We start from the raw sequence: 56,104 nt of genomic DNA, 5'->3' as shown, positions 1-56,104 counted from the left end.
TTTGGTATAAGGCAGCAGCCGATCAAGGTATTTCATCTGCTCAGCTGAATGTGGGTCGTATGTATGCTGACGGTATTGGTGTTGCTAAAAATGAAACCTTAGCTCGCCAATACTTCGAAAAAGCAGCAAGTCATGGTGACAATCGTGCAAGCTTCAATTTAGCCGTTATGGAAGAGCAAAAGAAAAACTATATGGGTGCTTACCAATGGTATGAGCTTTCTACACGTGATGGCATGTTAGATAATAAAGTGATCAATATGTCTGAGACGAAAAAGACGGCTTTGGCTGCCAACCTGACACCAGAACAAATTCGTACTGCACGTGACCGTGCTGATCAATGGATTCAAAGCCGTTAATTACGCTTATAAGTTTGAAGAAAGCACCTATCGGTGCTTTTTTTATTCGACCATCTTCTTCATTCTTATGAATTTCATATCTTCGAATATTTCCACTTCACTCTGTGAAGTAAAATCTAATTTTTTATAAAAATGAACAGCCCCTATATGCGCATTGACTGTGATCTGTTGGATATCCGCTTGAGTTAATTGATCTAACACATAATTAAATAAAAGAGTTCCAACGCCTTGAAATTGCAGATTTGGATGAACAAAAAAATGAAAAATATGAGTGGGTTGTTTGTAAGCAATCATCCCAACAAGCGACTGCTTTAATTCTGCAACAAAGTATTTTATCTCTTGATGATTGATGTGCGATACAAGAGCTTATTTTGAAAATAGGGACTTACTTTTTGGTATTTCATCAAAGTGGTTCAAAGCTAAAGCAATACAGGACGCAATATTTTCAACATCTGCGATCTCTGCTTGACGAATATGAATGCTATTTAAATTTCTCATGTTTAATGATTGGTTATTTTAAAGATGAGTTCATCTGTATCATCGCAAATATCCGTTAGAATAGCTTCAAATTTGAAACAGAAAGTGATTCAACATGGCGTCTAAAGATTGGTTAGATCAAGGTACTTTGGTTTTAGCGAGCAACAATAAAGGGAAAATAGCTGAGTTCGAAAAGTTATTTGAAGAATTAAAACTCCCTGTTAACGTTGTGCCTCAAGGACAACTGAACATTGAGGATGCGGTGGAAGATGGGTTAAGTTTTGTAGAAAATGCCATTATCAAAGCACGACATGCTTCTAAGATTTCGGGTAAACCAGCTATAGCAGATGACTCAGGTATTTGCATCCCTGCACTTGGTGGTGCTCCTGGTATTTACTCTGCACGTTATGCTGGTGAGCATGGCGATGATGCTGCCAATAATGCTAAATTACTGGCAGATTTAGCACCATTACGTAACAATGGTGACGTGATTGAAGGGATGTTTGTGTGTGTACTCGCCTTAGTTCAACACGCTGAAGATCCTTTACCTCAGATTTTCCAAGGAATCTGGAAAGGTGAAATTTTGGAAGTAGCACGTGGCAAAAATGGTTTTGGCTACGACCCACTGTTTTGGCTACCTGAACTCAATATTAGTAGCGCTGAAATGACCAAAGAAGACAAAAATAAGATCAGTCATCGTGGTCAAGCCATGCAGTTATTCAAAGCAAGCCTCGAAACGAACTAAACGATCAGTCCATGATAAACAATGGCAAATAAACCAATTGTCATGCAACTTACGATGGTACCCGCTGCGATATATTGGGCTGAAACACCTGTTCCTGAATAATGTGTTTCTAAAGCAACAATATTCGCTGCGGGTGGTAATAAAAAAAACATAGACATCAGTGCAATAACAACCAGTTCGTGAGGAATCGGTAGAAGAAAATAGGCTACCGCACAGCACACTAAACCAAATAGAAATTTAATCAAAGCAAGTTTTAAACTTTCAATTAAATCGGACAAGTGAATTTTTACTTGAGATAACCACATCCCAAGGACACACATCCCTGTAAAGGTCATTAACCACTTATCCAATATATACAATGATTGAATCATTGCATTCTGCTGAAAATGACTAACATTCCATAACGAAAGAAAACCAGCAACTAATAAAGCTAAAATCGGTGGAGAGAAAGTCAATTTTCTCAAAATCTCCATCGCAGACTGCTTTTCAGCACTTAATACGGTCACTGCACAAATATTACCAAAAATAGAGCCCCCGACATAAAGTGCAACCATAGGACTAGATGCTTGCGCACCAAAAATAGCGAATGCAAATGGAAAGCCAAGCCAAGCCATGTTCAGGTAACTGGAACATAAGGAGACTAATTTGTCTTTTGTACGGTAATAAACAAATAAATACAGCAAAAATGAAGCGATAAAACTAAATAACATCAACCATATACTGCCCTCTTGGTAAAACACCATATTGTAAATAATGATGAGAGGAATCAGCACTTTCGCCAACAACATCGCCATAAAGGGACGAATTTTTTGTAAATATTCTACGCCAAAATAGCCGATGAGAAAGGAGACTAGTGGGAGTAGAAGAACCATATTAAATATGAAATAGATTTTTTCTCATCTTAGCACAACATCTATTTCACTTCAGAATAAGTCTCTTGCACACATAAAAAATCCATGACTTCAAACTGAAATAATTCCGTCAACTTGCTGTCATAAAGAACTGTTGAAATCATTCAAGATCATTTTCAATAAGGAATATATCATGGCTGGATTATCAATTTGGCACGTACTTATTTTCGCAATTGTCGTTTTACTTTTGTTCGGTACGTCTAAGCTAAAAAATTTGGGTAAAGATGTTGGTGGTGCGGTTAAAGATTTTAAAAAATCAATTAAGGATGACGAAGACCAGAGCACATCTGCTCAATTAAAAGAACCACGCACGATTGAACATCAAACATCTCATGATTTGAACTCAACAGCGAAACATTAAAGGTAGGTAACAGTAATGCTGAATATTGGTATGGCTGAACTATTAATGTTTGGCATCATTGCATTGCTTGTTCTTGGACCTGAAAAGCTTCCTGAGGGTGCGCGATTTGCTGGTAAATGGTATGGCAAAATTAAGCGTATGGTCAGCAATGTACAAAATGATATTGATCGTGAACTAAGAATGTCTGAACTTAAAGAACAAATGCAGACTGAAATGAAGCGCATTCAAGAATTAGAAGAAAAAATGAAAGCGCAAATGCAGGAAATTGAAAAACACACAGTATTAAGCGATGAATATTTAAATCCACCTATCGATCAACAGGTTCTCTCTGAAACAAGATCTATTTATGTGTATTTAAGCGTTCAGCAAAGTACAGCAGTTCCTTTTAGAGGACACGCTACACCTAAGCAAAGTTTTATTCATATTCAAAATTCGGCGCAACACAATAAACCGTATGTAGTCTTAGCGGAGGCAGTATGAGTCACAATACTCTCCCAAATATCATCTCTTCAAATGAAGATAATCCTCAGCTTGAAGAAATGCCAATAACCAAGCATCTTATTATTTTAAGAAAATATTTATTTAGAATAGTTGGGGTCATTCTCGTTTTATTCTTTTGTTTATTACCATTTGCAAATCAAAGCTATCAAATGATGTCTGAGCCTCTTAGAGCTCAACTCCCAATAAATTCATCAATGATTGCAACTGATGTCACCGCGACATTTATGGCACCATTTAAGTTAAACTTCTTCGTTGCTCTAATGATCGCCATGCCATTTATCATTTATCAAATATGGGCTTTTGTCAGACCGGCGCTATATAAAAATGAGAAAGCTTTAGCTCTACCATTACTCATCGGAAGTATTACATTATTTTATGCGGGTGTTGCTTTTGCTTACTTTGTAGCCCTCCCTTCGATTTTACATTTTTTCATTAGCGTTGCACCTGAAACGGTAGCACCCATGACTGACATTAATAGCTATCTGAGTTTCTGTTTAAAGTTATTCTTGGTTTTTGGTTTAACTTTTGAAATTCCAATTGTGACTTTATTACTCATTATGATTGGGGTAGTTACCACAGAACAATTGGTTGAAAAAAGACGTTTTATTATTGTAGGTTGTTTCTTCGTTTCTATGTTTGTGACGCCACCTGATGCACTATCGATGATTATGTTGGCGATACCAATGTGGATGTTATTTGAATTGGGACTTTTCTTTGGAAAATTACTCGAAAATAGAAGAGCAAAGTCAATACTTTGATATTTTGACCCTTTTAAACATAGGCGAGTCTTAAGACTCGCCTTTTTCATACTCTTTAAATAAAAGCTTAATTCAACTGACATAAATCTATCATTTGATTGTCATGATTGCGCATTAAGTTGTTTGTGACGCTAAAAACTACCAAGCAAGATGCTAGGAACGAACATGACTGATTTAATACCTTTTAACGATGATTACGATAGCAATGATTCGGGGAATCCAGAATTTCACCATTTACTTGAAAAGCAAATTACGCGTAGAGATCTCATTAAGAAGACTGCTGGTGGTGCAGTAGCATTGACAGTAGCGGCTTCAGTCGCAGGCTGTAACAGTGACGACAATGACCATAACAACTCAAATCCTTCACTACCTGAATTCGACAAATCAAAAACGCCAACTGAACTAACATTTAAAGCGGTTGATAAAAATATTAAAAATGAATTCACAGTGCCTGAAGGATATGAAGCACGTGTTATTTATGCACTAGGAGACCCGCTTTTTGAAGGTATGCCTGAATGGGATGCAGATAATATTCCGAGTGGTGCTTCATTTACCATGCGTTCAGGTGAATGTCATGACGGTATGACATATTTCGGCATGAAAAATAGCCGTTATGATCAAAATGAGTCAAATGTAGGTTTACTGGTACTCAACCATGAATATGTAGATAACAAAGCAATTTTACATCCAGCGAATAATACCATTTCAGCGGATATTCGTTCTGAAGATGAAGCATTACGTGAAATCAACTGTCACGGCGTTTCAGTGATTGAAGTACAAAAAAATCCAACAACTCAACAAGTCACTCTAAATAAACGCTCTGTATTCAACCGTCGAATTACAGCTGCAACACCAATCGATTTCGCTGGTCCTGTAAAAGGGCATGAATTGGTGCAGACCAAGATCAGTCCAGAAGGCACATTTACATTAGGTACGATCAATAACTGTGGTAACGGTTATACGCCTTGGGGCACGTACTTAACCACCGAAGAAAACTTTAACCAATACTTTACTCGCGATGACAAAGATCGTTCTGAAAAGGATTTGGAGTCATTAAAACGTTATAAAATTGCTTCAAATAGTTCTTATAAGTGGCACACTGTTCAAGCACAACTGTTCCCTCAAGATGTCTATGAGCGCTGGTTAACCAAAGTCTCTGCATCTTCTGCAACTCAAGATTTTAGAAACTCACCAAATACATTTGGTTGGATTGTTGAAATTGACCCATTTGATGGTCGTCAGCGCCCAGTAAAACGTACAGCTCTTGGACGTTTCGCTCATGAAGATTGCCGTGTGAGTCGTGCCATTCCTGGGCAACCACTAGCCTTCTATATGGGGGATGACTCTCAAGGCGAATATATCTATAAATTTGTTTCAGATGCGGTTTGGGACCCTAAAGATATCAACGGCGGTTATGCTGCTGGTGATAAATATATGAATAACGGTAAATTCTATGTTGCTAAATTTAACTTTAATGAAGCAACTCAAAAGACGTCTGGTGAGTGGATTGAACTCAATATCTCCAATCCATTAATTGCTAGTTATTCAAAATACAAATTTACAGATCAAGCTGATGTATTGGTAAATGCCCGTTTAGCAGGTGATGCAGTTGGTGCAACCAAAATGGATCGTCCAGAATGGGTTGCAGTAAACCCAGAGAATGGTGAGGTTTATGTCACCTTAACCAATAACTCATTACGTGGAAGTGAGCATACAATTGATGCTGCTAACCCTCGTAACTATGCTGATAATGATAAAGGTGGTACTCCTCGCGGGAATATCAACGGACATATTATTCGTTTCCGTGAAACTGGTGATACTGTTACAGCAAAAACATTTGTATGGGATATCTTCTTATTTGGCGCAGAAGAAGATTCACTTCCAGGTGTAAACCTATCTGGACTCACATCAGCAAATGATTTCTCAAGTCCAGATGGCCTATGGTTTGATCCACGTGGTGTCTTGTGGATACAAACTGATGATGGCGCTTATACAGATGAAACGAATTGCATGATGCTCGCTGCACTTCCAGGTCAAGTAAGTGATGGTAAAGTGACTTCTGCAAATGCTGGTTCAAATAATGCCACTCAACTTACTCCTGCTGGCGCACAGCTTGATGATTCAAAGTTACGTCGTTTTTTAACAGGTCCTTCAGGCTGTGAAATTACAGGTGCAACGATGACACCAGACTATAAAGCTATTTTTGTGAATGTTCAGCATCCTGGTGGTACTTGGCCTGCAAATCACAGCAATAGTATCAGCGGTGGTAAAGGTACACGTCCTCGCTCTGCGACGGTCGTGATTACTCGTAAAGATGGTGGCGAGATTGTTGGGGAAAGTCTAGAAAAGAAAGAAAACACTCCTGCTGCTTAATTCAAACATTGAAATAGAAAATGCCGACTACGATGTCGGCATTTTTTTTGAGAGATGCAAATCAATTTTGACTATGTGATTCTGATACGTACCTTGCTGCGTTTTTTCAAGCCAAGTCCATTGATTTCTTTTCATCAATAAATAGTTTGAGCATCGTGTTCCATATATCGGGCTTCGTATAAAAGTAGAAGATAACAGCTGCTCCATTTCCACTGATATTCCTGTTTGAGGTAATAAATCTAAATCAATTTTTCTTTCATCTTGTAAGATACCCCAAACGGCGTACTCTAAATCATACGCTTTTTGAGCATTGGGATTTAATTGCAATAATGGTAAGAACTCTTGTGTAAAGCGTTTACGCAAATGTTTGGTTTTTTCCCATGGATCACTTAATACACCATTGGAAACCACATATACACCTTTGGCAAGAACTTGTGGAGATTCACCACGATTACTCATATAAACCGCTTGATCAGAGGTTCCGATAAAAAGGTTAAATCCAGCGTAATCACATTGCTTTTTTTCTAATTCTTGGGCAAATCGGATCGGTGCTAATTCAGACTCCAGATATTGCTGAATGATATGTCCTCTTGAAGTTGGATATTCCTTCTTATCATTTGCATCACGGTAATTTGTCACAAGTGCCCAACGCCCTGCAGCAGTAATCCCCATCCATGTCCCACCAGATTGTAAATCTTGACCTGCAATAATTGGGCTATTTTCCCACTTATGAATTTGTGAAGCAGGTCGGTGATAAAACTCATCCCGATTTGAAATTAAGCATAATGCTGTTTCATCCAACACTTGCCATGCGATTGCTACAATACACATCGTTGCATCCTTAGAACTTTACACATTGAATGTACAACATTTTTTCAGTCTTTCCGTTAGAATCGACACAAAACATAATATAAAGGAAAAGCAATGCTGACCTATCCTTCTATTGACCCAGTGGCAATATCTGTGGGTCCATTACAAGTTCACTGGTATGGACTCATGTATCTACTCGCATTTTTATTTGCGTGGGGCTTGGCAACATTCCGTGCTAAGCAACGAGGATGGACACCAGACATGGTCTCTGATCTCATCTTTTACGGTGCATTAGGTGTCGTGATTGGTGGTCGAGTAGGCTATGTGTTCTTTTATGGTTTTGATCAATTCCTTGCAAATCCGATATGGTTATTCCAAGTTTGGACAGGTGGCATGAGCTTCCATGGCGGCTTCTTAGGTGTCATGTTTGCCATGTTATTGTGGTGTAAAAAATACAAAATGACTTGGTTCCAAACACTGGATTTTATTGCCCCATGTGTTCCAACAGGTCTGATGTTTGGTCGTATTGGCAACTTTATTGGCGGCGAACTTTATGGCCGACAAGTCACAGATCCAAATTTCGCATTGGGTATGGTTTTCCCTACAGATCCTTTACAACTCGTACGACATCCATCCCAACTTTACCAAGCACTCTGTGAGGGTTTGATTCTTTTTATTGTTCTGTGGTGGTTTAGTTCTAAACCTCGTCCACGCATGGCTGTTTCTGCTCTATTCTTAATTGGATATGGTATCGCTCGCTTCACAGTTGAATTCTTCCGTGAGCCAGATAATGGTCAATTATTTATCGGATGGATGAGCAAAGGACAATTCCTTACAGTTCCAATGATTCTCATCGGCCTATGGATGCTTTGGTATGCCTACCAAAAGAAAGTATATGACTGGGGTCCTTTACAAAATAATGGCAAATAAGTAAATCATGCCCTCAAAGGTGAACATCTTGTTCACCTTTTTTTGTGCTAGAGTTTTGACTTATTTACTTTGATTCAGATTACTATGCTCGAGTTTTGGTTTGATCCTAAAGTTTCAATACAGCACAAAGCTTTATTTTTTATTTTGATCGCGAGTGCTACCGCTACGTTATATTGGATGCAACCGCTTAACTTTGATGCCATCTTAATGTTTGTGGGCACAGGTATCGTTTTTCTTATTTGCCGTTACTGTAAAATTCATTTCGCTTCACACCATCCAACAGGGTTGATGTACCGATTATTTACTTGGATTCCTATCGCTCTGCTACTTGCCTTGATTTTCATGCATGCAAAAGATGGAGAAATTCTTTTACCTGGCGCTCAAGGATTAGGATTTATGGCTTTATCTATTTGCTTATTTTCCCCACTGTCTCTACTTCATCAACATCAGCATTAAGACTTCATTATGTTAAATTTCTGGTATTCGGAACGATGCACACGCAGGCTTAAATTGATCATTTGTATATCAACGTGTGTAGTGATTCTGTTGACAGCTGAAATTAAAAAACTTGATTTTCTATCGACACTAATGAGCTTATGTTTAGGCTTAAGTCTACACATTATTCATCATGTTTTGATCCAATCTAAGCGTCTAAAGCATCAGCTGAAAGCATATTATGCTTTTAGTCCTTTCATCTTGATTGTATTTTTTATCTTCATGCTTTCAGCGCTGAACTTTCAAAATAGCAGAGAGTTTTTTGCACTTTTTGTACAACTCATGGGTTATAGCGCAGTGGGATTATTCGTAGTGAGTTTATATGCATCTCGTACACCCCGCTGAATTTCAAAACTACTAAGCAAATGAAAATAAATATAAATTAATCGCACTCACTTAACGCTTTGCTACAGAACAGTATTATTTCTACTCCAAAACTGTGCCTATACTCAAAGGATGTATCTAATTTAGATTAAATGGAGTACATCATAATGAGTCAAAATTTAACGACCGTATCTAACTTCCAACTTGAACGCTATTTAGGTACTTGGTATGAGATTGCACGCTTACCAATGAAGCATCAACCTGAAGACAGTACGGATATTTCGGCAGTCTATACCTTAAACAGCGATGGAACTGTACGTGTTCAAAATCGTTGTCTTGATGGCAACAAAGAACTGGATGAGTCTATTGGCGAAGCCACAGTCGTAGATGCTGCACATGGCAAATTAGAAGTCAGCTTTTTGCCTGAAGGATTTCGTTGGATTCCATTCACTAAAGGTGACTATTGGGTACTTAAGATCGATGAAAATTATCAAACTGCTTTAGTCGGTGAACCTAATCAAAAATATCTTTGGATTCTGCACCGTGAACCTGTGTTAAATGAATCTATCAAACAAGCGTATCTTGCATATGCTCAATCCATTGGTTATGACCTAAGCGATTTAATTCATACTGTACATACAGGACACAAAACTACTTAAGCCCTAAAATTTTGAGTTAAATGAGAGCACCCTAAAGGGTGCTTTCTTATTTCTTTAATTACTCGCTTTCAAAGATTCTATTCCGTAAGGAAGATATTAAAAAGCATGCTGCTTTAGTATAAACTGATGCCAATGAAATTTTTGGCATTGGTTTATTCTTCAAATGCCACATTCAAATCGATCAGGAAATTTATGAAAGCGTATTTAGACCTACTACAACATATCCTCGACAATGGCGGTGATAAAGGTGACCGTACTGGTACAGGTACTCGTTCTGTATTTGGTCATCAAATGCGCTTTGATCTTTCTAAAGGTTTTCCTCTACTGACCACAAAGAAAGTTCACTTCCGTTCAATCGTGGTTGAATTACTTTGGTTCCTTAAAGGTGATACCAATGTTAAATATCTCCAAGATCATAAAGTTACAATTTGGGATGAATGGTCGACAGCTGAGCAGACTGCTCGTTTTGGACGTCCTGAAGGAGAGCTAGGTCCAGTATATGGACACCAATGGCGTAACTTTGGTGCAACTAAAAAAGACGATGGTTTATACGAGCAAGATGGTTTCGATCAAATCAAATGGTTAATTAATGAAATTAAAACCAATCCAAACTCCCGTCGTTTAATCGTATCAGGTTGGAACCCAAAAGAAGCTGGACAAGTGGCACTCCCTCCTTGTCACACGCTTTTCCAGTTTTTTGTTCAGGATGGAAAATTATCATGTCAGCTTTATCAACGTAGTGCTGATGTTTTTCTTGGCGTTCCATTTAATATTGCAAGTTATGCACTTCTCACCCATATGATTGCGCAAGTCTGTGATCTAGAAGTCGGTGATTTTGTTTGGACAGGTGGTGATACTCATCTTTACGCCAATCATTTCGAGCAAGCACAACTTCAATTAACACGTGAACCACTTCCATTGTGCCAACTCAAACTGAATCCCGAAATTAAAGATATTTTTGATTTCAAATTTGAAGATATTGAAATCGTAAATTACGAATCGCATCCTGCAATTAAAGCACCTGTTGCGGTTTGATTTTAACTAATGTCTTTTGGGATCACAGTTGATACTAATCGTGATCCAACTTTACATTTCCCTCTTTAACTCATATTCGCTGGAAGAATAATCATGGCATTTCAAGGTTTAGAAGTCGTACACGTCGTTGCAATGGATCAGCAACGTTGTATTGGCAAAGGAAATGATTTGCCATGGCATATTTCAGCTGATCTCAAACATTTTAAAGAAATTACCCAAGGTGGTGTTGTGGTGATGGGACGTAAAACACTTGAGTCTATGGGTAGAACGCTTCCTAAACGTGTAAATTGGGTCATTACACGAGATACGTCATGGCAATTTGAAGGAACAAAAATCGCGCATACAATCGAGAGTGCACTTGAGCAGGCAGTCCATGATGTAAAAGCTTCAGAAAAGCCTGGATCTATTTTTATCATAGGTGGTGGAGAAATTTTTAGCCAAACGATCTCTATTGCGGATCGCTTAGAACTCACGCATGTTGAATTAGACGTTCAAGGTGATGCTCATTATCCCGAGATTCCACCTGAATTTAAAAAAGTGGCATCAGAGCAACATATTGATGACAAAACAAATATTGCATTTGAGTTCGCAACCTACCAAAAATAAAGCTTTCTAACATATAGCCAATAATAATGCATAACATCGGTAAAAGAGAGTTTATTCTTGCACTTGCAAAGGGAGCTTTTCACTCCCTATTTAGTTTATTTGTCATCTTCTCTTCGATTTGGTTATGTATGGCCTTATGGGTTCAAGAGCCATTTGGCTGGTTAGTCAGTCGTATTATCATTGGCTTTTGGGGCGCTTTTGCCTTAAGTGTTTTAGGCATATATGCAACACAACATTTTTTTAGCCGTAGTAAAGATGTCGTCTTATACATTGTCTTTTTTGCGTTCAGTTTAGTTTGGTATTTTAGCATCCCTGCCAAACAAGACCGTGAGTGGAATCCTGAAGTCGCAAGAATTCTCAATTATGAACGTCAAGGTGATTGGGTCACTTTACACAATGTGCGTAATTTTGCATGGAATGAAGACGGAACCTATCAAGAACGCTGGGATACACGTCAGATTGATTTGAATCAAATCAGTGGCATTAACATCATTACTTCATATTGGATGGGACCACAAATCGCCCACACTTTAGTCAGCTTTGATTTCAAAAACTCTAAACCACTGACCTTTTCGATTGAAATTCGCAAAGAAAAAGATGAAGAGTTTTCTGCTATTGGTGGTTTTTTTAGAAAGTACGAAGTCAGTTTAGTTGCTGCTGACGAGAAAGACATTATTTATACACGTAGCAATGTACGTAATGAGCAGGTCTATTTTTTCCCAATCAACATGAAAGCTGCTGAAATGAAAGCTTTATTTGAGGAATATTTAGAGCAAGCAGATCAACTTAGTCAAGAACCAAAATGGTATAACACCTTGACCAGTAACTGCACCACTTTGGTTTTTGATATGGTTCAAGCGATTTCCAAACATGAATTGCCAGTGGACTACCGATTATTAGCCTCAGGTTATTTACCTAATTATCTGTATGACTTAGGGGCATTACAACATCATTGGGATATCAAAACATGGTACAACAAGGCACATGTCAACCCAAGAACAGACCAATTTAATCAATTTAAATATCAAAGTAGTAAAAATTATTCAAAATTGATTCGTCTGGGTCTCCCTCAGAGTCAGCCAGAGCTTGCACCTTAGCGTATCAGTTGATATACATAAAATTGACTTGAATTTAATTTATATTAGAAAGAAATAACACAGGGGCATTCCATATGTTAAAACAACTTTTAGCCGTATCCGTTATAGGCTCAGCATTACTTTTTACAGCATGTACCACAACACCATCTGCTGAAAAGCAACAACAAGCACTTAATCAATTGCAAAATAAAACTTGGATTTTGACACATATTGGCGCAACAGAATTTAAGACCGACCCTACTGCACACAATGTTCCAAGTATTCAATTTGATGCAGCATCTAGTCGTTTGAGTGGTGCAGATGGTTGTAACCGTTTTATGGGTGCATATAGCATTAAAGCTGACAAAATTAGCTTGAGTGAAGTTGCAACTACACAAATGATGTGTGTGAATACTCAAGAACTTGCAAATCGCTATAATGCTGCCTTGGCAAAAGTCGCGGCATTCCAAGTCTATGACAAAACGCTTCGCCTACTCGATGAGAATGGTAATCCAGTATTGCAGTATGAGTCTGCAATACAACCGCGTTAACAGTTAAGCAACCATTTCACTGGTTGCTTTTTTCATTCTACACCCCATTATTTCAGTCATTGCAACTCAATAAGGTGAATCCCATGCAACAAGCTTTGCTCGGTGGCGGATGCTTCTGGTGTGTTGAAGCAGTTTTCCTTCAACTCAAAGGTGTCACTAAAGTCGTGAGTGGTTATGCGGGTGGGTATACGGCCAATCCAAGCTATGAGGACATTTGCAAAGGAGACACCCATCACGCGGAAGTGGTTTTAGTGGATTTTGATGAAAGTCAAATTAGCTTTGCTCAATTGCTTGATGTATTTTTTGCAACACATGATCCAACCACACTCAATCGCCAAGGTAATGATATAGGTACGCAATATCGCTCTGTCATTTATTATTTTGATGAAGAACAGCACCAGATTGCAGAGAAAGCCATTCAACAGTTAAAAGCAGAAGGTTTAGATATTGTCACAGAATTAAGCTCAGTACCGACCTTCTACCCTGCTGAAGAATATCATCAAAATTTCTTTGCTCGCAACCCGACTCAGGGCTACTGTAATTTTAGCATTCCACCAAAACTTTTAAAGCTTCGCTCTAAATTTGAAGGTTTACTCAAAGACTAATACAGGTTTAAAAAAAGCGACCTTATGGTCGCTTTTCTCATGTTAATCAGTTAATTATCTGTGGCAAAGGCAATGTCAGCAAGCCCGGCTTCGCTTGCACGTGACATCACTTGAGCAACAGTATCATAACGTGATTCTTTATCTGCTTTAAGAATAATCGTCGGTTGTTGTGCTGAACCACCGGCATCGTTAAATCTTTTTTGCAATTCATCTAAGCTGATAATTTCTGAATCCCATGCAATCTCACCCTGTGAGTTAATGCTTACTTGAATCGATTCAGGTGGCGGATCAATGATATCCGCTGTCGTTTTTGGTAAAGTTAATGGAATTGATGGGTTAGCAACGGTCGCTGTCACCAAGAAGATGATCATCAAAACCAACATAATGTCAATTAACGGGATGAGGTTCATCTCCGTCATGCCTGTATCGTTGTCTTCACCCAATTGAAAAGCCATTAAGCTTGACCTCCAACGTAACTTTCTTGAGTCGCTTTCACTTCAACTTTTTGCGCAGAAGAATCTTGTTGCAGCATCGTGTCGATTAACAGACTGTGAGCATGATCTTGTAGTTCATTACTTAATGTACGATTAAAGCGAATACAAATGTTGTATGCGATCACTGCTGGAATAGCAACTGCCAAACCAATACCAGTCATAATCAGGGCTTCACCCACAGGGGTTGCAACTTGTGCAAGTCCTGCTTGACCGCTTTTACCTACTGCAACCAATGCATGGAAGATTCCCCATACTGTACCAAATAGCCCTACAAATGGTGCAAGTGAGGCAATTGTTCCGAGTACAGCAACACCTTTTTCAGCAGATGCTTTTTCCAAAGCAATCTGACGCAATAAAGCTTGCTCAGCAACAGCTTTACGTTGTTCAAATCCCAAAGGAGCGAGTTTCGCTTTCAATCCTGCTAATGCTTTAGAGAGTTGAGCATAAGCAACTTCTTTCAGCTGACGTGTTCCCATCACACGTAAAACGACAATCGTCCATGTCGCAATAGACATTGCGAGTAAAACGAAATAAAGCGTCTTACTGACTGCATCAGCATGTTGCCAATAAACTGAAAAGTTCATACTCGAACTCCTAATAAAAGTTAGCCGTTAGAATTCAACTTAAGTTCAAATGGTTGTTCCGCTCTAAACGGATAAGCCACACCATTTTCCTTATAAGGTCTGAATTTTGCATTACGCACTGAGCGTAAAATCTTTTGATCAAGCGAATCAATTCCACTTGATTTTGTGATTCTGGCATTCACTACATTACCGTTAGTGTCCGCTTCAATCGATACTACAACAGTACGATCAGAACCTTGTAAATCTCGGTTGGTATATGATGGCTTCGGTGTACGAGACCATGATATTTGCCCAATACTTAAATTCTTTGGTGTATTACGTGCTTGCTGCTCACGACGTTCTTGTTCGCGTCTTTCATTTTCCAAGCGCTCACGTTCTTGTTGCTCACGTAGCTGTTGGTCACGCAATGCTTGCTCACGTCGCTGCTGTTCAAGCAACTCACGATTTTTACGTTCTTGCTCTAAACGCTGTTGTTCCTGCTTTTGCTTTTCTAATTTATCTTCTTGAACAATTGCTTTTTGTTCGACAGGTTTAGGCTTTTCAGCAATGACTTTGGGTTTAACCACAGGAGGTGGTTCAACGACTTTAGGTTCTGGTTTTGGTTGAACTTGAGGTTTCACAGGTTCAACAGGAGGTGGCGGCGGTGGCGCATCCTCTTTAATCTGAACAAAACGAACCTTAATTGGATCTTTATCAATAGGTTTTAATTCAGGTGTTTTCATCTGACTCACGGCAAATAAAACACCAATATGCCCGATCACCACTGCAATGAGCGAAGTAAGCACTTTCTTTTTCATTGAGATTGGATTTTGCATCATAGGAATGGAAGATGGGCTCATTAAAATTTATGACCTGATATACATTGACGCTGTCTTCAGAAGGAAGATTTCAATCAAACTTATCGGTTAGTACAATTAAAGTACGCCAATAATAAATGAGAAGTGTTTTCATTTGCAACTATTAATTCTGCAGTTTTGATGAGTTTTTTTGATCATCAATAAAAAAGGCATGCTCACGCATGCCTTAATAAATCAGTGATATTTAATTAAAAATCACTGGAATACCACAGTTTTATTACCATCAACAATGATACGGTCTTCTAAATGCCACTTAACAGCACGCGCCAAGACATTACGCTCAACGTCTTGACCTAATTCACGTAATTGATCAACTGTAAAATCATGGCTGACACGCTCGACATCTTGTTCAATAATCGGACCTTGATCCAAATCAGCTGTCACATAATGCGCTGTTGCACCAATCAGTTTTACGCCTTTTTCATACGCTTGCTTATAAGGGTTAGCACCCACAAAAGCTGGAAGGAAAGAATGATGAATGTTGATCACTTTCATTTCCCACTTAGAGACGAACTCTTCATCAAGAATCTGCATATAACGTGCGAGTACAAGTAAATCATTACCTTGCATTAACTCATCAATTTTTGCATATGCTTCGCGCTTGTTCTCTTTATTGACAGGCACAACTTCAAAAGGAATACCGAAGTTTTCCACAGACTCACGTAGATCTTCATGATTCGATACAACCTTAGTGATTTCACAAGGTAATCCACCACGTGCATGACGCCACAAAAGCTCAAGCAAGGCATGGTCGACTTTCGATACCAAAATACCGACTTTCTTTACATCTGACACTAAAGCTAAACGCCAATGCATGTTGTAACGTTCAGCTACGTTTGTGGCGAAAGTTTGTAGAATATTTTCCTTACGGCTTTGCAAATTGTCGAGTTCAAACTCAACACGCATGAAATAACGCCCGCCCTGAGCTTCTGTTGCATATTGATCAAGCGCAGTGATGTTTGCCCCTTGATGATACAAAAAGCTCGATACAGCCTGCACGATTCCTGGTTTATCTTCGCAAGTAATCAGTAAACGTGCTGTGTTAGCAGTTGTCATATTCATGATGATTTATATCACTTAACAGTTAAATTGAAAAACAGCCGCGTATTCTAACTCTTTTTTTAATGCTTTCAAATTATCTTTGCTGAAATCAATCTTCTCGATCAGCAGAAAGACTGGCAAATAATTCAGATGTTCCCAGCGTTTCAAGCAAGCGCTCATAAGTCTGACGACTTTCACCACGTAAATAAGGACCTTCAAGAAACACCATTTGACGCAGTGCCTGCCAAACCCACTTTTCATCTAAATGGTTGGAATCTTTTAAATGACCAGACATATAGAGAAAATTCGTCCAGTTCGTTAGGACGATCCATAGGTTGATGATCAACGCTTCAATTTCAGACTCTGTCATTTGCATGAGACCTGCATTGACGAAGGCTCTGTAAATCTTTTGACCTTGTTGCATCACTTTACCTGCGAAACGCGGGTAAATTTTTCTAAAGTCATCATTATTTTCTGTTAAATGATATACATCACGATGCAGAAAACGATAGGCCCATAACTGACTACTGAGTACTTGAAAGTATCGGATTTTATCATTGGCATTTACATCACGGTCTTCTGGCAATGCTAGCAGCTCTAAAGTTGCATGCTGATATTGCTCCATCAGCTCTTTAATGATCTCTTGCTTGTTACGAAAGTGATAATAGAGATTACCAGGACTAATACCTAACTCTGCTGCGATATGGTTAGTTGTGACAGATCGCTCTCCACGTTCGTTAAAGAGTTGCAAACTAATTTGCAAGATTCGGTCTTTGGTTTTTAACGTTTTGGAATGCGACATCCTAATACCATCTATAACAAGAATAATGACGTTTAGCCCAAGCTAACATAAAAGTGACTTGACTTTTAGAGTATTTACTCTAAAAATAAAAATCACATCAACCCTTACATTAGTGGTACTGGTCATGAACAGTCAAACAAAAACAAATTTAATGACGACTGAAGCATCGGAAGTTCAGCATTTACATGATCTTCTAGCGCTTCAGAAAGCAGCCTATCGACGTTATCCGAACCCGACAGCAAAACAGCGTATTGAACGTTTGGCTCGTCTTAAAGCAGTTTTGATTAAATATCAGGACCAAATTGCAGAAGCAATTAGCCAAGATTATGGTAATCGTTCGGTTTCTGAAACTAAAATTGGTGAACTGCTCACTTCACTCGAGCAAATCAAATATTACAGCAAACATTTAACAGAGTGGATGAAGCCTTCTAAACGCCATATCGGTATTTTACATCAACCTGCAAAAGGTTGGGTTCAGTATCAACCTTTGGGTGTTGTCGGTATCATTTCCCCTTGGAACTACCCTTTATTATTGGCGATTAGCCCATTAGTATGTGCCTTGGCAGCGGGCAACCACGCCATGATTAAAGTTTCAAGCACCTCACGTAATTTTGGTTATGTATTACAAAATGCTCTATCTGAAGCATTCCCACAAGAGTTAGTTGCCGTTGTTACAGGTGGTGGCGTAATCTCTGACACATTCAGTCATCTTGCATTTGATAAATTAGTCTTCACAGGCTCTACCAATGTTGGTAAGACTGTGATGAAAGCAGCATCTGAAAACTTAGTTCCAGTTATTCTAGAACTTGGTGGTAAATCACCAGTTATCGTGCACCCTTCAATTGACTTAAAGGATGTCGCGGAGCGTGTTGCATTCGGTAAATTATGGAATGCGGGTCAAACTTGTGTCGCACCAGATTATATTTTCTTACCACGCGGCAAAACTTCGGAGTTTATTCACCAGTTTGAATCTGTTGCGAAAACGATGTATCCAACATTACGTGACAACCAAGATTACACCTCTATAGTGAGCGATAAGCAAAATAAACGCTTACAAGGTTACTTAGAAGATGCGATTCAAAATGGTGCTCAAGTCACTGAAATTAACCCATTAAAAGAAGAGCTTGCTTCTGTACGTAAAATTGCGCCAACCCTTCTGACCAATATCACCCCTGATATGGAAATTATGAAGAACGAAATCTTTGGTCCAATTTTACCAATCTTAGAATATGATCAAATAGACGAAGTTATCGAGTTTATTAATGACCGACCACGTCCACTTGCATTATACTATTTCGACTTTAACGATGCTCGAGCAGAATACGTTTCGCAACGTACTCACTCTGGACACTTTGGTCAAAACGCTGTTGTTACTCATGTTGCACAAGATGATCTACCATTCGGTGGCGTTGGTGCATCTGGTATGGGCAGATACCATGGTCCCGAAGGCTTCTTCAGTTTATCAAATGAACGCTCAGTTATGTCTATTCCAAAGCTATTCAGCTTGAAATACGTACTGCCTCCGTTTAATAGACCGATCCCTAGTCTTATCCGTAAAGCCTTTCTTCGTTAAATGATCAAGGCATGATCTATCAAAACAGGTCATGCCCTGTTTTTATCAATTTCGCTTGTCTTTTAAGCGTATTTTTGATATAAAACGCCCCTTGAATGAATTCAATCCGTTTTATTTTGACTGGCCATACAGATTTGCTGTTGGCTAAATCAATGGAGTTACACCATGTCTAAGGTTTGCCAAGTTACCGGCAAGCGTCCAGTCGTTGGTAACAACGTCTCACACGCCAACAACAAAACTAAGCGCCGGTTCGAGCCGAACCTGCACCACCACCGTTTTTGGTTAGAAAGCGAAAAACGTTTCGTACGTCTTCGTCTAACTACTAAAGGTATGCGTATTATCGACAAATTGGGCATCGAAAAGGTTGTTGCTGACCTACGTGCTCAAGGTCAAAAGATCTAAGGAGCAACGAAAATGCGTGATAAGATTCGCCTAGTTTCTTCTGCTGGTACAGGTTATTTCTATACCACTACTAAGAACAAACGTACTATGCCGGAAAAAATGGAAATCAAAAAATTTGATCCAAAAATCCGTCAACACGTAATCTTCAAAGAAGCTAAAATCAAATAATTTTAGTTCTTTAAAAAAATACGACCCATTGGGTCGTTTTTTTTGCCTTTTTTTTCTTCAGGTTGTTAAAATTTAATCTCAGTTTGGCATTTTTTATGCTTATACAGCTCAAAAGCCAATTCATAATTTATAAATATTTAAGGGGTGATTAGTGCCACATGATGTAGATTTAATTATATTGCTTGCGGTTGGTTTTGGCTTAGCCCTTATTTTTGGCTTTATCGCCGCACGTTTACGTCTACCCCCTCTTGTTGGCTATCTCATTGCCGGCATTATTATTAGCCCCAAAACCCCCGGTATCGTCGCCGATATCACACTAGCCAATCAACTCGCAGAACTGGGTGTCATGTTTTTGATGTTCGGTGTCGGGATGCACTTTTCACTGAAAGATTTAATGCAAGTTCGGCGTATTGCTGTCCCTGGTGCAATTTTACAAATCACAGTGGCTACCATCCTCGGGATTGGCGTCTCCATGCTATGGGGATGGAGTTTTGGGTCAGCATTGGTGTTTGGCTTAAGCTTATCTTGTGCGAGTACTGTGGTACTCCTGAAAGCTTTGGGTGACCGAGGCTTACTGGATTCAGTCAATGGAAAAATTGCTGTGGGATGGCTACTCGTCGAAGACCTAGTCATGGTGCTCGCTTTAGTTTTATTACCCGCTACAGCTGTACTCCTTGGCGGAACAGCACTGGAAGGCGCTGATCCAGATCAAAATGTCTTTGTGACTTTAGGAATAACCTTACTTAAAGTTGCGGGCTTTATTGCCTTTATGCTGATTATTGGTAAGCGCCTCATCCCTAAAATTATTCAGTTTGTCGTACGCTTAGGTTCTCGCGAGCTATTTACATTGACTGTGGTTGCAGCAGCCGTATCCATTGCCTATGGTTCGTATGCAGTTTTTGGCGTTTCAATGGCATTAGGTGCATTCTTTGCTGGGATGGTGGTTAAAGAGTCTGACTTCAGTCATCGTGCTGAAGAAGAAACGTTACCACTGCGTGAGATATTCTCCATCCTATTCTTCGTCTCTGTCGGAATGTTGTTTGACCCAACAATTATCGTTGAAGAACCACTTCATATTCTGGCTGTGATTGGCATTATCATGATCGGAAAAACATTAGCAGCAATGGCGCTGGTTTTGTTCTTCCGCTATCCATTAAATACCGCACTTACAGTAGGTGCCTCACTGGCTCAAATCGGTGAGTTCTCCTTTATCTTGGCAACACTCGGTCTATCTATAGGATTATTAACCCCTGAAGCTCAAAACTTGATTTTAGCCGGGGCATTATTTTCTATTTCGCTCAATTCTGTTTTATTTTCAGCCATTGAACCAGTACAGAAATGGATTCGTGAGCGCTCGCATTTGGCTCGTTTGCTTGAGCGTAGTGGTGATCCATTGGCGATTTTACCTGACGAGGTCTCACAGGACTACCTGCGCGATCAAGTGGTCATGGTCGGTCATGGAGAAGTTGGACGTCGCTTAACGAAAACACTGATGGAAAATAACATCAAAGTGGTGATTGCTGAAGAAAATCGAGAAATTGTTGAAAAACTACGCGCAAAAGATATTGCTGCAGTATCAGGTTCAGCAACAGAACCAGGCGTATTAATTCAAGCACATATTCAACATGCGAGGCTTTTAATTATCTCGCCGATGGATATTTTAGATATTCATAAGATTGTAGATACTGCCAAACTTCTGAATCCACAGATTCAAGTTTTGATCTGTGCGGAAAGTAAAGAAGAAGCTGAAGCAATACGTGCAGATGAAATTGGTGAAGTGTATTACGCAAAGGAAGAAATGGCGAAGAACATGAGTAATCATATTCTAAATCAAATTGAAATCGCACATCATCATGCACCATCTCACTAAGTAAAATAAAAACCGTGCTATTTGCGCGGTTTTTTCTTAGCTATAAAACTGTGGTTTTTCATCTACGACTTCCGCATGCCATTCATTCGATTGTTTTTCGAGAAGTGCAAATAACGCAGCCTGAATCATGTGTTGGGCAATCAAAGGCATATGATCACCTAATAAAGCTTTCACTTCATCATTAAATTGAATTTTCACAAGTGGCTCATCCTCGGATGCAGCGTGACGAAGCGCTAACTCGCCATTCTCAAGTTGCACCAATTCTAAAATTGCTTCTTGTGTTCCGAATAATTCTTTCAATTGCTCTATAGACATATACCCTCCATGATTCACATGGTGGCAAAATGCTGAATGCACTTTGCATAGCTTAGACTATTTTATATAAGTTCTAAAATTTATATTTCAAGTCTAATCGTTTAAAACTGTCATGATTACAATTAAAACTCAACCATTTCGTTACGAAAACCGTCAATAAGATGGATTAAGTCACGATGCCACTCTCGAAGAATTTGAATGTCTGGCAACCACGCTTGAGGTGTCTGCGTGACTTTAATAATAAGATTTGAAGAAGTCTCATCCTCAGGTTCTGGTGCACTTGGTTCAGGTGCATACTGGCACATACGATAAGCGCGCTTTAGTTCTGCAATAAAACCATCCTTTGCAAGATGCTGTAACACGGTGATTTCTGGAGAAACTTGCCCTTTAGCGGCCATATGCTCTTCAATAGATTTTAATGTAGGTGAAAAATCATTTAAACGGTAATAACGCACCAACTCTTGCAAAAATGCCAAGACTGCTCCATGCAAATGAAAGACTGCCGCTTCACGATGGGCTTGAGCTTGTTGAATATGCTCTGTCTGTTCTGCTTGCTGACATGATAGACGGGCAAAATAGAGTTTTTGATTAGTGCGATCTGCATGAAAACGAGCAACACGAGACATGAAAACTTCCTAACAACATTTATGTCATACAACTTAAATGTTGACGCCATATCACGCAATGCTTTTAAGAAAAAAATCAAGATTAATTTTAGATCAACAAGATTGATTGAAAGCCTGATTATTAATGCATACTGCTTAAATAAAAAAGCCAGCCAAATGCATGGCTGACCCTTGCGAATGAATCTAAGGTTATATTAGCGAACAATACCCTTAAAAATTCCTAATGGATTATAAGTCCCATCGCCTTTTTCATTGTCATAATGAAATTTGACCTGATCTTGATCGCCACCTAACAGTGTTCCAGCCCTGTAAAGACCTTCTGAAATCGCAAGGAAGCCAACATCAATTGCTTGATGAACTGTACCAACACCAGGAATTAGGCTCAATGGCTTCCAAATTGGAGCTTGAACATTCAATGTGCTCGAAAATAGGTTTGATGCGTTTTGAAGCGTGTCACCGATTAACGTACCTGCACCTGATACGATTTCTGTTTCTAGATGATTTAATTCTTGAATAGACATTTTTATAACCTTTTGGGGTTTTATAATGGAGCTTTTATACTACACACTTCACTCAAACTTATTCAATCTATTATTAAGATATACTTCACAATAATTTGTATATAAATGTGATTTTAAGTGTATGTTTTTAATAAAAATATTAATATATAACAGAAATACATTTCAAGAATATGTCAACTCTTCAAAGTACAAAAGTTGGTCAAAAAAGCTAAAAAGATTCATATTTATTATTAAAATTAAATAAAATATCAAATAAAAAGGAGCAATAACTGCTCCTACTTTATTTAGACATCAAGTTATGCTTCTGGCTTTTCGTCTGCAGCTTTTACTCGAATACCTGCACCTTTAACTTTACGGGTGTTCAGCCCCTTAATTGCTTTCACAGCTTCACGGCCATGTGGCATTTCAACAAAGGCAAATCCTTTCGATTTGCCTGTTGCAGCATCTAATACCAATGTACATGAGTCTACTGTTCCAAACTGCTGAAATAACTCCAGAATCTCAGCTTCAGTAATGCTGCGCTCTAAGTTACGAACTAAAATTTTCATGAAAAAACCTTAAGAAGATAGGCAAAAAAACCAAAAAGTACGCGCCTACTCTACTTTTTGTATGAAACAATCTAGATAGTTTAATCGAGATCAATCCCAAAATCTAAATTAATCGACTGTCGCTCAATCAAAGCACTCTTAACCGTTTGCTGTCTGGTTTTATAATGTGTTTCACTTGTACACAAATGTCTTGAAAGATCATTAAGAAAATAGCTTTCAACTTTTCGTCCTTGCTCATCAACTTGTTCCCTTGCCCACGTCACCAAATTTTGCTTGGTTAAAATCAATTCATTTTGTGCACGGGTAAGTGCTACATAAAGCACACGGCGTTCTTCTTCAACTTCATCAAAATCCCCTTGAGCTCTTGCATGTGGATACTGACCAGGTGTCACATTCGCCACGTAACAAACTTTTTGTTCAGTTCCTTTAGCAGAATGTATCGTGATCAAAGTCACAACATCAGTATCTGACTGGCGTTCGATTTCACTGATTGAAACTGGATCAAGCACGTAGGCTTCTAAAAACTCACTTAACTGAGTATGTTTTGAAGCTAACTGTTTCACCAACTCAAAGTCTCCTTGACGACGCCCCCAATCCTTTTTGTAATTTTCACTCAACTGAATTTCTATTGCCTGAATTGCCAAGCTTACGCAAGCTTGAACTTCAGTCTTTAACACATTCAACTGCTTCATAATGAGTAGAGCCTCAGCAGGAATACGTCCAAATTTTTCTAGTTTTTCCGCAATGACATCATCTTGAGGGTCCTGTAACAACTGTTGCGCTAAACGGCTTGCGCCAACATCACCGACCCCATCCCAAAGCGTCAAAAACCGCATCCATGCAATATCGTCTGAAGGATTGGCAATGACCCGTAGTAAACTCAGTAAATCCTTAACATGCGCAGTTTCAAGAAGTTTCATACCACCAATAAACCGATATGGGACATTGGCTGCAATGAAAGCTGCTTCAATATGACGAGCTGCAAAGCTTGAACGTACCAGAACCATATGATCGCGCCAAGGACTTCCCTCAAGTAAATGTCGCTCTTTAATATCTATGGCAATCCATTTTGCTTCATCAAACTCATTCGGGAAAATATGAATTTTAGGCTTTATGCCTGTACCTCGATACGCATTTAAGCGCTTGTCGTATTTAATCTCACTTTGATCAAGCAACCAATTTGATAAATCTAAAATTTCTTGAGTAGATCGGTAGTTTTTTTCTAATTTAAAAATTTGAGCTTCTGGCACACGCTCTTTAAAGTGATGAATGTTTTCGAAATCTGCTCCACGAAAACCATAAATCGATTGAGCATCATCACCGACGCAAAACAAACTTACTCGATCCTTTAAAGGATCTAACAGCGCCCATTGCAATGGATTGGTGTCTTGCATTTCATCCACGAGCATATGTCTGCAAATCGAAGCCACATAATCGACTAGACCCTCAGACTGTGCTAAAGCTGATGCCACGATCGCAAGAATATCGTCATAATCAAGAAAGCTACGTGCCTGCTTTCGAGTTTCATATTCTTTCATGATTTCTGCAATCAGGTCTTTCATTGCTAAGAATTCAGGCATTTGCTTTTCTATGGCAACACTTAGCTTTTGACGCGTATTTCTAGCATATGAATACAGATCACATAATTCAGCAGGCTTCGGGAGCTGATTGGGATTCTTCTTATCATCTTTACCACGTATCAAACGAAACATCATGAGTTGATCATCACGATCAATAATTGAGAATTGCGCTAAGCCGAAAGCTTTTGGTATACGACGCAGCAAGTACATACAAAAAGTATGGAATGTTGATGCTCGTAATCCTTTTGCTTGTTCACCGAGTGCCAATTCGACACGCGCCACGATTTCACTGGCAGCACGACGCGTAAACGTCAAAATTTGAATTTGATTGGCGGGTACACCTTGATCAATGAGATAAGCAGCACGTGCCACAATCGTTTTGGTTTTACCACAGCCCGCACCCGCCAACACCAAACTATGTAAGGCTTCTGTGGTTGCAGCTTGTTTTTGTTGAGGATTTAATTCATCAATCAGGCTGTCTAAACTCATCGCTACTCATCAATTTTACAATAACAATAGTTTAACAGAGCTAGATTTAGAAAATACAAACACGCTTGAGTTTTAAACCTCAAAGCCCACTTACATAGAGAATTAGATATACTGCCTTACGATATTTTGTACCGTTAAATCTAAATTCTGAACTGCATTTTTCAAGGATTCTGACAAACTTTGATCCAGTGGATTAATACTACAGATGTGATGAAACCCTTGTTCGTACAATGGTTCCACCCCTTCACCAACTCTACCAGCGAATGCAAATACAGGCTTGTTGTGCCGATATGCGACTTGAGCAACGGCAAATGGGGTTTTACCAAATTGAGTCTGAGTATCAATTTTCCCTTCACCCGTAAATACATAATCAGCTTGCGCAATTTTTCAGCCAATTGAGTTTCCTCAATGATTAATTCAGCACCCGATCGAATATCTGCGCCTGTAAATGCCATCAAACCAAATCCCAAACCACCTGCTGCACCAGCACCAGATCGATGACGTAAATCGACTAAAAGCTGCTGCTCTACCACCCCTGCAAAGTGCGATAAGTTAAGGTCTAATACTTGCACCATTTCAGGTGTAGCCCCTTTTTGCGGACCAAAAATATACGATGCGCCAAGTGGACCACATAATGGATTGTTTACATCTGAAGCGATAACAATTTCTGTTTTAGTCAATCTTGGGTCGAGTTGTGACACATCAATGGAATCGATTTGGTTTAAGTTTCCACCTGTTGGCTCAAATGCTTCATGATATTGATTAATAAATTTCACGCCCAAAGCATGCGCCATACCAGCACCACCATCATTGGTCACACTCCCACCTAATCCGATGATAATCTTTTTCACACCGAATTCGAGAGCTGCGGCAATCAGTTGCCCTGTTCCTACAGTATTAGTGAACAAAGGGTTTCTTAAATGAGGTGGCATGAGATGAATGCCATTGGCTTTCGCCATTTCAATGACTGCTGTTTGTCCCTGATCAATTAATCCAAAATGAGTCATGACACGCTGATCAGCGAATGGACCTTGTACTTCGCAGGCGATTTTTAATCCTGATTTTGCCATGACCAATGCATCAATGGTTCCTTCACCACCATCTGCCATTGGATTCAAAATACATTGTGCATCGGGTAAGACTTTATGGATTGCATTTTTCATAATCATGCATACCTGCTCAGCAGGCATGCTTTCTTTGAAAGAGTCGGGAGCCAAAATAAAAGTTTCTATCCTTTGCTGCATACTTTATTGCTATTCTCATATTTAAATTAATTCAGATACTTATTTATTACATTGAGATTTTCAATTTTTCAAATAGAACCCTTATATATATTGTAATAAACTTACAATTCCCCAAAAAAAATAACGGTATAACAATGCAAAAATATCAAATATTTAAAAAAACTTTAGTGCTGTGTACATTCATTTTTGTATGTAATCAAGCTACCAGCTCGTCTGCAACCAATTCACACAGTAGTGAAAATATTCAATTATCAGCACTTTCAGCCAAATGGAAATGTACTGAAGAAATGGATTACATGGGTTATGCTGCGAAAAGCGAAATAGTGTCTGAGTTCAAACCAAATGGTCAATATTTTGAAAAAAATCAAATGACCTTTATTAAAGATAACGAGAAAGCAATTGCTTATACCCAATCTGAAGCTCAATGGAGTTTACAAGAACATATACTCACAATTGATCAAAATAAATTACTGAAATTTGAAATAGACAATGCTCAAGTTGAAGAGCAATTAAACCTTAAATCAGCTTTAGCTGATCCTGATGCTGTGAAATTACTAATTAAAAAACTCGATAACAAAGAAATGATTGCGAATTTCATTCTATTTGATACAGAAATAGAAAATCTCTCAAGAGTATGTGTAAGACAATAAATTTAATGTCATAAAAAAATGCTGACCTAAGTCAGCATTTTCTGTTATTTAAACGTTAAGCTTCAATCCATTTACCATCTTGGTAAATCAAAGACCATTTCGTTTGTTTACCTTCAGGCGTTTCAGAACCAATATATTGCGCTTGATTTTTACGACTAAACTTCACTAAAGTTGGGTTTCCATCAGGGTCAGTATCTGGCGCTTGCAGAATAAACTGATACTTTGGATCTAGCTGTTCAGCAACCGTACGCAATTCCGCAACCTTAGGAGCACGAGTTTCACGCACTTTAGGGAATTTACTTGCTGCTAAGAATAAGCCTGCTGCTCCATCACGTAATACGAAAAAGTCGTCATGTTTCGTTGAGCGCAAATGTTCCATTTTAATCGGGTCGACACGAGGAGGTGCTGGTTGACCATTCTTCAATACTTTACGTGTATTTTCACAGCTTGTGCAGGCAAAATAAGGACCAAAACGCCCTGTCTTTAACTGCATCTCACCATCACATTTGTCACATGGAATTGTTGGACCATCGTACCCTTTAATTTTGAACTCACCTTCTTCAAGCTCAAAACCTTCGCAGTCTGGATTGTTCCCACAAATATGAAGTTTACGACCACCATCAATAACGTAACTATCCATTGCTGTTTCGCAAATTGGGCAACGTTTTTTCGACATTAAATCTGCGGTTTCTGCAGACTCATCATCAGATAATGCGGCCAAGGACTCTACTGGCGTTAAGTTGAGTGTACCTTTACAACGTTCTTTCGGTGGTAAGTTATAGCCAGAACAACCTAAGAATACACCTGTGGTACCGGTACGAATCTGCATCGGACGATCACATTCTTTACAATGCACAGCATCAACTTCAACAGGCTGATTACGGCGCATGCCATTTTCACCCTGTGCAGTAGTCAGACGTTTCTTAAAATCACCATAGAAACTATCTAATAATTCTTTCCAATTACGCTCACCATCTGCAACTTTATCCAGTTGACCTTCTAAATCTGCAGTAAATGCATAATTCATTAAGTTGTTAAAACTTTCGTCCAAACGATCTGTTACGATTTCACCCATCTTCTCTGCATAGAGACGACGGTTATCCAATTTCACGTAACCACGATCTTGAATCGTTGAAATAATCGCTGCATAAGTCGAAGGACGACCAATACCTTTTTTCTCAAGCTCTTTCACCAAAGATGCTTCTGTAAAACGTGCAGGCGGTTTAGTGAAATGTTGCGAAGGATCTAACTTTTGAAGTTGTAGAACTTCACCCACTTTCACAGCAGGCAGTAAAACATCATCATCCGACTTGTTCTGGCCACGTACTTTCGTAAAGCCATCAAATACCAAAGTACGACCTTTAGCTTTAAGCTCTACACCGTTTGCATCGACCAAGATCGTCGAAGACAAATATTCAGCAGGTGTCATTTGACATGCAACAAACTGACGCCAAATCAGATCATATAGACGCTGAGCATCGCGATCTACGCCTGCAAGCTGATCACCCTTCAACGCAACGTTTGACGGACGAATCGCTTCATGGGCTTCTTGCGCACCTGCTTTATTTCCAAAACGGTTTGGCTTTGCAGGAAGATATTTTTCACCATACTCGGTTTCGATATGTCCACGTACCATATTGACCGCATCATCACTCAAGAATGTAGAGTCGGTACGCATATAGGTGATATAACCCGCCTCATACAAGCGCTGTGCCATCGTCATCGTTTTCTTTACAGAGAAACCAAGTCGAGTACTTGCTGCTTGTTGTAAGGTCGATGTGATATAGGGTGCGCTCGGATTAACTTTGGTCGGTTTATCTTCACGGGCAGCAACTTTAAATTCAGCTTCTTTTAAGACATCCAATAAAGCATCTGTTTGTGCTTTGTTTTGAAGTTTTAATGTCTTACCTGACTGTTTGACTGCTTCTAAACGAATATCATCTTTTTTAGATTTGGTATCTGCAAAAACTTGCCAATATTCTTCAGGAATAAAAGCACGAATTTCTCGCTCACGCTCAACCACAAGTTTCGCAGCAACTGACTGTACACGACCCGCAGATAAACCACGTGCGATCTTCTCCCACAATAGTGGTGAAATCATAAAGCCAACAATACGATCAAGGAAACGGCGTGCTTGTTGTGCATTGACTTTATCAATATCTAAACGAGCAGGCTGTTTAAATGCTTCTTGAATGGCATTTTTAGTAATTTCGTTGAAAACCACACGTCTATAACGAGAGTCATCACCACCAATAACTTCTTTTAAATGCCAAGCAATCGCTTCTCCTTCGCGGTCCAAATCGGTTGCGAGATAGACCTCGTCAACCTGCGAAGCAAGCTTTTTCAGTTCTGAAACAACATTTTCTTTACCAGGAAGCACTTCATAGTGTGCTTTCCAACCGTGCTCAGGGTCTACCCCCATACGATTGATCAGTGCCTGTTGAGCTTTTTCAGCTTTCTCTTCAGCAGTCTGTTTGGTACGTGTTACTGGTTTCTTTTCCGTACTTTTTGAAGCACCTGTTGGTAAGTCACGGACATGACCCACAGATGATTTCACAATGTAGTTTGAACCTAAGTATTTATTAATGGTCTTCGCTTTAGCAGGCGACTCGACGATCACTAAAGCACGTTTTTTTCCAGCTTCTGACGATTGAGCTGTAGCGCTTTTGGATGTGGACTTAGGAGCATTCGCCATAGTGAACCGTTATTCCTATAAGATTAAAAAATTAAATTTCAGCCAATTTGTGTAAAAGTGCTTTCATTTCATCAAGTTGTGTAGCATGAAGATCTTCTTCTTCCTTCCAGTACAAACCGACGCAATTAGACTGCATATCAATAGCATAAATCCCTTTTAATGCAATGGGGAAATCATTAAATTTCTCGTTTCCGTGAACAACATTGAGTTTTTCATTTTCAACCAATGCGCGCATTAAGGGTAGGCGACCATCAGGAATGATAACGCTGTAATACGCTACCATACTGGCACGATTTTCTGATGCCATTGGAATATTGGTCCATGAAGGTGCAGCAATCAAACGTGGGTGTAATCCCATTTTTCGCGCTTTCTCACGCATAATCCCCAACGCTTTTTCTCTTGGATTTACACGCAATCCAAAGATCGAGCCCAGCACAAAAACAACGATAAGAATCGTTATCCAAAGTCCAGCATTTTCCATAGTTCACCTTTTGCTTCTTATATTAGAGTTGCATAAGTTCAATTTAAAAGGCAAGTTTAGTTTTAATCAATTCTTAAAATTGCACTATCAGAGATGAATGAGGCTTTTGCAGTACAAGAATTATTATTATTTAAAACAAAAAGATAACCACCTTTAACCTTGCCAACAAGCACTCCGTTTAAAATTGAATTATTGGTTAACTTAATACTCTTATTTTCTTGTGAATTTAAATAAATATTGGCATGATTAGCACCCTGAGAACCAATTTCAACAATCCAGTGCAGCCATAAAATCAGTAAAAAAGCAGTTACAAAATACAAAGTAGCCGCTTTCAAATATGAAGATTGAGTTTGATTTATTCGATTGCTAATTTTGTGATAAAGCTGATTATTATCTAATTCTACATTTATATTTTTAAATCGTTCTCGGACACATCGATCTATTTTCACTTTTTTTATTATGAAAATTACAGTGAAGATGACTGGTGATAGTAGCAATATCAGTAAAAAAAAAGTCAATACCATGAGCAATATAAATGGAGAAATCATTAGACATATAAATAAAAAAAATGATTTCGGTATAATCTTAAAAAAATATAACCCCATCAGACATAGTAAATCAAAAACAAGTATCAAAGAACTAGGGTAAACATAGATAAAAGGAATTATAAATAATAGCGCCACAATCCCTTTACCTAAAATATGATATTCATCAGAAACTAAAACTTGAGTAAAAAAAGTATATATATCCAAATCAAAAAATGAAAAATCAAATCCTAATGCTGTAGCGAAAGAATCTGTATATATAATTCCAGCCAATGAGATGGAAACAATAAAAAGAGTTGAAACAAAGAAAAATAACTTGCCTATACGCCCTAAGATTCTATCGAATTCCATGGCTCTACCTTTATTTTAGTTCAAAAACATCTCATGGCTGTAAAGCACTTCATGACCATTCCAATAAATATATCCTTTATCAATCATTTCCTTAAGCAATAAACGCACATCCGATTTTGGAAATAGCTGTTCTAATAAATCACGGAGTTCATAAATATCTTTAGGCTTTCCGGATTTTAAAGCATTCAATTTTTGGATGACTTCCAGCTGGACGGGATCTATTTTTTCAAAATTTTTAAACAAATCACTCTGAATGTGCTGAATATCTTGTGACTCTTCAACTTCAACTAAAATGTCTTTTGCTTCGATATGTAGCTTCGCCAATAACGCATCCACCTGACCAAGCTTGTGGTCTGCTACTACATCTTCATCAACATTCATATCCAATTGAGCCCACTGCTTTAATACCTTTTTACGAAAGGAAATTTGCTCACCTTCTTTTTTAATCACCTTTAAATTAATGAGCATGCCAATCAATTTAGCGCTGTGCTCGTCATTTATTCTCAACGTATTCTCGATCGAGTTTTTAAGCTTAGCTAAGGTGTTTGGTTTCCCTTCCATACGAACCACAACATCGCAATATTGCTTTACTCTAAATAAATCATGATTTTGACGAATCGTTTCAATTGAAGGTACGTTGTATTTAAGTTTTGACACAGGTTGCTCTGGTTGTACCTGTATCAAATTACATTGAATGCCAGAAGCTCGCATCATGTCAGCCAACATCGTGCTACAGTCTCGTGCAGAAATCACATCAATCTCTGCGCCATGCTCAACCAATGCCAAGATTTGCCCCACAATCACAGCGTACTCAAATTCTTTTTCTTTTGCCTCAAGCATTTCTAAAATGACAATTTGACCACTACTAATCCAACTCGAAAATTCAGTCAAATCAGTGAGACTGTAATGAAAACTCCCTTTCGAATGAAATAGATAGGTCGTGGTGTAATGTTGCACAATCTCCCGAAATAACGTCGAAGTCGGCATGTTATTTTCAAGATCTATTAGGACAACTTTAGCGCTCATAGGATAAGATTCAGAATTCGGCAAGTGAAAAGACTATTACAACGACCTTCATATCAAAGGTCAAACTATTTACGCATACTTCTTAATAAATAATCAGTATTTATGTCACGTCTTAATAATGTGGTGGTTTATCCAAAATTGGATCAAATGGAGCAACACCATCGTCAGCATGAGTAGCTTCAACACGTTGATACAAAATTTGCATTTGTTTCTTTAAATCGCTGATTTCACGGCTTTGTAATGCAATTTGAATATTTAACTGATCAACTAATTCATCTAAAAATGCAATTCGGACTTGCAAATCTTCTATGGGTGCGGAAAATGACGCCTGCTCATTTAGATTTTTTTGATTCGACATTATAAGTCCTCATCAGGGGATTTCAGGAAACATTATGGCCTATATTACCTTAAGGGACGTCCAACTCGCATTTGGTGGACCGTACTTACTCGACGGCGCGAATTTTAGTTTAGAGCGCGGCGAACGAGTGTGTTTGATTGGCCGTAATGGTGAGGGTAAGTCTACTTTACTTAAACTCATTGATGGAAGTTTATTGCCTGATGCTGGTGAAGTTTCCCTGCAAAATGGCATCACCATTTCTATGCTGGCTCAAGACGTGCCAATGGACTCGGGACGTGTTGCAGATATTGTGGCAGATGGCGCAGGTGAAGCAGCTTCTGTTCTTAGAGCTTATCACGAAGCAAGCGAAGCTTGTGTACTCGGCGATATGGAAGCTTGCGATCGCATGGGTAACTTGCAACATAAAATGGACCAATTAGATGGTTGGGCACTTGAAACTAAAGTGAATTCAATCCTCAGTAAAATGGGACTTGATCCTGATGCTGATTTAGCTGATCTTTCAGGTGGTCGTAAACGTCGCGTGCTTCTTGCACGCGCATTACTCACCCAACCTGATGTTCTGTTACTCGACGAACCAACGAACCATTTAGATGTTGAAAGTATCGAGTGGTTAGAAAAATTCTTACTCGATCAAAATAATCTAACATTACTCTTCATTTCGCATGACCGTTCATTTGTAGACAGTATTGCTACACGTATTGTGGAACTGGATCGTGGCATCTTACGCAGTTATGAAGGGAACTATTCACGTTACCTCGAACTCAAAGCTGCGCAAATGGAAGCTGAAGAAAAGCAAAATGCCCTGTTCGATAAAAAACTTGCAGAAGAAGAAGTTTGGATTCGTCAAGGCATTAAAGCACGTCGTACCCGTAACGAAGGTCGTGTTCGTGCCCTAAAAGCATTACGTGAAGAATCTAAAGCCCGCCGTTCACAGCAAGGCAAAGTGAGCATGGCCACCCAAGATGCTCAACGTTCAGGCAAAGTGGTCTTCGAGATTGAAAATCTCAGTGTGCAATTTGGCGACAATGCTCCAATTATCAAAGATTTCAATGCACTGGTTCTCCGTGGAGATCGTATTGGTCTAGTTGGTGACAACGGGGTCGGTAAAACCACGCTGATCAAAGCAATTTTAGGTCAACAAGAACATACGGGCACGGTCAAAACAGGTACTCAACTCGAAGTGGCTTATTTCGACCAGCTCCGTAATGTACTCGATCTTGAAAAATCAGTAAAAGATAATGTGGCTGAAGGGTCAGACTTTGTCGATATCAATGGCGGGCGTCGACATATCTATAGCTATTTACAAGATTTCTTGTTCTCACCTGAGCGTTCTCGTACGCCTGTAAAAGCCCTTTCTGGTGGTGAACGTAACCGTATTTTATTGGCGAAATTACTACTTAAACCATCGAACCTCATCGTGATGGATGAGCCAACCAATGACTTGGATATGGTCACGCTTGAACTACTTGAGGAGATGCTCAGCGACTACAAAGGAACATTGCTTCTTATTTCGCATGACCGTGCCTTCATGGACAATGTTGTGACTTCAACTTGGGTATTTGATGGCAAAGGCAATATCGATGAATATGTGGGTGGTTATCAAGACTACCTCATGCAACGTCCTGATCAAACTGTTGTCGATCAGAAATCTGCGGTGAAGAAAGCGGCTGCAAAAGCTGAAGCGGCAGCAACCCCTGCACCAGCGGTTAAAAAAGTAAAACTAAGCTATAAAGATCAACGTGCTTTAGAACAACTTCCTGCTGAAATGGAAGCTTTGGAAAAGGAACAAGCTGAGATTAATGCGCTTTTAGCAGATGGATCTTTATTTGTGACAGATAGTGACAAAGCAACTCAACTTTCAATTCGCCTTACTGAAATTGATGAGTTACTTTTAGAAAAATTAGAGCGCTGGGAAGCGCTTGAAAGTCTTGCGAATGGTAGTTGATTACCCTAGTAAATAAAAAACTCCGCGCTAGCGGAGTTTTTTTATTTTGCCAAGTTTGATCACGCTAAACCAATTACTGCAACCAATGCTGCTAGCACACCTACAATCTTTTTACCTTGTGGAACAAATTTCACCATCAATGCCCCTAAACCCAGCCCAAGAGCATAAATCATTGCCATGGCAGTAATCATACCTAAAATCTGAACGCCAACATTTCCATTCATCGCTAATTCAGCTCCGTGTGCTGAACCATGAAAAACTGATAGAAACACTGCTGCAACTGGAAAAATTCTGTTCGATTTGGTCCATAAACTTACAGCTAAGATGAACAATGAACTTACAATTCCAATTTCTGCAACGCCATTCGGAATAATTCCATGCGCACCTAAACTGAATCCAGCAACGAGCGCTGTAAGCAAGCCCCATGTCCCAATCATCTTCCAAATTTTAGACATACTCCACATCAAAACGCCGAAACTGAGTGCCATCATCAAATGATCCAATCCTGTAAACGGATGAATGAAACCTGTCCAAAAATTAGCGTCATGGTGATGATGGCCTGGATGTGCCATTACAAGGCTCGGAACACCTGCCAGAATGAATAGACCGAATTTATTGCATTGTTTCATCCTTTAAGCCCTCTTGTTTAAGCTTTGAATAAACCTTGTTTTTCAATAAAACTGATAATCTCGTTTAAACCATCTTCAGTTTTCATGTTTGAAAACAAGAACGGTTTATCTCCTCGCATACGCTTGGCATCTTGATCCATCACCTGCAAATTCGCTTCAACCATTGGCGCCAGATCTGTTTTATTGATAATCAGTAAGTCAGACTTGGTAATGCCTGGACCGCCTTTACGTGGAATTTTTTCACCACCAGCAACATCAATCACATATAGCGTCAGATCAGACAGTTCAGGGCTAAAGGTTGCTGCCAAATTATCACCACCACTTTCAATGATAATTAACTCTAGACCATCAAACTTTTCACATAAGTCATCAATCGCTGCCAAATTGATTGAGGCATCTTCACGAATAGCCGTATGAGGGCAACCGCCAGTTTCCACCCCCACAATACGATCGGGTGACATGGCTTCATGACGAGTTAAGAAGTTGGAATCTTCTTTGGTATAAATATCATTGGTCACCACCGCCATATTGTATTTATTACGCAATGCACGGCATAAATTTAAAGTCAGTGCTGTTTTACCAGATCCGACTGGTCCACCAATTCCGACACGTAAAGGAGAACGTTCTGACATGATTGATTCCTTATGATAATTTTTAAGATCTAAATAAACGCGAATATTGTGTTTCATGGGACATGCTGAGCATGGCATATTGAGGTAAGGCACTGCTGAGTTGATGATCTTCTATACACATTGCATGCGTTATGGCATCTGGGACTAAACCAAGTAAATGCCACAAAATTCGTTGACCACTCATCTGACCGAGTGGCACAGTTTTGACTGCGCCAAGTACTTGGTTTTCTAAAACAGTAAACGTATACGCCGTTAAAACATCTTCGATATTCAGATCTAATCGCCCACATAACTGAGCATATACGGGTACAAATCCAAGTTGTTTTTTGACCGTAACGGGCATTTTCAACACATCTTTAATCCATGCGTTCAAGGAAAATGCCAACTGCTGCGATTCAGCTAATAACTCACGACTTTCACGACTGGCACGATACAACTGCGCCCAATGATTAAACTGCTGTTCATCATCATGGGCCTGCATCAAACGCTTCAATACAGGTAGCTCAAAACGAACCAAAAGCATTTCCAGAACTTCTTCGAAGTACGCAATACTGGATTGCTCGTCATGGATCAAACCTTGATCGATCGCACTTTCAACACCTTGCGAATAGCAATAAGCGCCTACAGGCAAAGCTGTAGAGGACAAAGTTAACAGTTTGAGTAAGTGAGCTGCATTAGTGATGCGCATGAGCATGAATCGCTTTGATTGGGCTGAGACGATGATCATGTCCATGCTGAGCATAAGCACCACTTTCTGGCTCAAATGGATGATCCACTTCCGTGACCAGTAAACCCAATCCTTCGACCATTTCGGCTAAGACATGATCAGGTTCAAAATATAGTGCACTAGGCGTGAGCATAAGAGGGACATGACGATTACCTAAATGATAGGCTGCTTTCAAAAGCTCAAATTCAGATGAAGCTTGGACACACATCAGGCGTTCAGGCAATGCATCCACCCGCAGTAAGTCACCTGTTTCAGTTGCAATAAATGATCCTCCGCGAAGAATGCCTGTGCGCGGTAAATCTGCACCAATATCGCACCCTGAAACTAAAGTTGCACGAAAACGGCTCTTTTGTCGTGTATCAAAGTTGAGTTGCACAGTTTCGAAAGCTTGATCTTCTGTCACTGCTTCTATTCTTTGAGTATAGATTTTCATGCCTTTCCTATTGTCGCTTGAATACTTTGCTTTAATTTCAACTCGCGAAATGTCTTGTCAACATCAATCCATTTACGCATCAAAATTAAGCATTATTCATGCCAACATGAAATCTATTGGTGCATCCCCTTCTTTCTTATTAAATAATATTTGATGATCTCTAAAAATATTTAAGCCCAGATCACCAAGATTGCTGCAATTACAACTAAGGCTAATCCCCAATGTTCGGCTTTCGCTAACTTTTCTTTAAAGAAGTAAGCGGAGATCAACAAACTAAACAAAATCTCAATCTGACCGAGTGTTTTCACCACTGGTACACTCATCATGCTCATGGCGGTGAACCATCCAAGTGATGCCATAAAACTACATACACTGACTTTAAAGGTCAGTCCTAGACGTTGCCACATCGCCAGCAACGTTTGACGACTGAATAAACTGAGATACAAAAGCATACTCAAACATTGAAAGCCAATCACCGACAGTAATACCCATGCAGCGCGATGAATTGTTGGCAACATTGTTAGTTCAAGACTGGCCTCTCTGACCAATAGTGAAGTGATAGCAAAACACAAACCACTTCCGATGCCAATCATCAGTGTTTTGGGTGAAAATCCAGTAAAACCATGTCCCCGACTCAACAGAAACACAGCAAAACCACCCAGTAACACCCCAAACCATGCCAACCATGACAAATGATCAGAGAGAAAAGCAACGCCAATGATTGCAGCTAAGATCGCTTCACTTTTAGCCAGTCCCACGCCAATGGCATAGTTTTTTTGCTTAAACAACTGCACCATTAACGCAGTCGCTAAAATTTGGCTAATGCCTGCGATAAAAATATAAACCCAATATTTTGTCGTAAATTGAACAGTCGCTGTTACAGGTGAGAAGTGATAAAGGCTACTCAAATAAATCAATGCAAAAGGCAAGGCGAAGATAAAGCGTGCAAGGGTGACGCCCCATACATCGACAGTGGTACTCAATTGTTTTTGAAAGGCATTGCGCCAAGCCTGCATAAAAGCAGCCATGAGGGTAAAGAGAATCCAACTGAACGCCATAAAAATATCACTTTAATGAGTAGGACTGACGGGTTTTATTCTATGCCTCATCCAGTGTAATGACTAATCAAAAAAGGATTGTATGTAGATAGCATAAAGTTTGATTTTATTCGTTAGATAAAAAGATGATATTTTTTGAGCTAACATTCCTCGTGTAACTGTCACCTAAATCAGTTGAAGTAACATGGTATCTAAATTGCATAACATTGAGATCACTGATAAATTTTTCACATGAATATTTTTATATGTTAAAAGTATGTAATTAGACCCTAAGTCTAATTGCAAGATGCTGCCCCTTAATGCAGTATTTACTTATAAAAAAAATGATTTATCAGTGACGATATTTCACCCTATACCCGATAGCCGGAAGCCATCTCAGGTAAGGACCTACAATGACCAGCTTACAATATTATCAAACTATTTTTGATAAAGCGGGCGATGCAATTTTTGTACATGATATTGGCAGTGTCCAATTTATGGATGCCAATGAAGCCGCTGTAGAACTTACTGGATATAGTAAATCTGAATTGACACAAATGAACGTTGAAAAGATCAGTGCTTTTCAACATGGTTTTGATTTGCATCATGCACTCCGAAAAGTTCAACAGGCCGCCACTACAAAAGACGAAGCAATCACATTTGAATGGTTAATAGAGTCTCAAGACCAACGTCATATCCCAGTTGAAGTATGTCTTAAAAAAGTTGAGATTGAAAATAAACCAAAGCTTCTCGCTCTAGTACGTAACATCAGCGAAATCAAAAAGTATCAATATGCTCTACAGTCTAAAGATCAATATTTCAAAATGCTGCTTGAGCATTCTGGAGATGGAATTGCTATTCTCGACTTACAAGGCAAACTACTTTATGCCAGCCCATCATTACAAGGTATTCTTGGTTATCGGGATCGCTTTGTACTCAATAAGAATGTGTTAACTGCAATTCATCCTGATGATCGTATTAAAGTCAGACAGCTTCTATTTAAGAAAACAGAACAACGTGCAGTTGGTGTGATTCATTACAAAATCTTGCACCACAATGGAAAATGGCGACACCACGAGGCAACCTATCGTAACTTATTAGATCACCCTGATATTCAGGGAGTATTGGTGAATTATCGTGATATCACTGAGCGTATTGAGGCTGAAGAAAAAGCACGTGCTCGTGAAAAGCAACTTGGTCATATGTCACGTTGCAAAACGATGGGCGAACTGGCTACAGCGCTCGCCCACGAATTAAATCAACCACTGGCTGCACTCAACAATTACGTTGGAGGTAGTATTATTCGCATTCAAAACGGTTTAGCCAACACACAAGAGACTCTTGATGCCCTCAATGCTGCTTTAAATCAAACACATCGCGTCAATGGCATTATTCACAGCATGAGAAGCTTTTTACGTAAAGGCGAAGCGAATTTCCAGATTCATTCTGTGAGTCATCTTATTCAAGAGTTACATCCTTTGATTAAGCTTAAAGCAGATCAAGGTGGATGTACCATCCATTATGAATTAAGTGTTTCGCCTATTTTTATATCAGCAGATGAAACGCTCTTTAGCCAAGTCATTATCAATCTCGTCTTCAATGCGGTCGATGCTCTACAAACTAACCCTGAGGGTGAAAGGGACATTTATATCCGCACTTGGCAACATAACCAACATGCTCGAATTGCAATTGCAGATAATGGGCCTGGACTCGAAGGGCAAAATCCAGAACAAATTTTTGAATCTTTCTATTCAAGTAAAAACAACAGCATGGGTATTGGCTTAACTCTGTCTCGAAGCATCATTGAAAACCATCATGGTTATTTATGGGTCTGTGAAGGTGAGTCCGGCGCTATTTTTAATATCTCTCTGGCAGCACAGGAGCGTACAAAATGTATTTAACCAATTCTCATGTTCCCGAGCCCATTGTGTATGTGATAGATGATGATCAAGACATTTGTAATTCACTCACATGGTTGCTCGATTCCGTGCAACTCGAAACCAAAACATTCAATAGTGCTACTGAATTCCTGAATTATCAGCGCCCGCAAACGCCTGCATGTTTGATTCTTGACATTCGTATGCGAGGAATGAGTGGCTTGCAATTACAACAACAATTGAACCAACAAAAAACCCGTATGCCGATCATTTTCATGACTGGCCACGGCGACATTCCAATGTCGGTCAACGCGATGAAAGCTGGAGCATTTGATTTTTTAGAAAAACCTTTTAATCCACAACATATGCTTAATCAAATCCAAGCCTGTCTACAACTTGCTGAACAAGATTTTATCGAAGAAGAAAAACGTCAAGAACAGATGATTAAATTGAAATCTTTATCACCAAGAGAAAGTGAGATTATCAATTTATTGGTCGATGGACTTTCGAGTAAACATATTGCACAAATGTTGAATATCAGCCATAAAACAGTAGAAATTCACCGCACTCATATTCGTCAGAAGTTAGGAACTGAATCTATCGCACAGATCGTCAATATGGTCTTGATGTGTCGTGATCGCTCAGTACCGGCGATGGGTTAACCATCGCCTGAGCGGGAGAAAGATGATATGTTAGATTAAAAAAAACGATCAAAATGAATTTGTTGTTGTGGAATACCAGCTTGGTGAGCCATTTGTTCAATTGATTTCACCATCGGTGGTGGACCTGCACAATAGATTTCATGCTCAATCAATTGTTCACCTAATACATCTTGAATGACATCATGAATAAAGCCTGAACGGATACCTTCAATGAATTCAGAGGAGGTTGCAGGTACATAATTGAGGCGTTCCCCTAATTCTGTCCAGTCACGTAATTGATTTTCAGTGAACAAATCACGCTGTTCACGTCCACCATGGAAAAACCAGACTTTGTGATTTTTCAAATGTGGATTGACTGCAACACCACGTGCAATCGCTAACATGGGGGCAAGACCTGAACCGCCTGCCACACAGACAATCGGACGAGGTTGTTCTTGTAAATGTGCTAAACCGTATGGACCATCAATTTGTATTTCTGCTTGTTCACGCAACTGTTCATTAAACAGTACATTGGTCATCTTACCATCAGGAACACGGCGGATTTGGAAGACCCATAAACCGTCGTCATTCGGCAGATTGGACATCGAATAGGCACGAAGTAACTCTTGATTCACCCAAACTAAGGCATATTGTCCTGGGATAAATTGTGCAGGTTCATCGGATTGCAAATGCACTTCCAAAATATCATGAGTCACCAATTGCACATGTTTAAGCTTCACTTTTTGTACTTTTGGAATCACTTTGGGTACGCATTTTTCATCTAAACGAAGCTTAATCACGCAATCCGATTTAGGACGACATTGACACGCCAGTAACCGACCTTTACGTTTATCACGATCGCTTAATCCAGGTGCATCTGCCCATAAATTTTCCACTTCACCTGACAGGACTTCGATTTTACACGTCCCGCAACCACCCGCATTACATTCGTAAGGAATGCCTAACCCTTCACGTAAGCCACCGCGGAGCAATACATCATCGGCTGCGCAGTTGAATGTGCCTTGACCTTCAATTTGAATTTTATACATCGGCATCACTCCACCAAATAGACTTTATCTTCACGCACGATGGATTGATAGGTTTTCAGTGGAATCGTACATGGCGCCCCACAAGGTTCACCTGTTTTGATATCGAATGCACCTGCATGAAATGGGCACTCCACTTCACAGCCATCAATTTCACCATCTGCCAATGATGCATCACCATGTGTACAGGTATCATCGGTGACATAGAACTCGCCATCTTCTAAGTGAAATACTGCCAATGGCGGATATCCGTCAATGGTGACTTGTAGTCCCTCACCCTGTTCCACATCAGAGGTTGAACACAAAAATTTCTCAGCAACATTGGTCATTTTAATGTTCATTGGCTTAACTCCTCTATGGGTGAATCTGTGGCTTCAGGACCTAGAATGTGATAACCACCATCGGCATGAATCACACTGCCTGTCAGTAATTTTGCTTTCGGGCTACACAACAAACTTAATGCTTGTGCGACTTCCTCTGCATCCGCAATACGCCCTAACACATGGAAACGTCCTGCCACGCGGTCCGTCTTGGTACGGTCTCCGCCAGAGATCATTTGCATTGGTACTGACCAAGTCCAACTTAATGAGAGTGCATGTACACGAATACCATCTTGCGCTAGATCCAGTGCCATGCTTTGTGTGAGTTGCTCTAAAGTTGCTTTAGACGCTGGATAGACCCAGCGTTCTTTTTGTGCAATGCGTGCACTGACACTGCTAATATTGATCACTGCACCATCAACGCTGGCCTGCAGCAAAGGTCGACATGCCTGGACCAGTGCTGCATGACCAAACACGGTCACATTAAAAGTATTTTGCCAATCTTGACGTGTTGAGGCAGATCCATGATCTTCATACAAACACGCCAAATTCACCAAAATATCTAACTGTGTTAATTTGGCACTTAATGTGCGAATACTGTCATCATTAGCGAGATCTAAAAATTCATATTGCGCTTGGGTTGCGTCTGCCACTTGCTGACCTTGCGTTTGATTAATGTCGGCAACAATGACTTGTGCACCTAAGCTTTTTAATTCTTGCACCACGGCTTGACCAATGTGCGTTGCACCACCTGTCACCAGGACCACTTTGTCATTTAAGTCTGTCATGAAACCTCCTTGTACTCAGGCCATTCATTAAATTGACCTTTGCAGAACAACAGTGGACGTTGGTTACTGTGACGACATTGCTCAATTTTTCCTAAGAAAATTTGATGATCGCCTGCTTCAATTTGTTGTTCACGTTTGCAAACAAACTGCACCACACAACCTTCTAAAATAGGTGCTTTGCAATCTTGAATAGTCCACGTGCCATGTTGGAACTTATCCGCAATCGGCTTAGCAAAGTTCAAACCTACTTCCTGCTGATGTGCACCTAAAATATTAATGGCGAAGTATTCAGCACTTTCAAAAATAGATCGACTCGGAGAGTGATTGACTAAGCTCCATAACACCAATGCAGGATCTAAAGACACTGAACTAAAGGAATTAATCGTCAACCCTACAGGTTGTTGATCTTGATCTAGGCAAGTGACGATTGCGACGCCAGTGGCAAAGCCGCCAAAAGCCTGACGGAGCGATTTCGCTTCCGCTAGATCAACATCCTGCCAAAGTAATTCAGGCAGCTGCATGTTGAAACTCCTTTCGTGACAAGTATTCTTTTGCCCCAGCTTCACCATCTACCGCTGGCCAGAAACCACATGGATTGTTGAAATGCCCCATAAAGTCATCCGCAATCGCTTGGTTTTGTGATGCTGCACCTAACACTTGGAATAAGCTCTCGCTTGGTGGATTTAATAGCAAGTTAGTGAATTCTGTAGTATATCGACCTGACTTTTCCCAGAATTGCTCAAAGACTTCTGTCATCCAATCTGCACTAAAGTCTTCATCACCTCGTGCTAAAATCGCAGCTAAATAATGCTCCACCATACGAGTTGCATTGTTTGCGCCTTGTCCTGCGATTGGATCATTTACAATGACAGTGTCTCCAATCCCCCAAATTTTTGCACCGTTATCTAAGGTTGCAACAGGATCTCGAACTTCAGGGCGGAATGCACCTTTGAGCCATGCATTTGGATCACTTAATTCCATATTATCGACCATACGGAAGCTTTGATCTGGTGTTACTTTGGCAACCGCTTCTTTCATGCGTTGGACCATTTCTTCGCCAGATGTCACATCATCGAAGATATCCATTGGACCATTCGGTACACATTCAAATAAGAAACTACGACATGGACCATGCGTGTGACTATAGAACGGCATACTGAAGTATTCACCTGCACCTGCAACAAAATTAAAATGCAAAGTCTGAGATGGTTGACCTTGCCAACTATTTGGACCACACAAATCATCACCTACGACGAGTGCAGCAGCCAATTTACGTGGCGGCGTTTGATGCACTGAACGTGTTTCATTGCGTTTGAATAAACTCGTGATATTGCCCTTACCTGCCGCCAAAATCGTCAAATCATTTTCAGCAGTGATTACTTCCAAATCTTCTGGACTGACATTTTGAATGATGAGCTTGCCACCACGGCGCGGATATTCCTCTAACCAACGGTGATATTTGGTTCGTTGGTCCATGGCAATACCGTCATTATCATGTAAAAAACCAGTCACAGGTAACATGATATCGCCGTTTGGTGCACGAAAATCGACATGCAATGCTTGACCACGATGCGCTTTCCCATCCCAGAAATTCAAACCAAGTTTGCGTTCAAACTCTAATGTATTGGCGAAGAACATCGTGGTACTGACCATACGACCGTGTAACAATTCATCCGCAGGGCGATCTACATATAAAGTGACATCATATTTATTTTCGAGTAGCGAGAACGCGAGTAATAAGCCTGCTTGTCCACCACCGATAATTGCAATTTTTCTCATCTTAAATTCCCCTTAGGCCGTATTGATTCAGTGCCTATTTAACTGTGTTCGGATAGGGTTGATTGAAGGTCAAATTCAATTCGACGCGTTCAAATTTCCATTCACCCTGCTCATTCCGACTTACTTCTGTTTTATAAAATCCACCTAAGCAACAGGTCGTTGCAGGTTTAACTTGATCTGTTGCGGCTGTTGTTGATTCCTCGGCTAAATTACAGACTTCCCATAACATCCAAGTTGCCTTTGCATGGTCTTGATCTAGGAGCTGTATATCGGGCATGGCCATAATATGTAAGCTCCATAACACTTGAGCCTCTGCAATATTGGACAATGCCTCTAAAATATTTTGACGTCCTTGATACTCCCCAAAACCCTTAGCACACCAAACGGCATTTTGGTGAAATACATGCTGTAAAATGGCTGGATTGTTGCGCTGATCAGCCGCTGTTGCATAGCGACCGATCAGGCCACGAATCGCCTCGCAGGCCTCCAGATAATGCAAACGCTGTTCTAGATTGTGCTGGCTCATCCTGTATTCCTCTTAAACGTTGACCATGTCACCAGTTTCATAAATGAAACGGTTCTCCGCAAATGCATACGGTACGCCAACTGAACCCTTATAAAGCTCGATGTGTGGTGCAACTTCAGCAAAGCTGAGACTTAACCAATACAACTTATGAAGCTCTTCAGGTAAGGTCCCTAGGACATATTGATCGAGTGCGGCAAGTAGCTTGCGCATTTCGGGCAAAATAGCATCGTAAAATGCTTGCAATTCTTCTTTGGTTGAGTTCAAACGCGCTTCATGGCGTTGCTTACCCGTTCCTAAAGCCCATTTCGCAACAAAAGGTTCTAAGCTTGCAAAGTCAGCTGGCAATTGTGAAATGATGTTTGACATGTGCATTCTCCTTATGCGCGATTCAGGTATTGTTCAAGAACGTGGTAACCGTGACGAATCAGGATTTCTTCGTCTTGTAGATGCATCACTTTTTTCGCTCGAGACTCAAGTGCTTCTTGGGTATCTTCCATGGTGGCAGTATCTTCTAACCACGCATTACGTTGTAATACTTGTGCAAACTCTTGCGCCCAACGCTCTGAATAGGTTTTCGCTTTAGGCAGGTAATAGCGACCCTCCCAACGGGTTTGGTTATGGCCGACCGGCCAGAACTGATGGGTGAACCATACTCCTTCAGTCACATGCACCAAGATATTCGGGAAAATGACAGATAATTCAAACGAGAAGTCATCACGATCATTTGGATTGACTGATTTAGGTAGCTGAACACGTTCATAGTGATTCACCAATGATGCGCCAGTGATCTCACCTGACAATGCAGCCGCTGGTTTTGGATTGGCGTTTTTGGTTAAGCACACAGCACAAGTACGATGATCACCAAACAATTGCACTTCTTGTAAACCTGATGCGAATACATTCGGGAAAGAGCCTGCATGAATGGTCGCCACGTGATACGCTTCAGCAAATGCGTCATGAGCGACTTTCCAGTTACAGTTCAGAACTGTGTTATAGGCAAAGCATTCTTCCATTTCATGGAATGGATAACCGCCTAAATGCTGTCCCATACCGCCTAAGAATTCTTCTACCGATTGAGTGCCGTCATTATCCAAATTGATGAAGATAAAACCTTCCCACACTTCGGTGCGTATTGGTGCTAAACCGTTATGACCTTTGTCAAAGCAAGATGTGAATTTTTCTTCTTCAGGTACGCTGACCAAATCACCTTTAGCATCGTAAACCCAACCGTGGAAACGACACGTCACGACTGCGGCTTTGTTTGAACCAAAGGTTTCATTGCCGGTTTCCACCACAACTTTGTTACCACGGTGTGAACAAATATTGTGGAATCCACGGATTTCACCATCTTTACCATGCATTAAAATGACTGAGGTTTTAGCAAAATCTAAGCGTTTAACTTTATAGTCGCCTTTCTTTGGTATTTCTTCTACACGCCCCACTTTCAACCAAACTTTTGAGAAAACTTTTTCAATTTCCTCTTGATAGATCTCTGGCGAAATACATGGTTCAGTTGGAATAGGCTCAATACCAAGTTCTGGATATAAATCGCCCCAACGGAGTTTTGCATTACTGTTCATATGACATTCCTGTTCAAGTTCTCGTTTCTAAGTTTTAAGTTCAGTAAATTTCATGCTTATTTGCGAACAGCGTTTGAATCACCCGAATCAACCGCCGTTCACGTGATGAATTAAAGTTGGTAATGTTCGCGAACTAAGTTTGCGATCCCCAATTTTTCTAAAATTGGCATTGGGCATAAGAAGGTTGCACGTACCATTCCTGGTAAACGGCTGATTTCGATAGAGCCTGTAATTGTGCAACGGTTCATAACCTCATCCACACTTAAACCTGTGACTTTTGCCGCTCGATTTAAAGCATTGTCCGTTGCATCATTGAGGTTCTTACCTGTTCCCATAAATGTGATTGGACCACTTTCCTCAATTTCAGTTTGTCCCCAACGCGCACCTAAAGCTTTCACTTTTTCACGCTCTTCCTTGGTAAATGGACGTGCCATTGGTGGTAAGTCATCTGGTGCTTGAAGTAAAATTGGGCCGTCAATTGTTAAACCTTTAATCACTTCCACTTGTAATTCTGTTTCGCCTGAAACGTCCGTGGCATGCCCTGCAATTTCACCATTGCCTTGTTGCGCATGCATATCTCCCATGTAGACACCTGCACCTGGTACTTTCACAGGGCAAATCAAAATACAGCCTGGACGAATCGAATTGGTATCCATGTGACCGTCAGTTTTGGCTGCGATAAGTTCTTCTTCAGTCATCCCGAATTTATGCGGTGCATTAATCAAGTACTGACCGAAGTCGTGACAGTTATGAGAGTCTGGTAAATCACGTGCTGGTGTTGTACCAATATTGCCGAGGAATGGACGCATGTGTGCAGCAACACCCGGCATGTCGGCACGCGCTAGTGATAGAATAGAATGCTGTGCAGCATGTTCAGGTAATGCAGAAAGCTCATTGGCATTACCAGCTAACTTGTTGGCAATCTCTTGATTGACCGTCAAACTCACTTTATTTTCTTCGTCCAACACGATCACATAACCATGTGAAAAGCGAAAAGCACTGACTTCTGCACCACAGTTTTTACAGTGAATCGCGTCGTCGCCAATCCCTTCTACATAACTTGCAGGCTGTTCAGTACCACATGCCTCACAATATTTCGCAACAAACGGATCGCCTTTATAACGCCCCTCAACAAATTGCATCACACCAGATGAGGTCGCCGTAGAGGTCACATGCATGTGTTTTATCTTTAAAGCGACAGCATCGCCCACCTCTGCACCTTCAATAAAGACAGGCAGTGTTACTTCATGCCCACCTTGGAATGCAGGTGTAATCATGGGACCCCAGCATCCTGGAGGTGTACCAGTTTTAAGTGTCCCACCATTTTTTAAAGGGCCAAGCATACGTTGGCTCGGTCCGACGATACCGCCTGAAAACTCATTCACCACTAAATAATCGACAGCTCCAGCACTGCCTGCTGCATATTCTTGATTCTCAATTTTCATGGCCTTACCTCTATATGCTTGCTCTAATGTTTGGGTAACAATGTTTTAAAATGGAATGGTGATATCAATTGCGAACTTCTGACCTTCTGGTCGGTTTTCAACATCAAATTCTTTTTGATATTTCGCTGCGATTGCATACCCTTTAGGGAATTGATAGCGAACTTGCGGACCTATGCTGGCTGCTTTAGCTTTAAAATCACCTAAAACAGCACCTTCACCTGAGTCACCTTCAAGCTGACGATGTAGGTAACCACCAACACCAACCGCCAAAGGTCCCATGTGTTTCGCAACTAAGTAATCGACATGCAAAGCGTTGCCCGATTCATATTTGGTATCCTTATTCTCGAAATTGATGTCGTACATCCACTTTGTACTGACTTCGATACCTTGTTTATTTAAGTATGTGGTCGAGATAATTGGTTGAATGGTGTAATAGTTACGTCCAATATTCGCGAGTCTATTTTTTTTGTAAGAGCCAACTGGAATATAAAAGTCGATACCTGTAGCCACATGCCAATCCCCTTTATGCCAACCCAATAAGAATGGATCGATAATGAGATCACCCATTGACATGTGATCATCTTGACGACCACCTAATGTAAGATCTGCATGGGCATATACAAGGAATGCATGCATGCCCCATGTCGCGCCTAAAAATGTTTTGTCACTGACATAGACACCACGAGCAACTGTGGCAAAAGTATCAATTTTAAAATCATCAAATACTGGATGATCATTTTTAAATTTATCTGCGTTGTAGTATTGGTTATAACTGACGAGATACATCCCAGGTGGCGGCATTGCGCCACCAAAAAAACTCTCTGTCCCATCTGGATAAGCACTTCCGCCATTTTCAGCGGCAAGCGCTAAACTTGCGCTACTGAAAAGACATGTGGTCAATGCCACAGAAGTTAGATATTTCCTTACCATTTACCGCATCCCCCTCGTTGCTAAATTCCTTGCTGGCGATGTTCTAAATCGTCTAGCGCATGTCTTAATCTAGTCTTGAAAGGAGGCAGGGAAATATAAGGATGAATCTATGTTGAATTAAGGGATTATCTTGTAGAAATATTGACTTTTTCTCACTGGTATAGAGGTTTTAGAGAAATAAAATAGGTTTTCTTCACTATAGTGATAGGTAAAATCCCCTATAAATGTGAATGATTTTTTATTTAAATTACATGTTTTGAAACATTTGAAAGTTAGCGTTGTCATATCGCTGTTGTACTTTGTAGAACACAAAGCAGCTAGATGTGCACAATCATGAATATTAAAAGCAACTCCATCATCGGCGTGGGCATCATGTTGATTGATCAACGTCAAAAAGTTCTATTGGGTTATAGAAACAAAATTGATGAACCTGCCTCATGGTGTTTTCCGGGTGGAAAAATGGATGCGCATGAATCAGTTGAAGATGCTGCAGTACGCGAATTGTTAGAGGAAACTGCTTTAGATCTGAGTCAATATATTGAGTCTATTCAACCCTTAAATACGATCATTGATCAAGATTCTGAGGCAGTAAAAGTTACGTTCGGAACGATTTATCAACTTTTAGATGAACGTTTAAAAACTCAAATTTGCGTGACAGAACCTGAGATTTTTGAGCGTTGGGAATGGTTTAGCATTGATGAGCTTCCACAACTACTTTTTCCTGAAACTGAAGTGATAATTAAATATTTTTTAAATCAGCCTCAGGAAAAAAGATGGGCTGTTTACTCAAACCAATCCAACGCTAAGACTTCCTAAATTCACTTACTAATTTCGCTAATTGCTCCATACCATCAAAAGTGGTTGGAATCTTTTCATCTGAAGAAACGAGCGGTGAGAAGATAATATTTTCGAATTTTTCAAATCCAGCTTTATTTTTTGCATGTAGCTTTTCTGAATCTTCCGCATAATTATGAATAAATTGACAAAGTGCCATACGAAGTTCAAGTTGCATCATTTGGGATTGAACTGAACGCTTATCTTGCAATGAAATTTTGACTAAATATAAGGTTATTAGAATTAAGGTTATAAAAGGAATTGAAATTAGCCACATACTTGAAGGTAAATTACCTTGAAAATATATAAGTGCTCCAATTAAAATTATAAGTTCAAAGAAAGGAACCATGAACATAACTGTTGACACAAAACCGTACATGTCTTTCGTTCTCTTTAACTCAACTTTCTTTTGATCATATAATTGTTGGAAACCTTTATTCAAAAGAACAAAATCATAAGTTGTTTTATAACTTTCTAACTTTTTTTCTAATTCTTTGACTTCATAAATTTTCACATCAAATGTTGAATTCCAACCGCTGATCAAATCAGATGCCTTCTCTGATTCTTTAATCAAAGCCTTATAGTCACTAAAATCTTTTTCTTCTAAAAATTTTCTAATTTCATTCAATTTAGAGTTACTATAAATTTCGCCACATATAACGAAAGGTAATTCATCTACGAAATCATAATGCGTTTTAAACTCTAAATATCTTTGATTTTTTTCAGTATAAATGAAGTCATAGAAACTTCTTACAATAGGACTTTGTTGTTCATTTTCTTTAATTCCACGTCTAAATTCCCATTCTTTTAGATAAATATAAAAACTCAGAGCACCATATTTTAAGTGTTCTAGATCATCATCCAATATAATTTTAGCAAGCTGATTTAAATCAAATAGATTCCATTTTTTTGTTTGCTTAAGATTTTCATCTAGGTATCTGAGATTTTCCTCGTTATAGAAGCCTTTTAATGATCTAATTATATGAGACCATTTTTTAAGCTCATCATCATTTGAATCTAGATTATTTTGTGCTGTCTCAAATAAACGATCTAGAGCATTCCGAAAATCTGATGAAACAAAAGAAAAGCCCATACTATCCTCTTATATTTTTATTTAAGCATATAATTTTATTATAAATAAAAAGCTCCAAAAATGGAGCTTTGTTATTCAAAACAAGAAATACCTTTGCGCCATCGGCAATACTTCCGCAGGCTCACAAATCAGCAACTTCCCATCTGCTCGCACTTCATAAATTTCAGGATCAACCTCCATCACAGGACAGTAGTTATTCAGTTTCATATCTTTCTTCTGAATATCATGTGTGCCTTTACATGGACTGATCAACTTTTTCAGCCCGAGCTTTTCATGCACGCCTGCCTCTATCGCGACTTGGGATAAAAAGGTGATACAGGTGTTATGCACACCGCGCGCATTAGCACCAAACATCGGACGATAATGCACTGGCTGTGGCGTTGGAATAGACGCATTAATGTCTCCCATCGGCGCAGCCGCAATCATCCCGCCTTTAATAATCATCGACGGTTTTACCCCAAAAAATGCAGGCTTCCACAGTACCAAGTCAGCAAGTTTACCTACTTCCACCGAACCAATTTCATGGCTTAAACCATGCGTAATTGCAGGGTTAATTGTATATTTAGCGATATAACGTTTTACACGATTATTATCATGTGTCGCATTGTCACCCTCTAAAGGTCCACGCTGCACTTTCATTTTATGCGCGGTTTGCCACGTACGAATCACCACTTCACCGACACGCCCCATCGCTTGCGAGTCTGATGACATCATGGCAATGGCACCTAAGTCCTGCAAAATATCTTCTGCAGCAATGGTTTCACGGCGAATACGACTTTCCGCAAAAGCCACATCTTCAGAAATCGCAGGGTCTAAATGGTGACAAACCATCAGCATATCCAAATGCTCATCAATGGTATTGATGGTATAAGGACGAGTTGGATTGGTGGAAGATGGCAACACATTCGGCTGACCAATGGCTTTTAAAATATCAGGGGCATGTCCACCGCCTGCTCCTTCGGTATGGTAGGTGTGAATGGTACGATTTTTAAATGCAGCGAGGGTTTCTTCCAAGAAACCACTTTCATTTAAGGTATCGGTATGAATCGCCACTTGGACATCAAACTCATCGGCAACGGTCAGACACGTATCAATCGCTGCAGGGGTTGAACCCCAATCTTCATGTAGCTTTAAACCTACTACCCCTGCACGAATTTGCTCACGAATTGGGTCGGGCTGACTTAGGTTTCCCTTACCGAGTAGACCAATATTCATCGGTAAATCATCTATGGCTTGAAGCATTGTCCCAATATGCCAAGGCCCCGGTGTCACTGTTGTTGCAGAAGTCCCTGCCGCAGGGCCTGTACCACCACCAATCATGGTGGTCACACCGGACATCAGTGCGGTTTCAACTTGCTGCGGGCAAATCCAATGAATATGCGTATCGACACCGCCTGCGGTGAGAATCTGTCCTTCACCAGCGATCACTTCCGTCGCTGCACCAAGTGGAATGGTGATATCGGGCTGAATATCTGGATTTCCCGCTTTCCCAATTTTCCAAATGCGACCGCTCTTTAAACCGACATCAGCTTTGACAATACCCCACCAATCCACAATCAGCGCATTGGTAATGACCGTATCCGCAACATCTTCAGCCAACAGTTGTGATTGTCCCATGCCATCACGAATCACTTTACCACCGCCAAACTTCACTTCCTCACCATAGGTAGTGAGGTCTTGCTCAACTTCAATAAACAGCTCAGTATCCGCGAGACGAACTCGATCACCTACCGTTGGACCAAACATTTCCGCATAAGCACGGCGTGACATTTTCATTATTATTTTCCCTTAATCCAACTTACCCATAACACGACCTGCAAAACCATACACCTCACGCTTACCTGCGAGTGCAACAAGTTCAATATCTCGACTCTGTCCTGGCTCAAAACGCACCGCTGTACCTGCCGCAATATTTAATCGATATCCTCGTGCTAACTCACGATCAAACTGCAACGCATCATTCGCTTCAGCAAAGTGATAATGTGACCCAACCTGAATCGGGCGATCCCCTGCATTTGCTACCGTCATTTTGAGCGTTGCCCGTCCGACATTCATTTCAATGTCTGTATCGGACGTAATGATTTCACCTGGAATCATATTTAATTTTTCCTCTCAGACATCACACAATCGGTTGATGTACAGTGACCAGTTTTGAACCATCCGGAAAGGTCGCTTCCACTTGGACCTCTGCGATCATTTCAGCTACGCCTTCCATTACTTCATCCCGTTTTAGCAATGTTGTTCCAAAATGCATGAGGTCACTCACACTCATCCCATCACGTGCACCTTCTAATAGTGCGGCAGAAATGTAAGCCACTGCTTCTGGATAATTCAGCTTTAAACCACGGGCCTTGCGTCTTTCCGCTACAAGCCCCGCAGTAAAAATCAGCATTTTGTCTTTTTCCGTAGGTGTTAGTTCCATAATGCTTTCCTCACTATCTTTAAATATTGATGCAAAATGTGTGCTCAAATGTTTGTGTTAAAACAACTTAACTATGTTGCTATGACAAGAATAAATTTATGTGCGCCAAATTCGTGGGAACTCTTCATCAAGATCAAACCAATAACGACGAAGCTTTGCACGAATTGCAGCAAATGCATCATGACACTCACGTACATCATCTCCGAGATAACGTGCGGTTACGACGTAATCGAGTAACGTCAATGTGACGTTAATATTCATACGCATGATTAATTCACGAATTTGATCAATATGTTGATCAAGATAGAAATTTGACCGGTATTGTTCTGGAGGCACTGCCCAAAAACTGGCCATCACTGCATGACCGTTCATCCCTAAACAGGACTTTAACCAACGATCATTGCCTTTAAAATTTAAACAGTCTGCAACCAATATTTTCTGATTTTGATAAAGCTGAAATTTATTTTGGTAAGCACCCTGCGAGAAGGTTTCATGTCGTGCTTGCCGTCCAATCACCAACATATCCCAACCGATAAAACTGGCAGCAGCGTCCAAATGTACGATCGTTTCTGAATTTGCATTCGCACCATTAAAGAGCATCGTCTCTTGAGGAAGCCATTCGAAAATCGCCTCATCTTGGACATGAATATGAATATGTTGAAATGCTTGTTTAAGATTGGTTTTGTACCACTTCCCTGCGCCAGGTGTGGTAACCAAAGCATGCGAATCCTGATCTATTTTCATTTCAAAGGTGAGATGATCTCCACCAGCAATTCCAGCAGGTGGATGAACAATAATGGCGTGACATACTCCTGTTTTTTCAGGCCACAGCATCTTTTGCACGCGAACAGGTCCAAAGTGCTTACGATGCGCCAAAATTGTGCGATTTGAATCTTTGGTAAAACCTAACTCTAATTTAGCAAACCAATACTGTGCATTTTTGACTGGCTCATTGAACAATACTTGATTCATTCACGGTCATCTTCGTATTCATACCATTTTCAGTAAATGTTCTGCAAAAATTGCACCAAGTTTGCTCAAGCTAATTTTGGTTAAAGGTTTTTAGGCACTTAATGTTGATATTGATGAGTAATTCATGTGAAAAATCTAAGAACGTTTTTCTAAAGAATCCGATTGTTGCCTTGGCCGAAAAAAAACAGTTCGTGCTAATATAGTGAATTACCTTAAATTGTTATCAAGTTTGAATATGAGTAAACAGAAAAACTACCAACCGGGAGAGTTCCAGTGGTCTTTCTTAATGCCAAAATATTGGGGCATTTGGATTGGTATTATATTTCTGATGCTCCTTGCGATATTACCTTGGGCAATTCAGCATCGTTTAGCGTATCTGATGGGAAATGTAGCTTTCAAATACTTGCGTTCACGTCGTGAAACAACTTTAAGAAATTTAGAAGTCTGCTTTCCTGAATGGATGCCCGAACTCCGTTATGAAAATGCTCGCCAAGTCTTTATTGATCAAATGGTCGGTGTTTTTGAAACACTGAATGCTTGGTATTGTCCCAAATGGTTTAAAGATCGTGTAACGATTGAAGGTTTAGAACATATTCAACAAGTGCAAGCTGAAGGGCGTGGGGCTTTACTACTTGGTACACACTCTACCCTACTCGATGCAGGTGGATATGTATGTGCCCAGTATTTTGATCCAGATGTCGTGTATCGTCCGCAAAATAATCCATTGCTAGATATGCTGATTTACCGTTGTCGTGCCACGATTTATACCAATCAAATCGACCATGATGATATGCGTGGATTAATCCGTCATTTAAAAGAAGGACGACCTATTTGGTATAGTCCCGACCAAGATTTTGGTCTTAAACAAGGCGTTATGGCACCCTTTTTTGGTGTACCCGCAGCCACTGTAACTGCACATCGCCGTATATTAAAAATGACCAAAGCTGCCGCGATTCCACTTTACTTCTACCGTAAAGGTGATATTACAAATCCGAAATATCATATTTTGATTGAACCTGCGTTAGACAATATGCCAAGTGAAGATGAAATTGCAGACGCGACACGAACAAATTTGATTATTGAAAATCAACTTCGTTTAGCACCAACCCAATATATGTGGTTCCACCGTAGATTTAAAACACGTCCGAAAGGTTTTGAAAAAATTTATTAAAAAAAGCGGCTGAGCCGCTTTTTTATTGTGTTTCTAATACATCTGAATTTTTATCAGTATCAGGCTTTTTCGCCTCTACCATCTTATAGCGGTTGATACGACCTAACTCATCTTTTAAAGTGATATGCTGCATGTCCAAGACATTTAATATCAGCTTTTCTGAAGTTTTATTTTGATTCTGATCTGTCCAATTTACATTGAACTCCGTACCTAAACGAGTCCATTGATTTGCATGAATTTCCCCGACAGCAACAGGGGTTATAAATTTTGGTACTTTTCCGTTGAGATCAATTTGAATCTCTTTTAAATCCACCCTTGGACATTGCTCAGCAAAACATTGATAGGCTGCTGGTTCAGGCGTTACTTTTTGAGCAAAAGACTGTGCTTTAGCTTCTTTAGCTTCTTTAGCTTCTTTAGCTTCTTTAGCTTCTTTAGCTTCTTTAGCTTCTTTAGCTTCTTTAGCTTCTTTAGCTTCTTTAGCTTC

The 56,104-nt window shown here is 39.9% G+C and carries 64 protein-coding genes and 1 pseudogene (1 of these 65 cut by a window edge); 25 read left to right on the top strand and 40 right to left on the bottom strand.

The features are described from left to right. A protein-coding gene (locus tag AC1M87_RS06895; protein WP_092766758.1) for a tetratricopeptide repeat protein crosses the window boundary here: on the top strand, window positions 1-356 show its 3' portion. 235 nt of this gene lie to the left of the window's left edge; 356 of the gene's 591 nt are visible here — the last part of the coding sequence; its start codon lies off the left edge, out of view; its stop codon occupies window positions 354-356. Window positions 357-398: 42 nt separating this feature from the next. Here the strand turns inward: AC1M87_RS06895 and AC1M87_RS06890 are convergent, their stop codons facing one another. Continuing rightward, window positions 399-707, bottom strand: coding sequence for a GNAT family N-acetyltransferase (locus AC1M87_RS06890; protein WP_481593347.1), 309 nt, complete (start codon window positions 705-707; stop codon window positions 399-401). 241 nt (window positions 708-948) lie between these two features. Between AC1M87_RS06890 and rdgB the strand changes: the two genes are divergently transcribed. Beyond that, a complete protein-coding gene (gene rdgB, locus AC1M87_RS06885; protein ID WP_481593303.1) occupies window positions 949-1,578 on the top strand; it encodes an RdgB/HAM1 family non-canonical purine NTP pyrophosphatase in 630 nt (209 codons plus the stop codon). Here the strand turns inward: rdgB and AC1M87_RS06880 are convergent. Further along, window positions 1,575-2,450, bottom strand: a complete 876-nt coding sequence (locus tag AC1M87_RS06880) for an AEC family transporter (RefSeq protein ID WP_481593302.1) — start codon at window positions 2,448-2,450, stop codon at window positions 1,575-1,577. The genes rdgB and AC1M87_RS06880 overlap by 4 nt on opposite strands. Before the next feature lie 172 nt (window positions 2,451-2,622). Between AC1M87_RS06880 and tatA the strand changes: the two genes are divergently transcribed. From tatA to AC1M87_RS06860, 4 genes are all read left to right on the top strand, one after another. Next, a complete protein-coding gene (tatA, locus tag AC1M87_RS06875; RefSeq protein WP_035266725.1) occupies window positions 2,623-2,850 on the top strand; it encodes a Sec-independent protein translocase subunit TatA in 228 nt (75 codons plus the stop codon). Window positions 2,851-2,865: 15 nt separating this feature from the next. After that, window positions 2,866-3,330, top strand: coding sequence for a Sec-independent protein translocase protein TatB (gene tatB / locus AC1M87_RS06870; RefSeq protein WP_051586559.1), 465 nt, complete (start codon window positions 2,866-2,868; stop codon window positions 3,328-3,330). Beyond that, a complete protein-coding gene (tatC, locus tag AC1M87_RS06865) occupies window positions 3,327-4,109 on the top strand; it encodes a twin-arginine translocase subunit TatC (RefSeq protein ID WP_092766754.1) in 783 nt (260 codons plus the stop codon). The genes tatB and tatC overlap by 4 nt, the downstream gene beginning before the upstream one ends. Window positions 4,110-4,274: 165 nt before the next feature. Next, on the top strand, window positions 4,275-6,482 hold the full coding sequence (locus tag AC1M87_RS06860; protein WP_481593301.1) for a PhoX family protein: 2,208 nt from the start codon (window positions 4,275-4,277) through the stop codon (window positions 6,480-6,482). Between the two features lie 27 nt (window positions 6,483-6,509). Here the strand turns inward: AC1M87_RS06860 and AC1M87_RS06855 are convergent, their stop codons facing one another. Next, window positions 6,510-7,313: an NRDE family protein gene (locus AC1M87_RS06855; RefSeq protein ID WP_481593300.1), complete on the bottom strand. Its 804-nt coding sequence runs from the start codon at window positions 7,311-7,313 to the stop codon at window positions 6,510-6,512. Between the two features lie 93 nt (window positions 7,314-7,406). On the opposite strand from AC1M87_RS06855, the gene lgt reads away from it, so the two are divergent. The 9 genes from lgt (at window position 7,407) to msrA (ending at window position 13,573) form a co-directional block, all read left to right on the top strand. Next, entirely contained in the window at window positions 7,407-8,222 is an 816-nt protein-coding gene (gene lgt, locus AC1M87_RS06850; protein WP_481593299.1) for a prolipoprotein diacylglyceryl transferase, read from the top strand. A gap of 84 nt (window positions 8,223-8,306) precedes the next feature. Next, a complete protein-coding gene (locus AC1M87_RS06845) occupies window positions 8,307-8,678 on the top strand; it encodes a hypothetical protein (RefSeq protein WP_179998670.1) in 372 nt (123 codons plus the stop codon). A 132-nt stretch (window positions 8,679-8,810) separates the two neighbouring features. Continuing rightward, window positions 8,811-9,062, top strand: coding sequence for a hypothetical protein (locus AC1M87_RS06840; RefSeq protein WP_179998671.1), 252 nt, complete (start codon window positions 8,811-8,813; stop codon window positions 9,060-9,062). A 146-nt stretch (window positions 9,063-9,208) separates the two neighbouring features. Continuing rightward, the gene (locus AC1M87_RS06835) at window positions 9,209-9,700 is read left to right on the top strand and encodes a lipocalin family protein (protein WP_481588674.1); all 492 of its coding nucleotides are present in this window, start codon (window positions 9,209-9,211) and stop codon (window positions 9,698-9,700) included. A 192-nt stretch (window positions 9,701-9,892) separates the two neighbouring features. Then, window positions 9,893-10,735 carry a thymidylate synthase gene (gene thyA, locus AC1M87_RS06830; RefSeq protein WP_481588673.1) on the top strand — a complete coding sequence of 281 codons (843 nt, stop codon included), beginning with the start codon at window positions 9,893-9,895 and terminating at the stop codon, window positions 10,733-10,735. Between the two features lie 93 nt (window positions 10,736-10,828). Continuing rightward, on the top strand, window positions 10,829-11,341 hold the full coding sequence (locus AC1M87_RS06825) for a dihydrofolate reductase (protein ID WP_035266739.1): 513 nt from the start codon (window positions 10,829-10,831) through the stop codon (window positions 11,339-11,341). Window positions 11,342-11,367: 26 nt separating this feature from the next. Continuing rightward, window positions 11,368-12,438 carry an Lnb N-terminal periplasmic domain-containing protein gene (locus AC1M87_RS06820; protein ID WP_481593298.1) on the top strand — a complete coding sequence of 357 codons (1,071 nt, stop codon included), beginning with the start codon at window positions 11,368-11,370 and terminating at the stop codon, window positions 12,436-12,438. A gap of 74 nt (window positions 12,439-12,512) precedes the next feature. Further along, window positions 12,513-12,968 carry an META domain-containing protein gene (locus AC1M87_RS06815; RefSeq protein WP_035266743.1) on the top strand — a complete coding sequence of 152 codons (456 nt, stop codon included), beginning with the start codon at window positions 12,513-12,515 and terminating at the stop codon, window positions 12,966-12,968. Between the two features lie 83 nt (window positions 12,969-13,051). Then, a complete protein-coding gene (gene msrA / locus AC1M87_RS06810) occupies window positions 13,052-13,573 on the top strand; it encodes a peptide-methionine (S)-S-oxide reductase MsrA (RefSeq protein ID WP_481593297.1) in 522 nt (173 codons plus the stop codon). A 50-nt stretch (window positions 13,574-13,623) separates the two neighbouring features. On the opposite strand, the gene AC1M87_RS06805 is transcribed toward msrA, so the two are convergent. The 5 genes from AC1M87_RS06805 to AC1M87_RS06785 all read right to left on the bottom strand — a co-directional run bounded on the left by AC1M87_RS06805 (window position 13,624) and on the right by AC1M87_RS06785 (window position 17,351). Beyond that, a complete protein-coding gene (locus tag AC1M87_RS06805; RefSeq protein ID WP_035266746.1) occupies window positions 13,624-14,028 on the bottom strand; it encodes an ExbD/TolR family protein in 405 nt (134 codons plus the stop codon). After that, window positions 14,028-14,651, bottom strand: coding sequence for a MotA/TolQ/ExbB proton channel family protein (locus AC1M87_RS06800; RefSeq protein WP_180028347.1), 624 nt, complete (start codon window positions 14,649-14,651; stop codon window positions 14,028-14,030). The genes AC1M87_RS06805 and AC1M87_RS06800 overlap by 1 nt, the downstream gene beginning before the upstream one ends. Before the next feature lie 20 nt (window positions 14,652-14,671). Then, window positions 14,672-15,490 (bottom strand): energy transducer TonB, encoded by an 819-nt coding sequence (locus AC1M87_RS06795; RefSeq protein WP_035266750.1) that lies wholly within the window; start codon window positions 15,488-15,490, stop codon window positions 14,672-14,674. A 213-nt stretch (window positions 15,491-15,703) separates the two neighbouring features. Beyond that, a complete protein-coding gene (gene purU, locus AC1M87_RS06790) occupies window positions 15,704-16,570 on the bottom strand; it encodes a formyltetrahydrofolate deformylase (RefSeq protein WP_092766746.1) in 867 nt (288 codons plus the stop codon). Between the two features lie 88 nt (window positions 16,571-16,658). After that, window positions 16,659-17,351 (bottom strand): TetR/AcrR family transcriptional regulator, encoded by a 693-nt coding sequence (locus AC1M87_RS06785; RefSeq protein WP_035266753.1) that lies wholly within the window; start codon window positions 17,349-17,351, stop codon window positions 16,659-16,661. 124 nt (window positions 17,352-17,475) lie between these two features. Between AC1M87_RS06785 and AC1M87_RS06780 the strand changes: the two genes are divergently transcribed. From AC1M87_RS06780 to AC1M87_RS06765, 4 genes are all read left to right on the top strand, one after another. Then, window positions 17,476-18,924: a coniferyl aldehyde dehydrogenase gene (locus AC1M87_RS06780; protein ID WP_481593296.1), complete on the top strand. Its 1,449-nt coding sequence runs from the start codon at window positions 17,476-17,478 to the stop codon at window positions 18,922-18,924. A 165-nt stretch (window positions 18,925-19,089) separates the two neighbouring features. Continuing rightward, window positions 19,090-19,326, top strand: coding sequence for a 50S ribosomal protein L28 (gene rpmB / locus AC1M87_RS06775; RefSeq protein ID WP_000048256.1), 237 nt, complete (start codon window positions 19,090-19,092; stop codon window positions 19,324-19,326). Window positions 19,327-19,338: 12 nt separating this feature from the next. Continuing rightward, window positions 19,339-19,494 (top strand): 50S ribosomal protein L33, encoded by a 156-nt coding sequence (gene rpmG / locus AC1M87_RS06770; RefSeq protein ID WP_001205031.1) that lies wholly within the window; start codon window positions 19,339-19,341, stop codon window positions 19,492-19,494. Between the two features lie 151 nt (window positions 19,495-19,645). Beyond that, a complete protein-coding gene (locus AC1M87_RS06765; protein ID WP_481593295.1) occupies window positions 19,646-21,364 on the top strand; it encodes a cation:proton antiporter in 1,719 nt (572 codons plus the stop codon). 36 nt (window positions 21,365-21,400) lie between these two features. Here AC1M87_RS06765 and AC1M87_RS06760 read toward each other — a convergent pair whose 3' ends face one another. The 6 genes and pseudogenes from AC1M87_RS06760 to AC1M87_RS06735 form a co-directional block, all read right to left on the bottom strand. Further along, window positions 21,401-21,679 (bottom strand): hypothetical protein, encoded by a 279-nt coding sequence (locus tag AC1M87_RS06760; protein WP_035266758.1) that lies wholly within the window; start codon window positions 21,677-21,679, stop codon window positions 21,401-21,403. 122 nt (window positions 21,680-21,801) lie between these two features. Continuing rightward, window positions 21,802-22,305: a DUF6586 family protein gene (locus tag AC1M87_RS06755; RefSeq protein ID WP_481593294.1), complete on the bottom strand. Its 504-nt coding sequence runs from the start codon at window positions 22,303-22,305 to the stop codon at window positions 21,802-21,804. A 194-nt stretch (window positions 22,306-22,499) separates the two neighbouring features. Further along, window positions 22,500-22,826 (bottom strand): hypothetical protein, encoded by a 327-nt coding sequence (locus AC1M87_RS06750; RefSeq protein WP_481591569.1) that lies wholly within the window; start codon window positions 22,824-22,826, stop codon window positions 22,500-22,502. Window positions 22,827-23,122: 296 nt separating this feature from the next. Next, window positions 23,123-23,374: an RNA recognition motif domain-containing protein gene (locus tag AC1M87_RS06745; protein ID WP_035266766.1), complete on the bottom strand. Its 252-nt coding sequence runs from the start codon at window positions 23,372-23,374 to the stop codon at window positions 23,123-23,125. Between the two features lie 80 nt (window positions 23,375-23,454). Then, the gene (locus AC1M87_RS06740) at window positions 23,455-25,443 is read right to left on the bottom strand and encodes an ATP-dependent helicase (protein WP_481593293.1); all 1,989 of its coding nucleotides are present in this window, start codon (window positions 25,441-25,443) and stop codon (window positions 23,455-23,457) included. A gap of 102 nt (window positions 25,444-25,545) precedes the next feature. Next, window positions 25,546-26,687, bottom strand: a pseudogene (locus tag AC1M87_RS06735) (glycerate kinase family protein). Between the two features lie 134 nt (window positions 26,688-26,821). Between AC1M87_RS06735 and AC1M87_RS06730 the strand changes: the two are divergent. Further along, window positions 26,822-27,337: a hypothetical protein gene (locus AC1M87_RS06730; RefSeq protein ID WP_481588666.1), complete on the top strand. Its 516-nt coding sequence runs from the start codon at window positions 26,822-26,824 to the stop codon at window positions 27,335-27,337. 55 nt (window positions 27,338-27,392) lie between these two features. Here AC1M87_RS06730 and topA read toward each other — a convergent pair whose 3' ends face one another. From topA to AC1M87_RS06705, 5 genes are all read right to left on the bottom strand, one after another. Further along, entirely contained in the window at window positions 27,393-30,032 is a 2,640-nt protein-coding gene (gene topA, locus AC1M87_RS06725; protein ID WP_481591572.1) for a type I DNA topoisomerase, read from the bottom strand. A gap of 31 nt (window positions 30,033-30,063) precedes the next feature. Further along, on the bottom strand, window positions 30,064-30,513 hold the full coding sequence (locus AC1M87_RS06720; RefSeq protein WP_092766741.1) for a hypothetical protein: 450 nt from the start codon (window positions 30,511-30,513) through the stop codon (window positions 30,064-30,066). Between the two features lie 62 nt (window positions 30,514-30,575). Then, window positions 30,576-31,409, bottom strand: coding sequence for a hypothetical protein (locus tag AC1M87_RS06715; RefSeq protein ID WP_481593292.1), 834 nt, complete (start codon window positions 31,407-31,409; stop codon window positions 30,576-30,578). A 15-nt stretch (window positions 31,410-31,424) separates the two neighbouring features. Continuing rightward, the gene (locus AC1M87_RS06710) at window positions 31,425-32,435 is read right to left on the bottom strand and encodes a hypothetical protein (protein ID WP_481593291.1); all 1,011 of its coding nucleotides are present in this window, start codon (window positions 32,433-32,435) and stop codon (window positions 31,425-31,427) included. Between the two features lie 112 nt (window positions 32,436-32,547). Then, the gene (locus AC1M87_RS06705; protein ID WP_035266784.1) at window positions 32,548-32,793 is read right to left on the bottom strand and encodes a SlyX family protein; all 246 of its coding nucleotides are present in this window, start codon (window positions 32,791-32,793) and stop codon (window positions 32,548-32,550) included. 34 nt (window positions 32,794-32,827) lie between these two features. Between AC1M87_RS06705 and AC1M87_RS06700 the strand changes: the two genes are divergently transcribed. After that, window positions 32,828-34,738 carry an ATP-binding cassette domain-containing protein gene (locus AC1M87_RS06700; RefSeq protein WP_481593290.1) on the top strand — a complete coding sequence of 637 codons (1,911 nt, stop codon included), beginning with the start codon at window positions 32,828-32,830 and terminating at the stop codon, window positions 34,736-34,738. A gap of 59 nt (window positions 34,739-34,797) precedes the next feature. Here the strand turns inward: AC1M87_RS06700 and AC1M87_RS06695 are convergent, their stop codons facing one another. The 5 genes from AC1M87_RS06695 to AC1M87_RS06675 form a co-directional block, all read right to left on the bottom strand. Next, a complete protein-coding gene (locus tag AC1M87_RS06695) occupies window positions 34,798-35,367 on the bottom strand; it encodes a HupE/UreJ family protein (RefSeq protein WP_481593289.1) in 570 nt (189 codons plus the stop codon). Between the two features lie 17 nt (window positions 35,368-35,384). Beyond that, window positions 35,385-35,999: an urease accessory protein UreG gene (gene ureG, locus AC1M87_RS06690; protein ID WP_481593288.1), complete on the bottom strand. Its 615-nt coding sequence runs from the start codon at window positions 35,997-35,999 to the stop codon at window positions 35,385-35,387. Window positions 36,000-36,021: 22 nt separating this feature from the next. After that, window positions 36,022-36,687: an urease accessory protein UreF gene (locus tag AC1M87_RS06685; RefSeq protein ID WP_481593287.1), complete on the bottom strand. Its 666-nt coding sequence runs from the start codon at window positions 36,685-36,687 to the stop codon at window positions 36,022-36,024. After that, window positions 36,674-37,159: an urease accessory protein UreE gene (ureE, locus tag AC1M87_RS06680; RefSeq protein WP_481593286.1), complete on the bottom strand. Its 486-nt coding sequence runs from the start codon at window positions 37,157-37,159 to the stop codon at window positions 36,674-36,676. Before ureE ends, AC1M87_RS06685 begins: the two co-directional genes overlap by 14 nt. Window positions 37,160-37,329: 170 nt before the next feature. Next, window positions 37,330-38,217: a DMT family transporter gene (locus AC1M87_RS06675; protein ID WP_481593285.1), complete on the bottom strand. Its 888-nt coding sequence runs from the start codon at window positions 38,215-38,217 to the stop codon at window positions 37,330-37,332. A gap of 392 nt (window positions 38,218-38,609) precedes the next feature. Here AC1M87_RS06675 and AC1M87_RS06670 point away from each other — a divergent pair, with 392 nt between their 5' ends. Beyond that, window positions 38,610-40,097 (top strand): PAS domain S-box protein, encoded by a 1,488-nt coding sequence (locus tag AC1M87_RS06670; protein ID WP_481593284.1) that lies wholly within the window; start codon window positions 38,610-38,612, stop codon window positions 40,095-40,097. Next, window positions 40,088-40,735, top strand: a complete 648-nt coding sequence (locus AC1M87_RS06665; RefSeq protein WP_481587611.1) for a response regulator transcription factor — start codon at window positions 40,088-40,090, stop codon at window positions 40,733-40,735. Before AC1M87_RS06670 ends, AC1M87_RS06665 begins: the two co-directional genes overlap by 10 nt. Before the next feature lie 35 nt (window positions 40,736-40,770). Here the strand turns inward: AC1M87_RS06665 and AC1M87_RS06660 are convergent, their stop codons facing one another. The 10 genes from AC1M87_RS06660 to AC1M87_RS06615 form a co-directional block, all read right to left on the bottom strand. Next, a complete protein-coding gene (locus AC1M87_RS06660; protein WP_481593283.1) occupies window positions 40,771-41,763 on the bottom strand; it encodes a 2Fe-2S iron-sulfur cluster-binding protein in 993 nt (330 codons plus the stop codon). 5 nt (window positions 41,764-41,768) lie between these two features. Beyond that, entirely contained in the window at window positions 41,769-42,101 is a 333-nt protein-coding gene (locus AC1M87_RS06655) for a non-heme iron oxygenase ferredoxin subunit (protein ID WP_481593282.1), read from the bottom strand. Then, entirely contained in the window at window positions 42,098-42,868 is a 771-nt protein-coding gene (locus AC1M87_RS06650; protein ID WP_481593281.1) for an SDR family oxidoreductase, read from the bottom strand. The genes AC1M87_RS06655 and AC1M87_RS06650 overlap by 4 nt, the downstream gene beginning before the upstream one ends. After that, window positions 42,865-43,389 (bottom strand): flavin reductase family protein, encoded by a 525-nt coding sequence (locus tag AC1M87_RS06645; protein WP_481593280.1) that lies wholly within the window; start codon window positions 43,387-43,389, stop codon window positions 42,865-42,867. The genes AC1M87_RS06650 and AC1M87_RS06645 overlap by 4 nt, the downstream gene beginning before the upstream one ends. Continuing rightward, window positions 43,376-44,647 carry a styrene monooxygenase/indole monooxygenase family protein gene (locus AC1M87_RS06640; RefSeq protein WP_481593279.1) on the bottom strand — a complete coding sequence of 424 codons (1,272 nt, stop codon included), beginning with the start codon at window positions 44,645-44,647 and terminating at the stop codon, window positions 43,376-43,378. The genes AC1M87_RS06645 and AC1M87_RS06640 overlap by 14 nt, the downstream gene beginning before the upstream one ends. 34 nt (window positions 44,648-44,681) lie before the next feature. Continuing rightward, window positions 44,682-45,173 (bottom strand): nuclear transport factor 2 family protein, encoded by a 492-nt coding sequence (locus AC1M87_RS06635; protein ID WP_092766726.1) that lies wholly within the window; start codon window positions 45,171-45,173, stop codon window positions 44,682-44,684. Between the two features lie 12 nt (window positions 45,174-45,185). Next, a complete protein-coding gene (locus tag AC1M87_RS06630; protein ID WP_092766725.1) occupies window positions 45,186-45,539 on the bottom strand; it encodes a hypothetical protein in 354 nt (117 codons plus the stop codon). An 11-nt stretch (window positions 45,540-45,550) separates the two neighbouring features. Continuing rightward, window positions 45,551-46,753, bottom strand: a complete 1,203-nt coding sequence (locus AC1M87_RS06625) for an aromatic ring-hydroxylating oxygenase subunit alpha (protein WP_180028360.1) — start codon at window positions 46,751-46,753, stop codon at window positions 45,551-45,553. Window positions 46,754-46,863: 110 nt separating this feature from the next. Next, window positions 46,864-48,198 (bottom strand): acetamidase/formamidase family protein, encoded by a 1,335-nt coding sequence (locus AC1M87_RS06620; protein WP_481593278.1) that lies wholly within the window; start codon window positions 48,196-48,198, stop codon window positions 46,864-46,866. Between the two features lie 45 nt (window positions 48,199-48,243). Beyond that, window positions 48,244-49,128 (bottom strand): SphA family protein, encoded by an 885-nt coding sequence (locus AC1M87_RS06615; RefSeq protein ID WP_481593277.1) that lies wholly within the window; start codon window positions 49,126-49,128, stop codon window positions 48,244-48,246. A gap of 333 nt (window positions 49,129-49,461) precedes the next feature. Here AC1M87_RS06615 and AC1M87_RS06610 point away from each other — a divergent pair, with 333 nt between their 5' ends. Then, window positions 49,462-49,944 (top strand): nucleotide triphosphate diphosphatase NUDT15, encoded by a 483-nt coding sequence (locus AC1M87_RS06610; protein ID WP_481590394.1) that lies wholly within the window; start codon window positions 49,462-49,464, stop codon window positions 49,942-49,944. Here the strand turns inward: AC1M87_RS06610 and AC1M87_RS06605 are convergent. The 5 genes from AC1M87_RS06605 to AC1M87_RS06585 form a co-directional block, all read right to left on the bottom strand. Next, a complete protein-coding gene (locus tag AC1M87_RS06605; protein WP_481593276.1) occupies window positions 49,931-51,055 on the bottom strand; it encodes a hypothetical protein in 1,125 nt (374 codons plus the stop codon). The genes AC1M87_RS06610 and AC1M87_RS06605 overlap by 14 nt on opposite strands. A 75-nt stretch (window positions 51,056-51,130) precedes the next feature. Continuing rightward, entirely contained in the window at window positions 51,131-52,831 is a 1,701-nt protein-coding gene (gene ureC / locus AC1M87_RS06600; protein ID WP_481593275.1) for an urease subunit alpha, read from the bottom strand. A gap of 12 nt (window positions 52,832-52,843) precedes the next feature. Next, entirely contained in the window at window positions 52,844-53,152 is a 309-nt protein-coding gene (locus AC1M87_RS06595; RefSeq protein WP_035270651.1) for an urease subunit beta, read from the bottom strand. A gap of 22 nt (window positions 53,153-53,174) precedes the next feature. Then, window positions 53,175-53,477, bottom strand: a complete 303-nt coding sequence (ureA, locus tag AC1M87_RS06590; protein ID WP_035270654.1) for an urease subunit gamma — start codon at window positions 53,475-53,477, stop codon at window positions 53,175-53,177. Between the two features lie 96 nt (window positions 53,478-53,573). Then, window positions 53,574-54,449, bottom strand: coding sequence for an urease accessory protein UreD (locus AC1M87_RS06585; protein ID WP_481593274.1), 876 nt, complete (start codon window positions 54,447-54,449; stop codon window positions 53,574-53,576). 235 nt (window positions 54,450-54,684) lie between these two features. On the opposite strand from AC1M87_RS06585, the gene AC1M87_RS06580 reads away from it, so the two are divergent. Further along, window positions 54,685-55,620 carry an LpxL/LpxP family acyltransferase gene (locus AC1M87_RS06580; RefSeq protein WP_481593273.1) on the top strand — a complete coding sequence of 312 codons (936 nt, stop codon included), beginning with the start codon at window positions 54,685-54,687 and terminating at the stop codon, window positions 55,618-55,620. Window positions 55,621-55,642: 22 nt separating this feature from the next. On the opposite strand, the gene AC1M87_RS06575 is transcribed toward AC1M87_RS06580, so the two are convergent. Then, the coding region (locus AC1M87_RS06575; protein WP_481593272.1) for a hypothetical protein at window positions 55,643-56,104 on the bottom strand (462 nt) is incomplete at its 5' end.

The sequence above is a fragment of the Acinetobacter sp. 24-47-62 genome, assembly GCF_056779765.1.
The sequence above is the reverse complement of the archived record's forward strand: the minus strand, read 5'-3'. Positions and strand labels throughout refer to the sequence as shown.

What these genes read in the sequence shown, in the direction of transcription:
- AC1M87_RS06750 (WP_481591569.1), bottom strand. Translation starts at nt 22,826, where the DNA reads ATGTCTATTCAAGAATTAAATCATCTAGAAACAGAAATCGTATCAGGT.
- AC1M87_RS06675 (WP_481593285.1), bottom strand. Translation starts at nt 38,217, where the DNA reads ATGGCGTTCAGTTGGATTCTCTTTACCCTCATGGCTGCTTTTATGCAG.
- rdgB (WP_481593303.1), top strand. Translation starts at nt 949, where the DNA reads ATGGCGTCTAAAGATTGGTTAGATCAAGGTACTTTGGTTTTAGCGAGC.
- AC1M87_RS06620 (WP_481593278.1), bottom strand. Translation starts at nt 48,198, where the DNA reads ATGAAAATTGAGAATCAAGAATATGCAGCAGGCAGTGCTGGAGCTGTC.
- AC1M87_RS06655 (WP_481593282.1), bottom strand. Translation starts at nt 42,101, where the DNA reads ATGAACATTAAAATGACCAATGTTGCTGAGAAATTTTTGTGTTCAACC.
- AC1M87_RS06855 (WP_481593300.1), bottom strand. Translation starts at nt 7,313, where the DNA reads ATGTGTATTGTAGCAATCGCATGGCAAGTGTTGGATGAAACAGCATTA.
- AC1M87_RS06760 (WP_035266758.1), bottom strand. Translation starts at nt 21,679, where the DNA reads ATGTCTATAGAGCAATTGAAAGAATTATTCGGAACACAAGAAGCAATT.
- AC1M87_RS06785 (WP_035266753.1), bottom strand. Translation starts at nt 17,351, where the DNA reads ATGTCGCATTCCAAAACGTTAAAAACCAAAGACCGAATCTTGCAAATT.
- AC1M87_RS06595 (WP_035270651.1), bottom strand. Translation starts at nt 53,152, where the DNA reads ATGATTCCAGGTGAAATCATTACGTCCGATACAGACATTGAAATGAAT.
- thyA (WP_481588673.1), top strand. Translation starts at nt 9,893, where the DNA reads ATGAAAGCGTATTTAGACCTACTACAACATATCCTCGACAATGGCGGT.
- tatA (WP_035266725.1), top strand. Translation starts at nt 2,623, where the DNA reads ATGGCTGGATTATCAATTTGGCACGTACTTATTTTCGCAATTGTCGTT.
- ureG (WP_481593288.1), bottom strand. Translation starts at nt 35,999, where the DNA reads ATGTCAGAACGTTCTCCTTTACGTGTCGGAATTGGTGGACCAGTCGGA.
- AC1M87_RS06805 (WP_035266746.1), bottom strand. Translation starts at nt 14,028, where the DNA reads ATGGCTTTTCAATTGGGTGAAGACAACGATACAGGCATGACGGAGATG.
- AC1M87_RS06880 (WP_481593302.1), bottom strand. Translation starts at nt 2,450, where the DNA reads ATGGTTCTTCTACTCCCACTAGTCTCCTTTCTCATCGGCTATTTTGGC.
- AC1M87_RS06670 (WP_481593284.1), top strand. Translation starts at nt 38,610, where the DNA reads ATGACCAGCTTACAATATTATCAAACTATTTTTGATAAAGCGGGCGAT.
- AC1M87_RS06730 (WP_481588666.1), top strand. Translation starts at nt 26,822, where the DNA reads ATGCAAAAATATCAAATATTTAAAAAAACTTTAGTGCTGTGTACATTC.
- rpmB (WP_000048256.1), top strand. Translation starts at nt 19,090, where the DNA reads ATGTCTAAGGTTTGCCAAGTTACCGGCAAGCGTCCAGTCGTTGGTAAC.
- AC1M87_RS06645 (WP_481593280.1), bottom strand. Translation starts at nt 43,389, where the DNA reads ATGCAGCTGCCTGAATTACTTTGGCAGGATGTTGATCTAGCGGAAGCG.
- AC1M87_RS06615 (WP_481593277.1), bottom strand. Translation starts at nt 49,128, where the DNA reads ATGGTAAGGAAATATCTAACTTCTGTGGCATTGACCACATGTCTTTTC.
- AC1M87_RS06710 (WP_481593291.1), bottom strand. Translation starts at nt 32,435, where the DNA reads ATGAGCGCTAAAGTTGTCCTAATAGATCTTGAAAATAACATGCCGACT.
- AC1M87_RS06700 (WP_481593290.1), top strand. Translation starts at nt 32,828, where the DNA reads ATGGCCTATATTACCTTAAGGGACGTCCAACTCGCATTTGGTGGACCG.
- tatC (WP_092766754.1), top strand. Translation starts at nt 3,327, where the DNA reads ATGAGTCACAATACTCTCCCAAATATCATCTCTTCAAATGAAGATAAT.
- AC1M87_RS06630 (WP_092766725.1), bottom strand. Translation starts at nt 45,539, where the DNA reads ATGTCAAACATCATTTCACAATTGCCAGCTGACTTTGCAAGCTTAGAA.
- AC1M87_RS06825 (WP_035266739.1), top strand. Translation starts at nt 10,829, where the DNA reads ATGGCATTTCAAGGTTTAGAAGTCGTACACGTCGTTGCAATGGATCAG.
- AC1M87_RS06755 (WP_481593294.1), bottom strand. Translation starts at nt 22,305, where the DNA reads ATGTCTCGTGTTGCTCGTTTTCATGCAGATCGCACTAATCAAAAACTC.
- AC1M87_RS06780 (WP_481593296.1), top strand. Translation starts at nt 17,476, where the DNA reads ATGAACAGTCAAACAAAAACAAATTTAATGACGACTGAAGCATCGGAA.
- AC1M87_RS06660 (WP_481593283.1), bottom strand. Translation starts at nt 41,763, where the DNA reads ATGTATAAAATTCAAATTGAAGGTCAAGGCACATTCAACTGCGCAGCC.
- AC1M87_RS06845 (WP_179998670.1), top strand. Translation starts at nt 8,307, where the DNA reads ATGCTCGAGTTTTGGTTTGATCCTAAAGTTTCAATACAGCACAAAGCT.
- AC1M87_RS06640 (WP_481593279.1), bottom strand. Translation starts at nt 44,647, where the DNA reads ATGAGAAAAATTGCAATTATCGGTGGTGGACAAGCAGGCTTATTACTC.
- AC1M87_RS06860 (WP_481593301.1), top strand. Translation starts at nt 4,275, where the DNA reads ATGACTGATTTAATACCTTTTAACGATGATTACGATAGCAATGATTCG.
- lgt (WP_481593299.1), top strand. Translation starts at nt 7,407, where the DNA reads ATGCTGACCTATCCTTCTATTGACCCAGTGGCAATATCTGTGGGTCCA.
- AC1M87_RS06745 (WP_035266766.1), bottom strand. Translation starts at nt 23,374, where the DNA reads ATGAAAATTTTAGTTCGTAACTTAGAGCGCAGCATTACTGAAGCTGAG.
- ureC (WP_481593275.1), bottom strand. Translation starts at nt 52,831, where the DNA reads ATGAAAATGTCACGCCGTGCTTATGCGGAAATGTTTGGTCCAACGGTA.
- AC1M87_RS06650 (WP_481593281.1), bottom strand. Translation starts at nt 42,868, where the DNA reads ATGACAGACTTAAATGACAAAGTGGTCCTGGTGACAGGTGGTGCAACG.
- AC1M87_RS06695 (WP_481593289.1), bottom strand. Translation starts at nt 35,367, where the DNA reads ATGAAACAATGCAATAAATTCGGTCTATTCATTCTGGCAGGTGTTCCG.
- rpmG (WP_001205031.1), top strand. Translation starts at nt 19,339, where the DNA reads ATGCGTGATAAGATTCGCCTAGTTTCTTCTGCTGGTACAGGTTATTTC.
- AC1M87_RS06795 (WP_035266750.1), bottom strand. Translation starts at nt 15,490, where the DNA reads ATGAGCCCATCTTCCATTCCTATGATGCAAAATCCAATCTCAATGAAA.
- AC1M87_RS06610 (WP_481590394.1), top strand. Translation starts at nt 49,462, where the DNA reads ATGAATATTAAAAGCAACTCCATCATCGGCGTGGGCATCATGTTGATT.
- AC1M87_RS06605 (WP_481593276.1), bottom strand. Translation starts at nt 51,055, where the DNA reads ATGGGCTTTTCTTTTGTTTCATCAGATTTTCGGAATGCTCTAGATCGT.
- AC1M87_RS06585 (WP_481593274.1), bottom strand. Translation starts at nt 54,449, where the DNA reads ATGAATCAAGTATTGTTCAATGAGCCAGTCAAAAATGCACAGTATTGG.
- AC1M87_RS06840 (WP_179998671.1), top strand. Translation starts at nt 8,811, where the DNA reads ATGAGCTTATGTTTAGGCTTAAGTCTACACATTATTCATCATGTTTTG.
- AC1M87_RS06815 (WP_035266743.1), top strand. Translation starts at nt 12,513, where the DNA reads ATGTTAAAACAACTTTTAGCCGTATCCGTTATAGGCTCAGCATTACTT.
- AC1M87_RS06800 (WP_180028347.1), bottom strand. Translation starts at nt 14,651, where the DNA reads ATGAACTTTTCAGTTTATTGGCAACATGCTGATGCAGTCAGTAAGACG.
- AC1M87_RS06625 (WP_180028360.1), bottom strand. Translation starts at nt 46,753, where the DNA reads ATGAACAGTAATGCAAAACTCCGTTGGGGCGATTTATATCCAGAACTT.
- AC1M87_RS06820 (WP_481593298.1), top strand. Translation starts at nt 11,368, where the DNA reads ATGCATAACATCGGTAAAAGAGAGTTTATTCTTGCACTTGCAAAGGGA.
- AC1M87_RS06740 (WP_481593293.1), bottom strand. Translation starts at nt 25,443, where the DNA reads ATGAGTTTAGACAGCCTGATTGATGAATTAAATCCTCAACAAAAACAA.
- AC1M87_RS06835 (WP_481588674.1), top strand. Translation starts at nt 9,209, where the DNA reads ATGAGTCAAAATTTAACGACCGTATCTAACTTCCAACTTGAACGCTAT.
- AC1M87_RS06685 (WP_481593287.1), bottom strand. Translation starts at nt 36,687, where the DNA reads ATGCGCATCACTAATGCAGCTCACTTACTCAAACTGTTAACTTTGTCC.
- AC1M87_RS06580 (WP_481593273.1), top strand. Translation starts at nt 54,685, where the DNA reads ATGAGTAAACAGAAAAACTACCAACCGGGAGAGTTCCAGTGGTCTTTC.
- AC1M87_RS06665 (WP_481587611.1), top strand. Translation starts at nt 40,088, where the DNA reads ATGTATTTAACCAATTCTCATGTTCCCGAGCCCATTGTGTATGTGATA.
- ureE (WP_481593286.1), bottom strand. Translation starts at nt 37,159, where the DNA reads ATGAAAATCTATACTCAAAGAATAGAAGCAGTGACAGAAGATCAAGCT.
- topA (WP_481591572.1), bottom strand. Translation starts at nt 30,032, where the DNA reads ATGGCGAATGCTCCTAAGTCCACATCCAAAAGCGCTACAGCTCAATCG.
- AC1M87_RS06715 (WP_481593292.1), bottom strand. Translation starts at nt 31,409, where the DNA reads ATGGAATTCGATAGAATCTTAGGGCGTATAGGCAAGTTATTTTTCTTT.
- AC1M87_RS06705 (WP_035266784.1), bottom strand. Translation starts at nt 32,793, where the DNA reads ATGTCGAATCAAAAAAATCTAAATGAGCAGGCGTCATTTTCCGCACCC.
- tatB (WP_051586559.1), top strand. Translation starts at nt 2,866, where the DNA reads ATGCTGAATATTGGTATGGCTGAACTATTAATGTTTGGCATCATTGCA.
- purU (WP_092766746.1), bottom strand. Translation starts at nt 16,570, where the DNA reads ATGAATATGACAACTGCTAACACAGCACGTTTACTGATTACTTGCGAA.
- ureA (WP_035270654.1), bottom strand. Translation starts at nt 53,477, where the DNA reads ATGGAACTAACACCTACGGAAAAAGACAAAATGCTGATTTTTACTGCG.
- msrA (WP_481593297.1), top strand. Translation starts at nt 13,052, where the DNA reads ATGCAACAAGCTTTGCTCGGTGGCGGATGCTTCTGGTGTGTTGAAGCA.
- AC1M87_RS06720 (WP_092766741.1), bottom strand. Translation starts at nt 30,513, where the DNA reads ATGGAAAATGCTGGACTTTGGATAACGATTCTTATCGTTGTTTTTGTG.
- AC1M87_RS06635 (WP_092766726.1), bottom strand. Translation starts at nt 45,173, where the DNA reads ATGAGCCAGCACAATCTAGAACAGCGTTTGCATTATCTGGAGGCCTGC.